Annotated in this window: 49 protein-coding genes and 2 tRNA genes; 30 read left to right on the top strand and 21 right to left on the bottom strand. The window is 73.0% G+C overall.

The genetic code is table 11. The features are described from left to right. The first annotated feature begins 229 nt into the window (after positions 1-229). A complete protein-coding gene (locus DRV84_RS12405) occupies positions 230-904 on the top strand; it encodes a sugar transferase (protein WP_115981181.1) in 675 nt (224 codons plus the stop codon). 101 nt (positions 905-1005) lie between these two features. After that, positions 1006-3159 (top strand): GumC family protein, encoded by a 2154-nt coding sequence (locus tag DRV84_RS12410; protein WP_115981183.1) that lies wholly within the window; start codon positions 1006-1008, stop codon positions 3157-3159. 4 nt (positions 3160-3163) lie between these two features. On the opposite strand, the gene DRV84_RS12415 is transcribed toward DRV84_RS12410, so the two are convergent. Together DRV84_RS12415 and DRV84_RS12420 are read right to left on the bottom strand one after the other, a co-directional pair. Beyond that, on the bottom strand, positions 3164-3925 hold the full coding sequence (locus tag DRV84_RS12415) for a metallophosphoesterase family protein (protein ID WP_239995069.1): 762 nt from the start codon (positions 3923-3925) through the stop codon (positions 3164-3166). A 43-nt stretch (positions 3926-3968) separates the two neighbouring features. Beyond that, on the bottom strand, positions 3969-4766 hold the full coding sequence (locus tag DRV84_RS12420) for a YdcF family protein (RefSeq protein WP_115981185.1): 798 nt from the start codon (positions 4764-4766) through the stop codon (positions 3969-3971). Between the two features lie 183 nt (positions 4767-4949). Here DRV84_RS12420 and DRV84_RS15645 point away from each other — a divergent pair, with 183 nt between their 5' ends. Then, positions 4950-5315: a hypothetical protein gene (locus DRV84_RS15645; RefSeq protein ID WP_158547804.1), complete on the top strand. Its 366-nt coding sequence runs from the start codon at positions 4950-4952 to the stop codon at positions 5313-5315. Positions 5316-5553: 238 nt separating this feature from the next. Continuing rightward, the gene (gene nusG, locus DRV84_RS12430; protein WP_115981187.1) at positions 5554-6060 is read left to right on the top strand and encodes a transcription termination/antitermination protein NusG; all 507 of its coding nucleotides are present in this window, start codon (positions 5554-5556) and stop codon (positions 6058-6060) included. Positions 6061-6332: 272 nt separating this feature from the next. On the opposite strand, the gene DRV84_RS12435 is transcribed toward nusG, so the two are convergent. After that, positions 6333-6407, bottom strand: a tRNA-Glu gene (locus tag DRV84_RS12435). A 285-nt stretch (positions 6408-6692) separates the two neighbouring features. Between DRV84_RS12435 and DRV84_RS12440 the strand changes: the two genes are divergently transcribed. Then, entirely contained in the window at positions 6693-7445 is a 753-nt protein-coding gene (locus DRV84_RS12440) for a rhomboid family intramembrane serine protease (protein ID WP_115981269.1), read from the top strand. Positions 7446-7448: 3 nt separating this feature from the next. Here DRV84_RS12440 and putA read toward each other — a convergent pair whose 3' ends face one another. After that, entirely contained in the window at positions 7449-10883 is a 3435-nt protein-coding gene (gene putA / locus DRV84_RS12445) for a bifunctional proline dehydrogenase/L-glutamate gamma-semialdehyde dehydrogenase PutA (RefSeq protein WP_115981189.1), read from the bottom strand. Positions 10884-10985: 102 nt separating this feature from the next. On the opposite strand from putA, the gene DRV84_RS12450 reads away from it, so the two are divergent. The 11 genes from DRV84_RS12450 (at position 10986) to DRV84_RS12500 (ending at position 20899) form a co-directional block, all read left to right on the top strand. After that, positions 10986-11489, top strand: a complete 504-nt coding sequence (locus DRV84_RS12450; RefSeq protein WP_115981191.1) for an Lrp/AsnC family transcriptional regulator — start codon at positions 10986-10988, stop codon at positions 11487-11489. 31 nt (positions 11490-11520) lie between these two features. Next, positions 11521-12048: a tetratricopeptide repeat protein gene (locus DRV84_RS12455; protein WP_115981193.1), complete on the top strand. Its 528-nt coding sequence runs from the start codon at positions 11521-11523 to the stop codon at positions 12046-12048. 120 nt (positions 12049-12168) lie between these two features. After that, positions 12169-12255 (top strand) — tRNA-Leu (locus DRV84_RS12460). Between the two features lie 160 nt (positions 12256-12415). Continuing rightward, the gene (locus tag DRV84_RS12465) at positions 12416-13435 is read left to right on the top strand and encodes a phytanoyl-CoA dioxygenase family protein (RefSeq protein WP_115981195.1); all 1020 of its coding nucleotides are present in this window, start codon (positions 12416-12418) and stop codon (positions 13433-13435) included. Continuing rightward, positions 13428-14267, top strand: coding sequence for a class I SAM-dependent methyltransferase (locus tag DRV84_RS12470; RefSeq protein WP_115981197.1), 840 nt, complete (start codon positions 13428-13430; stop codon positions 14265-14267). The genes DRV84_RS12465 and DRV84_RS12470 overlap by 8 nt, the downstream gene beginning before the upstream one ends. A gap of 28 nt (positions 14268-14295) precedes the next feature. Further along, a complete protein-coding gene (locus DRV84_RS12475) occupies positions 14296-15189 on the top strand; it encodes a class I SAM-dependent methyltransferase (RefSeq protein WP_115981199.1) in 894 nt (297 codons plus the stop codon). Positions 15190-15597: 408 nt separating this feature from the next. Continuing rightward, complete coding sequence (locus DRV84_RS12480; RefSeq protein ID WP_115981201.1) at positions 15598-16056, top strand: hypothetical protein; 459 nt, start codon at positions 15598-15600, stop codon at positions 16054-16056. A gap of 400 nt (positions 16057-16456) precedes the next feature. Then, positions 16457-17491: a TRAP transporter substrate-binding protein DctP gene (dctP, locus tag DRV84_RS12485; RefSeq protein WP_115981203.1), complete on the top strand. Its 1035-nt coding sequence runs from the start codon at positions 16457-16459 to the stop codon at positions 17489-17491. Continuing rightward, on the top strand, positions 17491-18039 hold the full coding sequence (locus DRV84_RS12490) for a TRAP transporter small permease (RefSeq protein ID WP_115981205.1): 549 nt from the start codon (positions 17491-17493) through the stop codon (positions 18037-18039). Before dctP ends, DRV84_RS12490 begins: the two co-directional genes overlap by 1 nt. Continuing rightward, a complete protein-coding gene (locus DRV84_RS12495) occupies positions 18036-19343 on the top strand; it encodes a TRAP transporter large permease (RefSeq protein WP_115981207.1) in 1308 nt (435 codons plus the stop codon). Before DRV84_RS12490 ends, DRV84_RS12495 begins: the two co-directional genes overlap by 4 nt. A gap of 5 nt (positions 19344-19348) precedes the next feature. Then, positions 19349-20899, top strand: coding sequence for a class I adenylate-forming enzyme family protein (locus DRV84_RS12500; protein ID WP_115981209.1), 1551 nt, complete (start codon positions 19349-19351; stop codon positions 20897-20899). Here DRV84_RS12500 and DRV84_RS12505 read toward each other — a convergent pair. After that, a complete protein-coding gene (locus tag DRV84_RS12505) occupies positions 20869-21816 on the bottom strand; it encodes an NAD(P)H-dependent flavin oxidoreductase (RefSeq protein ID WP_115981271.1) in 948 nt (315 codons plus the stop codon). The genes DRV84_RS12500 and DRV84_RS12505 overlap by 31 nt on opposite strands. A gap of 160 nt (positions 21817-21976) precedes the next feature. Between DRV84_RS12505 and DRV84_RS12510 the strand changes: the two genes are divergently transcribed. Then, complete coding sequence (locus DRV84_RS12510; RefSeq protein ID WP_158547805.1) at positions 21977-23536, top strand: class I adenylate-forming enzyme family protein; 1560 nt, start codon at positions 21977-21979, stop codon at positions 23534-23536. A gap of 31 nt (positions 23537-23567) precedes the next feature. On the opposite strand, the gene DRV84_RS12515 is transcribed toward DRV84_RS12510, so the two are convergent. Further along, positions 23568-24194: a TetR/AcrR family transcriptional regulator gene (locus tag DRV84_RS12515; RefSeq protein ID WP_158547806.1), complete on the bottom strand. Its 627-nt coding sequence runs from the start codon at positions 24192-24194 to the stop codon at positions 23568-23570. A gap of 152 nt (positions 24195-24346) precedes the next feature. On the opposite strand from DRV84_RS12515, the gene DRV84_RS12520 reads away from it, so the two are divergent. Continuing rightward, positions 24347-25150: an enoyl-CoA hydratase/isomerase family protein gene (locus DRV84_RS12520; RefSeq protein ID WP_205026737.1), complete on the top strand. Its 804-nt coding sequence runs from the start codon at positions 24347-24349 to the stop codon at positions 25148-25150. A gap of 43 nt (positions 25151-25193) precedes the next feature. Here DRV84_RS12520 and DRV84_RS12525 read toward each other — a convergent pair whose 3' ends face one another. From DRV84_RS12525 to DRV84_RS12535, 3 genes are all read right to left on the bottom strand, one after another. After that, on the bottom strand, positions 25194-26456 hold the full coding sequence (locus tag DRV84_RS12525; RefSeq protein WP_115981218.1) for a thiolase family protein: 1263 nt from the start codon (positions 26454-26456) through the stop codon (positions 25194-25196). Beyond that, the gene (locus tag DRV84_RS12530; protein ID WP_115981220.1) at positions 26438-27442 is read right to left on the bottom strand and encodes a zinc-dependent alcohol dehydrogenase family protein; all 1005 of its coding nucleotides are present in this window, start codon (positions 27440-27442) and stop codon (positions 26438-26440) included. Before DRV84_RS12530 ends, DRV84_RS12525 begins: the two co-directional genes overlap by 19 nt. An 82-nt stretch (positions 27443-27524) precedes the next feature. After that, complete coding sequence (locus DRV84_RS12535) at positions 27525-28763, bottom strand: cytochrome P450 (protein ID WP_115981222.1); 1239 nt, start codon at positions 28761-28763, stop codon at positions 27525-27527. A gap of 308 nt (positions 28764-29071) precedes the next feature. Between DRV84_RS12535 and sseA the strand changes: the two genes are divergently transcribed. Then, complete coding sequence (gene sseA / locus DRV84_RS12540) at positions 29072-29926, top strand: 3-mercaptopyruvate sulfurtransferase (protein WP_239995070.1); 855 nt, start codon at positions 29072-29074, stop codon at positions 29924-29926. Beyond that, positions 29926-31110, top strand: a complete 1185-nt coding sequence (locus DRV84_RS12545; protein ID WP_115981227.1) for an amino acid aminotransferase — start codon at positions 29926-29928, stop codon at positions 31108-31110. Before sseA ends, DRV84_RS12545 begins: the two co-directional genes overlap by 1 nt. Here DRV84_RS12545 and DRV84_RS12550 read toward each other — a convergent pair. The 6 genes from DRV84_RS12550 to DRV84_RS12575 form a co-directional block, all read right to left on the bottom strand. Continuing rightward, positions 31107-31835 carry a metallophosphoesterase family protein gene (locus tag DRV84_RS12550; RefSeq protein WP_115981229.1) on the bottom strand — a complete coding sequence of 243 codons (729 nt, stop codon included), beginning with the start codon at positions 31833-31835 and terminating at the stop codon, positions 31107-31109. The genes DRV84_RS12545 and DRV84_RS12550 overlap by 4 nt on opposite strands. A 114-nt stretch (positions 31836-31949) precedes the next feature. After that, positions 31950-33545: a phosphoglycerate dehydrogenase gene (gene serA, locus DRV84_RS12555; RefSeq protein WP_115981231.1), complete on the bottom strand. Its 1596-nt coding sequence runs from the start codon at positions 33543-33545 to the stop codon at positions 31950-31952. 197 nt (positions 33546-33742) lie between these two features. Next, on the bottom strand, positions 33743-34900 hold the full coding sequence (locus DRV84_RS12560; protein WP_115981233.1) for a phosphoserine transaminase: 1158 nt from the start codon (positions 34898-34900) through the stop codon (positions 33743-33745). Positions 34901-35139: 239 nt separating this feature from the next. Then, positions 35140-35742, bottom strand: coding sequence for a hypothetical protein (locus tag DRV84_RS12565; protein WP_115981236.1), 603 nt, complete (start codon positions 35740-35742; stop codon positions 35140-35142). 293 nt (positions 35743-36035) lie between these two features. Then, positions 36036-37439, bottom strand: a complete 1404-nt coding sequence (locus tag DRV84_RS12570) for an ATP-binding protein (RefSeq protein WP_115981238.1) — start codon at positions 37437-37439, stop codon at positions 36036-36038. Further along, a complete protein-coding gene (locus tag DRV84_RS12575) occupies positions 37436-38167 on the bottom strand; it encodes a response regulator (RefSeq protein WP_115981240.1) in 732 nt (243 codons plus the stop codon). The genes DRV84_RS12570 and DRV84_RS12575 overlap by 4 nt, the downstream gene beginning before the upstream one ends. Positions 38168-38339: 172 nt before the next feature. Between DRV84_RS12575 and DRV84_RS12580 the strand changes: the two genes are divergently transcribed. The 5 genes from DRV84_RS12580 to DRV84_RS12600 all read left to right on the top strand — a co-directional run bounded on the left by DRV84_RS12580 (position 38340) and on the right by DRV84_RS12600 (position 41979). Then, on the top strand, positions 38340-38885 hold the full coding sequence (locus tag DRV84_RS12580) for an EF-hand domain-containing protein (protein ID WP_115981242.1): 546 nt from the start codon (positions 38340-38342) through the stop codon (positions 38883-38885). Positions 38886-38945: 60 nt separating this feature from the next. Next, the gene (locus DRV84_RS12585) at positions 38946-39446 is read left to right on the top strand and encodes a cytochrome b (RefSeq protein ID WP_115981244.1); all 501 of its coding nucleotides are present in this window, start codon (positions 38946-38948) and stop codon (positions 39444-39446) included. Positions 39447-39703: 257 nt separating this feature from the next. Next, complete coding sequence (locus DRV84_RS12590; protein WP_115981246.1) at positions 39704-40684, top strand: sodium-dependent bicarbonate transport family permease; 981 nt, start codon at positions 39704-39706, stop codon at positions 40682-40684. Positions 40685-40688: 4 nt separating this feature from the next. Beyond that, positions 40689-41000, top strand: coding sequence for a P-II family nitrogen regulator (locus DRV84_RS12595; protein WP_115981248.1), 312 nt, complete (start codon positions 40689-40691; stop codon positions 40998-41000). A 160-nt stretch (positions 41001-41160) separates the two neighbouring features. Beyond that, positions 41161-41979, top strand: a complete 819-nt coding sequence (locus tag DRV84_RS12600; protein WP_115981249.1) for a methyltransferase family protein — start codon at positions 41161-41163, stop codon at positions 41977-41979. A gap of 9 nt (positions 41980-41988) precedes the next feature. On the opposite strand, the gene DRV84_RS12605 is transcribed toward DRV84_RS12600, so the two are convergent. Next, entirely contained in the window at positions 41989-42384 is a 396-nt protein-coding gene (locus tag DRV84_RS12605; RefSeq protein ID WP_115981250.1) for a VOC family protein, read from the bottom strand. Positions 42385-42529: 145 nt separating this feature from the next. On the opposite strand from DRV84_RS12605, the gene DRV84_RS12610 reads away from it, so the two are divergent. Next, entirely contained in the window at positions 42530-43162 is a 633-nt protein-coding gene (locus tag DRV84_RS12610; protein ID WP_115981251.1) for a trimeric intracellular cation channel family protein, read from the top strand. Positions 43163-43263: 101 nt separating this feature from the next. Then, on the top strand, positions 43264-44277 hold the full coding sequence (locus DRV84_RS12615) for a methyltransferase (RefSeq protein ID WP_115981252.1): 1014 nt from the start codon (positions 43264-43266) through the stop codon (positions 44275-44277). 377 nt (positions 44278-44654) lie between these two features. On the opposite strand, the gene DRV84_RS12620 is transcribed toward DRV84_RS12615, so the two are convergent. After that, on the bottom strand, positions 44655-44978 hold the full coding sequence (locus DRV84_RS12620; RefSeq protein ID WP_115981253.1) for a PepSY domain-containing protein: 324 nt from the start codon (positions 44976-44978) through the stop codon (positions 44655-44657). Between the two features lie 128 nt (positions 44979-45106). Between DRV84_RS12620 and DRV84_RS12625 the strand changes: the two genes are divergently transcribed. Genes DRV84_RS12625 through DRV84_RS12635 form a run of 3 tightly spaced genes read left to right on the top strand, consistent with a single transcriptional unit; the run spans position 45107 to position 47413 of the window. Beyond that, the gene (locus DRV84_RS12625) at positions 45107-45418 is read left to right on the top strand and encodes a PepSY domain-containing protein (RefSeq protein WP_115981255.1); all 312 of its coding nucleotides are present in this window, start codon (positions 45107-45109) and stop codon (positions 45416-45418) included. 1 nt (position 45419) lies between these two features. Beyond that, positions 45420-46079, top strand: coding sequence for a response regulator transcription factor (locus DRV84_RS12630; RefSeq protein ID WP_115981257.1), 660 nt, complete (start codon positions 45420-45422; stop codon positions 46077-46079). Next, positions 46076-47413, top strand: coding sequence for a sensor histidine kinase (locus DRV84_RS12635; protein ID WP_115981259.1), 1338 nt, complete (start codon positions 46076-46078; stop codon positions 47411-47413). Before DRV84_RS12630 ends, DRV84_RS12635 begins: the two co-directional genes overlap by 4 nt. Positions 47414-47812: 399 nt before the next feature. Here the strand turns inward: DRV84_RS12635 and DRV84_RS12640 are convergent, their stop codons facing one another. The 4 genes from DRV84_RS12640 to DRV84_RS12655 all read right to left on the bottom strand — a co-directional run. Then, positions 47813-48328, bottom strand: coding sequence for a DUF2478 domain-containing protein (locus tag DRV84_RS12640; RefSeq protein ID WP_115981261.1), 516 nt, complete (start codon positions 48326-48328; stop codon positions 47813-47815). Positions 48329-48339: 11 nt separating this feature from the next. Beyond that, positions 48340-49623 (bottom strand): molybdopterin molybdotransferase MoeA, encoded by a 1284-nt coding sequence (locus DRV84_RS12645; protein WP_115981263.1) that lies wholly within the window; start codon positions 49621-49623, stop codon positions 48340-48342. Beyond that, positions 49620-50216 carry a hemerythrin domain-containing protein gene (locus DRV84_RS12650; protein WP_115981265.1) on the bottom strand — a complete coding sequence of 199 codons (597 nt, stop codon included), beginning with the start codon at positions 50214-50216 and terminating at the stop codon, positions 49620-49622. Before DRV84_RS12650 ends, DRV84_RS12645 begins: the two co-directional genes overlap by 4 nt. A 20-nt stretch (positions 50217-50236) precedes the next feature. Then, the coding region (locus DRV84_RS12655; RefSeq protein ID WP_192881422.1) for a peptidylprolyl isomerase at positions 50237-50769 on the bottom strand (533 nt) is incomplete at its 5' end.

The raw sequence follows: 50769 nt of genomic DNA on the forward strand, positions 1-50769 counted from the left end.
CTGCTTGGGCATCGGGCGCGTCCTCTGCTGTCCCAGCCAGTCTACCTCAAACCGCTCAGAGGGCGAGGTTTTTCAGATGTTCCTTAAGATTGATCGATCATTCAAGGTTTACTCTTTGTTGATAGTCACTACTATCTAAAGTTACCATAGGTACTCCTAAGGATATACCTGTCCGCCACATTGGTTCTGAACGAGTTTCCAACTCGTCGCAGCGAAAGGCAGCGACGCCATGAGTGACGAGCGTTCGTTTGCAGATTGGGACTGGCGCGGGGTGACCCGGCGGGCCGCCGCGTCCAGCCACGGCGCGGCCGGGCACCCGCGCGGCTTCTATGAGGCGAAACGCGGGATCGACGTCGTCGTGAGCGTGTTGCTCCTGCCCATCGTCGCGGCGAGCGCGCTTCTGCTTCTCCTGCTCAACCCGATTTTCAACCCCGGCCCGCTCTTTTTCCGTCAGCCCCGGATGGGCCTGCACTGCCAGCCGTTCGAGGCGATCAAGTTCCGCAGCATGCTGCCCGCCGGCGCGGGGGAGCGCGGTGCGGACGATCCGCTCGAGGTGGACCGCATCACGCCCCTCGGGGAGTTCATCCGGCGCATGCGCCTCGACGAGCTGCCGCAGATGCTCAACGTGCTCAAGGGCGACATGAGCCTGATCGGCCCGCGGCCCGACTTCCTCGATCACGCCGAGGTCTACCTCGAGACGGTGCCCGGCTACCGCAAGCGGCACATGGTGCGCCCGGGAATCAGCGGTCTCGCTCAGACGGAAGTCGGTTACGTCCAGGGCATCTTCGGCACGCGTCGCAAGGTGAGCGCGGACCTCTACTACATCTTCAACGCGGGATGGCGGCTCGAGGCGTTCATCTTCTGGCGCACGCTCGTCATCGTCTTCACCGGGCGGGGCAGCTGAGCCCCGGCGCGCAGGCGAGGTCCACGATTGTGGACAATCCTTCGCTTCCAGAGATTGTCCTTTGTTCGTGGACGGTATAGGCGCATGAACGGTGTAGTCTGATGAACGTACAGCCCGTGACCCGACAGCCCTCCATCGGGCCGTCCATGCGGCAAGCCGCCGCACAGCCGGCCGAGCCTGACGACGACGAGATCGATCTGCTGGCGCTGGCCGGCACGCTCTGGCGCGGCAAATGGTGGATCGCGCTCGCCATGGCGCTCTTCGTCGCCGTCGCCGGCTACTACGCCTTCGCCGTGGCCGAGCCGAAGTACCGCGCGACATCGTCGCTCGTGCTGGAGGTGCAGGGCCCGAATGTCGTCGACCTGGAGCAGGTCGTCTCCGGCGTCTCGACCGAGACCTCGGCGCTCAACACCGAGCTCGAGGTCATCCGCTCCCGCCGCCTCATCGCTGAGCTGGTGGACGAGCTGAACCTGACCGACACGCCGGAGTTCAACCCGACCCTGCGCGAGGACCCGCGCTGGAGCGTCGGCGCGGTGATCGACCGCGCGCGCGACGCGATCGGCCTGCCCGCCGAGACCGCGCCGCCGCCCACGGAGGAGGAGATCCGGCGCGGCGCGATCGGCGCGGCGCGGCAGGCGATCTCCGTCGCGCAGCAGCGCAACACCTACATCTTCGAGATCAGCGCGACGACCGGCTCGCGCGAGATCTCGGCCGAAATGGTGAACGCGCTCGCCGCCATCTACATCGAGGACCAGATCGCGCAGAAGTTCGAGGCGACGGATCAGGCGGTCGACTGGCTCTCGGAGCGCGTGCGCGAGCTCGAGGTGGAGCTCCGCGCGCAGGAGGACGCGGTCAAGGAACTCCGCGCCGAGAGCGAGGCGGCGACGCCCGAGGCCGTCGCGGCGCTCACCGCGCAGGTCCGCGATCAGCGTGACCGCGTGGACCGGGCCGAAGCGGCCCTCGCCGAGGCCGAGGCGCGGCGCGCGGCGCTCGCCGAGGCGCGCGAGACGGGGCCGGAGGCGCTGCTTTCGCTCGCCGACGACCCACTGCTCGAGCGCATCGCGGAACGCGAGGGCCCGGAGAGCGCCGCCTTCGCCGAGCGCGCCGCGGAACTCGTCGACCGCGCGACGGCCGAGCGCGCGCGGGCCGCCAGCCAGCTCGCCTCGCTGCGCGACGCGCTCGCCAGTCTCGAGGCGCGGGTCGAACGCCAGAGCGGCGACCTGATCCAGCTGCAACAGATGGAGCGGGAGCTTCAGGCGACCCGCGCCCTCTACGAGACCTTCCTCTCGCGCCTGAAGGAGACCACCGTCAGCCGCGGACTGCAGCAGGCCGACAGCCGCCTCCTCGAGGAAGCCGAGGGCGCGCGGCAGGTCGAACCGCGGCGCGCGCGCATCCTCGGCCTCGCCGGGATCCTCGGGCTCATGGTGGGCGCCGGGCTGATCCTCCTGCGCGAGGCGCTGCACAATCACTTCCGCACCGCCGAGGACCTCGAGAAGCGCACCGGCTACACGGTGATCGGGCAGATCCCGCTCATGCCGATCAAGGCGCGCGGAAAGCTCATCGACTACCTGAACGACAAGCCGACCTCCGCCGCGGCGGAGGCGATCCGCAACCTGCGGACCTCGGTGCTGATGTCGAACGTCGATGCGCCGCCGCGGGTGATCATGGTCGGCTCCTCGGTCCCGAACGAATCGAAGACCAGCACCGCCATCGCGCTCGCCCACAACCTCGCCGGGCTGGGCAAGAAGGTGCTCCTGCTCGAGGGCGACATCCGCCGCCGCACCTTCTCGCAGTATCTCGACCACGCGCCGACCGGCGGCCTGATGGCGGTCCTTGGCGAGGACAAGCCGCTCTCGGAGGTCATCGTGCACGAGCCGCGCCTCGGTGCCGATGTCCTGATGGGCGAAAAGACCAAGGTGAACGCCGCCGATCTCTTCGCCTCGGAGAAGTTCCACGCCCTGCTCGAGACGGCGCGCGAGACCTACGACTACATCATCATCGACACGCCGCCCGTGCTCGTCGTGCCGGACGCCCGCGTCATCGGGCAGAGCGCCGACGCCATCGTCTTCAACGTCCGCTGGGACAGCACGACCCACGCCCAGGTGGCCGAGGCGCTGCGCCAGTTCGAGACGGTGAACGTGCCGGTTACCGGCCTCGTCCTGAGCCAGATCGACCCGGCCGGCATGAAGCGCTACGGCTACGGCGGGCGCTACGGCGCATACTCCCGCTACGGCGCGCGCTACTACGAGACCTGAGGGCTCAGCCGCCCGTCCCCAAAAAGCGCACCCCGCCCGGCTCGACCACGGCCGCCGTCAACCGCCCCGTCGCGAAGGCGCCGGTGTCGACCGCGATGCGCCCGCCCTCGGCGCGCGGCGCCTCGACGATGGTGTGCCCGTGCAGGATCCAGAGCCCGTCGTCCCGCGCGCCCCGCGCGAAATCCGGATGCCCCCAGAGCAGCACCTCGCGCGGCTGGCCCGCGAGCGGCAGCGCCGGATCGGCCCCGGCATGGACCACCGCGACATCGCCGCTCTGCCAGTGGAGCGGGCGCGCGCGCAGCCAGTCGATCACCTCCGGCCCCATCGCCTCCACCAGCGCGTCGCGCGCCGCGACGGGCGCCTGCGTCGGCGATCCGCCGACGCCGAAGCTCGCCAGCGTCTGCAGCCCGCCGTTGCGCAGCCAGCGCCGCGCCTCGGCCTCCGGCGCGTCGAGGAAGCGCAGGAGCATGTCCTCGTGGTTGCCCATCAGGCAGACCCGCGGGCGGGGCGCCTCCTGCATCAGGTGCCGCAGCACCGCCGCGCTCTCCTCGCCGCGGTCGACGTAATCGCCGACGAAGACGAGGGGCCAGTCGGGCGGCAGATCGGCCAGCTGCGCCTCCAACGCGCGGAGGAGATCCGCGCGCCCGTGGACGTCGCCCACCGCGATGAAGGGGCGATCCGGCCGCGGCGGCGCGAGCTCCGGGGCCGCGGCGGGCCCCGCGCGCCGCGGGCGTCGGCCTAAGAGATGGCGGAGGGCGGTCAGCACCGCGCCGATATAGGCGGCCCGGGCCGCGGACGCCAGAACCGCCTCAGCACCCGGCGGGCAGCAGCGCGTCGCTGCGGCCCGTGACGCGGTAGGCCAGAAGGCCGATCCATTCCTTCACCGCCGTTTCCAGTTGCCCGAGATGCCCGGCGAGATCCCAGCCGGGCCGCATCCGCGCCGGCGGGCGGTGATCCACCGGATAGGGCACGATCCCGCGCCAGCCGGCGGCGCAGAAGGCGCCCACGCTGCGCGGCATGTGGAACGCCGAGGTCACGAGGAGCCACGGCCCCGCCGCCGGATCGGCGACGCGCGCCGCGGTCAGGCGCGCGTTCTCGGCCGTGTTCCGCGCGCGGCCCTCGAGCGTCACGCGCTCCGGCGGGAGGCCGACCGCCGCGAAGAGCCGCCCGACCGCTTCGGCGCCCGGGACGCCGCCGCCCGCGACGCGCGCGCTGCCGCCGGTGAAGATGAGTTGCGCGTCCGGGTGCCGCCGCGCGAGCGCGAGGCCCGCGAGCAGCCGGTCGCCGCCTTCGTTGACCTGCACGACCCCCGTCGCGGCGGTCAGCGCCGCATCCTCTCCGCCGCCGAGGACGATGATCCCGACCGGCGCGTTCACCTCCGGCGCGGCGGGGAAGCGCGATTCGAGCGGACGGATCACCGGCGCGCCGAGCGGTACGAGACCCAGCAGCAGGAGCGCGATCGTGCCGGCCGCGAGCCAGCCGCGCGCCGCCCGCCACCGCCCGCGCGCCGCGAGGGCGAGGGCGACGACGAAGAGCCCCACGAGCCAGCTCGCCGGTTGAGCGAGCGTCCAGAAAAGCTTGGCGGTGACAAAAAAGAGCGTGTCCATTCCGAAGCCATGCCGCGTCGCCCCACCCGCGGCAAGCCGGTGCGGCGCGACCCGACCGCGAAGCGCCGCCGAAACACGCAGGACCGGCCGGCGCGTCGGCCGCGCGGCGCGCGCAGGCGCAATCTCTTTGTCGGATATATTATCCTGTGGTAGTAAAATAGCCAAAGATACTAGAGGATCATCATGCGCGTGTTCATTATTCCCTTCGCGCTCGCCGTGTCGCTTGGCTCCGCGGCGTCGGCGCAGGGCCAGACGGCGCTGCAGATCGCGCGCCAGGCGGGCGTCTGCGGCAACGCCGGGATCGTGTCCGCCGAACGGCTGCCGGACGGACGCATCGCGGTTCAATGCGCGGCGGGCCCCGCGACGCCGGATCCGGAGATCACCACGCAGACCACGGGCGGCGAGGTGGCCGGCGCCGGTGCAGGCGCGGGCGCTGCGGCCCCCGCGACGGGCTTCGTGCCGCTGATCGCGCCGGCCGCCGCCATCGCCGGGGTCGCCGGTGTCGCCGCGGCCGTCGCCGGCGGCTCCAGTTCGTCGGACACGCAGTAACCCCACCCCGCGCCACCGCGCGGCGTGCTCTCCCGCGGCGACAGGGGGCTGCGTCCGCAGCCTTGGAGGCACGGCCGGGGTCCTCACCGGACCAGACGGGGCGTCGCGTGGGCGGCGCCATTGTCGTCGCGCCCGCGGCACCGGCGGCGCGGGGCGCGCGTGGAGATCGACAACGTCCGGCTTTCGGAGGCCCGGCCTTGCCTGACGGCCGCGCCAGAGGTCCAGGAAGAGTGACAGCATGACCCGCCCCCAGTGGTTCGCCGCCCAGCTCAAGCCGAACGGCCTCACCGAGGCCGAGCGCAACCTCGCCCGGCAGGGCTTCGAGGTCTTCTGCCCCGCCCTGATCGAGACGCGCCGCCGCCGCGGCCGCCTCGCCGACGTGCGTCGGCCACTCTTTCCGGGCTACCTCTTCATCCGCTTCGTGCCCGAGGCCGGCCACTGGCGGCAGATCAACTCCACCCGCGGGCTCACGCGGCTGGTGCAGACCGACCCGCGCCGCCCGACGCCGCTCCCCGACGCGCTGATCGACGGGATCCGCACGCGGTGCGACGACGACGGCCTCCTCGGCCCCGACCGCGGCCTCGCCCCGGGGGACCGGGTCCGCGTGATCGCCGGCCCCTTCGCCGACGTCGTGGGCCGCATCGAGCGCATGAACGAAAACGACCGCATCCGCGTGATGCTGGAGTTCATGGCGACCGACGTGCGGACCGAAATGCCCGCCGAGGTGGTCCGGAAGATCGCGTGACGCGTCGGGCGCCGGCCCGTCCGGCCGCCGCGCCAACGGCGCGACGCGGGCGAACCGAGGCCGCCCGAGCCGAGGTGCCCCCAGCGTCGTAGGTGGGGGCGCCAGAGCCACGACCGCGGGAGCGGGCCGCGTCCCTGCGGCGTGCTCGCGCCACCGACACACCCTCACCGGGAGCCCCCGTCACGCGCAGGCCGAACGCACAAGGTGCCCCGTGCCGCCATACCTCGGACTGACGCGTTTCGTCAGCCAGAGCTCGTCATGTTAAGCTGAACTGGCAGCCCGTAGGGGAATCGAACCCCTCTTTCCAGGTTGAAAACCTGGCGTCCTAACCGATAGACGAACGGGCCACGCTACGTGCGTCGGTCTAGAAAAACCGCGGCGGCTCTGCAAGAGGAAATTTCCACGGCTGACGTGACGGATGCGGACCCCGCCCGCCGGGCCGGCGCGCCGCGGCAGGTCAGGAATCGCCCGCCGCGGAGATGGCGGAACCCGCCTGCGCCGGCGGCCGCGTCGTCCGGACGTTGCAGGCCGTGCAGGCCGGCGGCACCCCGACGGCCATCGCATCGCGGCATATCGCGGCGCGGGCGCGGCTTTCGCTTGACCTCCCCCGCGGGCCGGCACAGCTTCGCCGCATGTTCCCGATCCGCGATCACAATCCATCCGGGCGCACGCCCGTCGTGACCTATGCGCTCATGGCGGCGAACATCGGGATATTCCTGTCCTACGCGGGGCTTCTCGGCGACGGGCGCATGCTCGAGGCCTTCTTTTACGACTGGGCGATGACGCCCGCGCGGCTGATGACCGGCGAGGCGGCGCATACGCTTCTGACCTCGATGTTCCTGCACGGCGGATTGCTGCATCTCGCCGGCAACATGCTCTTTCTCTTCATCTTCGGGGACAACATGGAGGACGAGATGGGCCATGTGCCCTTTCTCGGCTTCTACCTCGCCTCCGGGATCGGCGCGGCGCTGGCGCAGACGCTCGCCGCGCCCTGGTCGGACGTGCCGATGGTCGGCGCCTCGGGCGCGATCGCGGGCGTGATGGGCGGCTATCTCCTGATGTTCCCGCGGGCGCGGGTGGACGTGCTGATCATCCTCGTCATCTTCTTCAAGGTGCTGCCGGTGCCGGCCTGGCTGATGCTCGGCGTCTGGTTCGCGTTGCAGCTCTTCGGCGGCGTGGGCGCGGACGCCGCCGCCGGGGGCGTCGCCTACTGGGCGCACTCGGGGGGCTTCTTCGTCGGGCTGGTGCTGACGCTGCCGCTCTGGCTCCGCCGTGGCGGTCCGGGGTACTGGCGGCGCACGCAGGGCGAGCCGCCGCACCCGGAGGCGCGCTATCGCTGGCGCCCGTCGCGGGTGCCCCGCGCCGGGCGGCGCTGGCGGCGCTAAGCCTCAGGACGCGCCGGCCAGCAGCGCCGCGTTGCCGCCGGCGGCGGTGGTGTCCACGCAGACGTGGCGCTCGGTCAGGACATGCGCCGGATCGGGCCGGCCGGTCACCAGCGGCAGGAGCGGCCCCGCGCGCGCGGCGAGCGCGCGGTCGAGCGCGCGCGCGGTCTCCGCGTCGCCCCACCAGAGCACGACCGAGAGCCCCTCGAGCCGCGTGAGCGCCTGCGGCGCGACGCCGCCCGCGGCCTCGACCGCGACGCCGCCCAGCGCGCGCACCGCCTCGGCCTGCGCGGCGGCAGCCTCCACGCCGGGGCCGAGGCAGAGCGCCGGGGGCCGGGGCAGCGTCGAGAGGCGGTTCGATTCGCCCGTAGGGCCGGGCAGCGTTTCGGTGCGGCGCGGCGGATCGGCGGGCGCGGCCTCGGCCAGCCGGCGGGCGAGCGTCGCCGTGTCCTCCGAGCCGTCCCATGGCGTCCCGGCCATGGGCGCCTCGGCCCGCGTGAAGCGCGGCAGGTAATGCGGCCCGCCGGCCTTCGGCCCGGTGCCCGAGAGCCCCTCGCCGCCGAAGGGCTGGCTGCCGACGATGGCGCCGATCTGGTTGCGGTTGACGTAGATGTTGCCGGCGCGGACCCGGTCGGCGACGTGCTGCACCCGGTCGTCGATCCGCGTCTGCAGCCCGAAGGTCAGCCCGTAGCCCGTGCCGTTGATCGCCTCCACGACCCGGTCGAGGTCCTCGGCGCGGTAGGTGGCGAGGTGGAGGACGGGGCCGAAGACCTCGCGCTCCAGCGCGCCGATGCCCTCCACGCGGATCAGCGCGGGACCGACGAAGGTGCCGCCCCCGGGCGCCTCGAGCTGGTGGATCACCCGGCCCTCGGCGCGCGCCGCGTCGATGTAGCCTGTGATCTCGCGCTGCGCCTGCGAGTCGATCACCGGGCTCACATCGGTCGAGAGGTCCCACGGATCACCGAGGCGCAGCGCGTCCATCGCGCCGGTCAGCATCTCGGTGAAGCTCTCGGCCACGTCCTCCTGAACGTAAAGACAGCGCAGCGCCGAACACCGCTGCCCCGCGGACTGGAAGGCGCTTTCGACGATGGCCTGCACCGCCTGCTCGGGGAGCGCGGTGGAATCGACGATCATGGCGTTGAGCCCGCCCGTCTCGGCGATGAGCGGCGCGCCGGGGGCGAGATTGTCGGCCATGGCCGCGCGGATGCGCTGCGCGGTGTCGGTGCCGCCGGTGAAGGCCACGCCGTCCACGCGCGGGTCGGCGGTCAGCGCCGCGCCCACCTCTCCCGCGCCGGGCAGGAGTTGCAGCGCCGCGCGCGGCACGCCCGCCTCGTGGAAGAGGCGCACGGCGCGGTGCGCGATCAGCGGCGACTGTTCGGCCGGTTTCGCCAGCACCGCGTTGCCCGCCGCGAGCGCGGCGGCGACCTGTCCGGTGAAGATCACCAGCGGGAAGTTCCAGGGCGAGATGCAGGCGAAGCGGCCCACCGGCGCGGCGTCGGGCGCGTGGGCGGCGTAGTAGCGCAGGAAGTCGGCGGCCTCGCGCAACTCGGCGACCGAATCGCCCACCATCTTGCCCGCCTCGCGGGCGCAGAGGGCGAAGAGCTCGCCGTAGTGTTCTTCATAAAGGTCCGCGACCTGGCGCAGCACCTCCGCCCGCTCCGCCACCGGCGCGTCCCAGACGCGGGCCGCGTCGAGCGCGGCGTTCACGTCCCCGTCGCTCGCCCAGGCGACGCGGCCCACCAGATCGCCCGGGTCGGCGGGGTTGCGCATCTCCTGCGCGGGGGCGGGCCGCGCCTCGGCGGCGAGCAGCGGCCCCGCCTCCCAGACGTGCGCGCGCCACGGGTCGCGCGCGCGGTCCATCGCGGCGAGCGTCGGCGGATGCGCGAGGTCGAAGCCCATCGAGTTCACGCGCTCCGGCAGGAAAAGCTCCGGCCCCGTGGGGATGCGCGGGCGCTCTTCGGCCAGCGCGTCGAAGGGGTCCTTCGCTACATCCTCGGGCGGCACCTCCTCGTCCACGATCTGGTTGACGAAGCTGGAGTTGGCGCCGTTCTCCAGAAGCCGCCGCACCAGATAGGCCAAGAGGTCGCGGTGCGCGCCGACGGGGGCGTAGATGCGGCAGCGGGTGCCCTCGCGGGCCCGCACCAATTCGTGCAGCGTCTCGCCCATGCCGTGCAGGCGCTGGAACTCGAAGGCGTCGCGGTCCTCGCCCATGTCGAGGATCGCCGCGACCGTATGCGCGTTGTGCGTGGCGAACTGCGGATAGAGCCGGTCGGTCATCCCGAGGAGCTTGCGCGCGCAGGCGAGGTAGGAGACGTCCGTCGCCGGTTTCGCGGTGAAAACGGGGAAGCCCTCGAGCCCCTCGACCTGCGCGCGCTTGATCTCGGTGTCCCAATAGGCGCCCTTCACCAGCCGCACCATGAAGCGGCGATCCAGCCGCTCGGCCAGGTCGTGCAGCCAGTCGATCACCGGGCCGGCGCGCTGGCCGTAGGCCTGCACCACGACGCCGAAGCCGTCCCAGCCGGCGAGCGCGTCGTCGGCGAGCACCCGCTCCATCACGTCGAGCGAGAGCGACAGGCGGTCCGCCTCCTCCGCGTCCACGTTCAGCCCGATGCCCGCCGCCTTCGCCCGCTGCGCGAGCGACAGGAGGCGCAGCGCGACCTCCTCCATCACGCGGGCGCGCTGCGCCTCTTCGTAGCGCGGCGAGAGGGCGGAGAGCTTGACCGAGATGCCGGGGTTGTCGCGGATGTCGCCCGACGTGGCCGCCGTGCCGATCGCGTCGATCGCCTGCGCGTAGGCGTCGAAGTAGCGCCGCGCGTCCGCGTCGGTGCGCGCGGCCTCGCCCAGCATGTCGTAGGAATAGCTGTAGCCCTTCGCCTCCTGCGCGGAGGCGCGTTTCATCGCGCTTTCGATGCACTCGCCGAGGACGAACTGCCGCCCCATCTCGCGCATGGCGCGCCCCACCGCGGTGCGGATCACCGGCTCGCCCAGCCGCCTGACCGCGCCGCGCAGGGCGGCGACCGGTCCCGGCGCCCGGTCCTCGCGCAGGACGCGCCCCGTCAGCATCAGCCCCCATGTGGAGGCGTTGACCAGCGGCGAGGTGGACTGCCCCATGTGCCGGCCCCAGTCCGAGGGCGCGATCTTGTCCTCGATGAGGGCGTCGATCGTCTCGGCGTCCGGCACGCGCAGAAGCGCCTCGGCGAGGCACATGAGCGCGACGCCCTCGTCGGTCGAGAGGCCGTATTCGGCGAGAAAGACCTCCATCAGCCCGGGCCGCGTGGTGGCGCGGATATCGCGGACGAGCGCCGCCGCGGCGGCGGAGATGCGCGCGCGATCCTCGGTCGAAAGCGCGGCCTCGCGCACGACGCGCGCCAGCACCTCCTCCTCGTCGGCGTAGGTCGCCGCGTCGACGGCGGCGCGCAGGTCACGGGTGTCGCGGGGCATGGGGCACCTCCCTTGATATATGGCGAGTGTATCATCGTGACGGAAGGCGAATCGCCCGATAAGCTGCGCAGGGCAGGCCATCGGGACGGAAATGGGGGCAATATGCAGGACGATCGACCGGAGGGCGGCGTCGCCGCCCTCGACCGCTTCGACCGGGCGATTCTGGACGAACTCGCCCGCGACGGCCGGGTGAGCGTCACCGAGCTCGCCCGCCGCGTCGGGCTGTCGAAATCGCCGGTGCAGGCCCGCCTCCGCCGGCTGGAAGAGGCCGGCGTGATCCGCGGCTACCGGGCGATCCTCGATCCGATCCGCCTCGGCCGCGAGCATGTCGCCTTCGTCGAGGTGAAGCTCGCCGACACGCGCGAGGCGGCGCTCTCGGCCTTCAACGCCGGCGTGGCCGCGATCCCCGAGATCGAGGAGGCGCATCTGATCGCCGGCAGCTTCGACTACCTGCTGAAGGTGCGCACGCCCGACATGCGCGCCTATCGCGCCGTGCTGGCCGAGCGCATCTCGACCCTGCCGCATGTCGCGCATACTTCGACCTACGTCGCCATGCAGGCGGTCAAGGAGAGCGGCCCGGTGGACGCCGGCGGACAGGAGGCTTGATCGCCGCCCCCTCCGCGCGGAGGATGGGGTCATGCGCGTGATCCTGCCCCTCCTCCTCGCCGCCGGCCCGGCGCTGGCCGACTGCCCGCCGCCGCCCGATCATTCCGTGGCGCTCTCGGACCTCTATGACCGGATGCAGGCCGCGCCCGACCCGGCCACCGCGCAGCCGCTCAACGACCGCGCCTGGGAGCTTTACACCGACGCGCCGGACGAGGCGGCGCAGGCGGTGCTGACGCGCGGCATGCGCATGCGCGAAAGCTGGGACCTGCTCGGCGCGCGGCAGGCCTTCGACCGGCTGATCGACTATTGCCCCGACTGGGCCGAGGGCTGGAACCAGCGCGCCTTCGTCCACTACCTGAATCAGGACTTCACGGCGGCGCTCGACGACCTGAACACGGCGCTGGAGCGGTCGCCGCGCCACCTCGGCGCGCTTTCGGGCAAGGCGCTGACGCTCACCGCGCTCGGCCGCGAGGCCGAGGCGCAGGAGGTTCTCCGCGCCGCCCTCGCGCTCAACCCGTGGCTGCCCGAGCGGAGCCTTCTGAAGGGCGAGGAGCTCTGAGCGCCCCGCAGCGTGACGCGAAGGCGCAGACCCCGCGCGTTTCGCCCGGGACACGCATTGGCTCCGGCGTCGCGCCGGGATATGACGAGGCGCGGGCCGGGAACGGCCCGCCGGCGCCGTGCGGGCGTGGTGGAACGGTAGACACAAGCGACTTAAAATCGCTAGGGCGCATCGCCCGTGCGGGTTCGAGTCCCGCCGCCCGCACCATCCCGGCCGGCTGTCGCGCCGCACGTCCAGGACCCGCCGCCCGGCCCCGTCCTATGCCCTCGTTCATCGCGTCGGCGCGCCACGATGCGGGAACCCGATCCGGCGCGCCTTGCCCTGCGCATCGGCGGCGTTAAATCTTTCACGGACAGAGGAGACGCGCATGCAGGACGCAGCACCCGACGCCGGGACCCCGGACACCGACGTCAGCCAGCCGTGGGACAAGGACAACCAGGCCTGGTGGGACTGGTACGTGAGCCTCGCCGATAACGACGCCGAGATCACCGAGTTCGAGGCGGCGCCGCCCCTGCCGGACGTGCCGCTTCCCTCCGACGAGGCGGTGATCGCCGAACTGGCCGAGCCCTATCCCCTGAGCGAGGCGGACGTCGCCTTCTTTCAGGAAAACGGCTTCATCAAGCTCAAGGGCGTCTTTTCGCCCGGCGCCGTTCTGAAGCTCCGCGCCGAGCTCGTGCGCCTTCTGGAGGAAGAGTTCGGCGCCGACATCGACGGCGGGGTGCAGGATCGTTTCCTCAGCCTCGAGATGGTCTGGCCCGACAACCCGCTGCTGCGGGCCTACGTGCTCTCGCCGCGCGTGGCGAAGATCTGCGCCGATCTCCTGCGCGTCCCGGCGGTGCGTCTCTACCACGACAACGTCCTCTCGAAGGAGCCGGGCTGCGGGCGCACGCCGTGGCACTTCGACGATCACCACTTCCCGCTCGACACGCACGACGTCGTCACCGCATGGGCACCGGCGCAGGCGATCCCGCTCGCGATGGGGCCGCTGGCCTTCGCGCATCCGATCGACGTCTGGAAGTTGGTCGACGCCGTCGCCTTCGAGAAATCGGGCACCAACTACGACCGCGGCGTGGCCGAGACCTTCGCGCGCCACGACGTCGCCGTGGACGAGACGCCCTTCGAGATCGGCGAGGTGAGCTTTCACCACAACCTCAACTTCCACACCGCCGCGCGCAACCGGACGGACCGCTCGCGCGTCGTGCTGGCCAACACCTATTACGCCGACGGCGCACGGATCGTGGACGCGCCCACCATGGTCTCGGGCGACTGGCAGAAGTTCATGCCGGGCGTCGGGCCGGGCGACGTCGCGGCGAGCCCGCTTAACCCGGTCTGCTGGCCCGTGACCGCGCCCGCCGGCGGGCCGGTGGGCAGGCCGCGCGATGAGTGATCTTCTGGCGCGCAGCTCCGCCCACTGGTCCGAGGCGGGGCGCGCGGGGATGGAGGCGTTCTACCGCCTCGCCACCGACGATTACCGCCACCTCGCTGAGGCCCGCAACTGGCGCGCGCTCTTCGAGGGCGCGCAGGCCCGCGCGGGGGCGCGGCCCTTGCGCCTGCTGGACGTGGCCTGCGGATCGGGCAAGTTCCCGGTCGCGCTGGCGCGCCACGCCGGGCTGGCGGAGGCGGACCTCCGCCCGGTCGAGACGTCGCTCCTCGACCCCTCGGCCTTCTCCATCGCCGAGGCGCGCGCCGCGCTCCCCGCGCCCTTCCGCGCCGTGGCCGAGCACGAGACCACGCTGCAGGACTTCGCCCCGCCGCCCGGGGGCTACGACATCGTCTGGGCGACGCATGCGCTCTACGCGATCCCCGAGGCCGAGCTTCCCGTCGCCATGGCGCGCTTCCGCGCCGCCATCGCCCCCGGCGGCACCGGGGTGATCGCGCACAGCGCGGCGGCCGGGCATTACATCGATTTCCACCGCCGCTTCCTCGCCGCCTTCGGTCCCGCGGGCGCGGCGCCCTATGTCCCGGCCGAGACGATCGCGGAGGCGCTCCGCGCGCAGGGCGCGGAGGTCGACGTGCGCGAGGTGCTCTACGACAGCGCGGCCGGCCCCGGGGACACGGCGGCCGTCGAGGGCTACCTGCAGCGCTGCGTCTTCGACACGCGGGTGCGCCTTTCCGAGATGGAGGACACCGCGCCGCTCGCCGACTACCTCGCCGCGTGCCGCCGGCCGGAGGGCTGGCGGTTTCCGCAGCGCGTCTGGCTGATGACCGTGAGCGGCTGAGCCGCTCCGCCCCTTCGAAAGGCCCGAGATGACCGATGCGCCCCTGCGCACCGACTGGACCGACACGCTCGCGCGCGGCGCGGCCCCCGCGCCGGACGCCCTGCGCGCGCATCTGCGCCGGATCCACCACGACCACGCCGGTTTCACCGAGAGCTGCGCGATGCGCTGCCGCGACGCGGAGGGGCGCACGAGCTACGCCTGGCTCGCCGAGGCGGTGGACCCGGAGCGCCACGGGGTGGTGCTGGACCTCGCCTGCGGGTCCGGTCCGCTGTTGCAGCTCTGCCACGCCACGCTGCCGGGCGCCCTGCGGCTCGTCGGGGTGGACATGTCGCCCGACGAGCTCGCCCTCGCCCGCGCGCGGCTGCCGGAGGGGCGCGCCCGGCTGATCGAGGCGCAGGCGCAGCGTCTCGACGCGCTCGCGGACGGGGCGGTGGACGTGGCGCTCTGTCACTGGGCGCTGACGCTGATGGACCCGGTGGCCCCGGTGCTGGAGGAAGTCGCGCGCGTCCTCGCCCCCGGCGGCCGCTTCGCTGCGCTGGTCGACGGTCCGATGGAGGCGGCGCCGGGCTACGCCGATGTCCACGACCTGATCTACGGCCACGTCCAGGCCGCCCTGCCGCGCTACGGCGCCGTCGATCTCGGCGATCCGCGCGTGCGTGGCACGGCCGACCTTGTGGCGCTGGCGCGCGCGGCCTTTCCCGGCGCCTCGGTCCGGGTCGAGACGGGCGTGGTCACCATGTCCGCGCCCGCCGAAACGCTCGCGGAGGAGGCCGCCGGCTTCTTCTACGCCGCCTTCGTGCTCGCCCCCGAGGCGCGGGCGCGCATGCTCGCCGACCTCGCCGCGCTTCTCGCGGGGATGGCCCCGGACGACCCGCCGCGCTTCGCGATGCCGGTCAACCGCCTCGTCGTCGACCTGGCCTGAGGGCCGCCGGCGGCGCGCCGGACGTTCTCGCGCCTGAGCGCGCCCCCAGGCCACTGCACGGCGCGCGCGCCGGTCCCTCCGCCTGCGGCGGGGACACGCGCTCTGATCCTCCGTAACCAGACGCCGCGCGGTCCTGCGGGGCGCCATCGCGCGGCCTCGCGCGGCTGGTTGGCCGCGCCGCGACGGGACGGACCGCCGCGGTCGGTCAGTCATGCTTTTCCGATGCGCGGCTCCGGTTCGGAAAGATCATTAAACTATCGAAAAAAATTTAATTTCAACCACTTATTAGGTTGGCCCGCGCATCCTCTTCCCCGGGAGTGGGCGACGCTCGCAGCGGCGGCCGACAGACGCTGACACGCGGACTGCGCTGCCGCTCGGGCGACGCCCGAAGGGTGAGAGGAACGCGATATGTCCGTCAGATCACTGGCCGCGCGCGCCGCGGCCTGCGCGCTCGCGGGCGCCCTGTGGTTCGTGCCGATCGACAGCCAGGCGCAAGGCACCGTCGTCGTCGTCCGCAACGACCGCGGCGGCCTGCTCGCCGAACGCATGCGGGAGGTCGCGCGCCTGCGGGCGCAGGATGCGCGCGTCGAGATCCGGGGGCGGGTCTGCCTGTCGAGCTGCACGATGTTTCTCGGCGTCGAGAACGTCTGCGTCGAGCCCGACGTCACCTTCGGCTTTCACGGCCCGACGAGTTACGGTCGCCCGCTGGCGCCCGAGCGGTTCGAGGCATGGTCCCGCATCATGGCCGCCCATTACCCGGACGAGCGCCTGCGCGACTGGTTTCTCGAGACCGGGCGCCACCGCATCCGGGGCTACTACCGCGTGAGCGGCGAACAGCTGATCCGGATGGGCATGCCGCGCTGCTGAGCGCGGCGGGGTCCGATGGACCCTCGGCCCGCATCGCCACTGCCCCGACGGCAGGACAGGCCGCGGCGCCGCGGCGGGCGGGCGCATCCGACCGGCGGGGCGGCGGCGTCGCGCCGCCGGCACGGCGTGCCCGAACCCATGCGCCCAAGGCGGCCGCCGGGGCGACCCCGCGACGGCCAAGCCCCGGCGGTGCCAAAGCGCACGTCCCACCAGCAGGACACGCGGCGACGCCGCCGCCGGCGAGGCGCCCGCAGTCCGGACGCCCTGACCCGGCGCGACGTGGCGTCGCACATAAGTCTTGACATATGCGCTCACCAAACGATCGTTAGGTCAAGGAGCTCCACGGGGTCCGAGACCCGCGGGAGGCGGGAGTTCCCGACAAAACGAACGGGAGGAGAGAATGCTGACTACGTTCATCCGCGCGGCGGCGGGCGCCGCCGTGGCGCTCGCGGCGCATCAGGCCGCCGCGCAGGACTATCCAGACGTTACGCTGCGCATGGCGCACCCGCTACCGGAAAGCTGGCCCGCCGCGCAGTGGGACAAGTGGTGGGCCGAGGAGGTCGAGCGCCGCTCCGACGGTGCCGTGAAGATCGAGCTGTTCTGGTCGGGGCAACTGGGCGGGCTGCTGGAGGTCAAGGATCTCGTCGCCTCGGGCGCCGTCGACCTCGGCGTCTTCGCGCAGGCGGTGCACGCCTCCGAGATGCCGCTGACCTCCGTCGCGGCCGGTCTGCTCAACCGCGTGTCCGCGGATGCGGAGACGGCGCAGGCGCTCGCCGGGCAGGTCTACGCCGCCGAGCCGACGCGCGCCGAACTCGACGCGCTGAACCTGCACCCGATCAAGTGGACGGTGACCTCGCCCTATCGGCTGCTCTGCAACACCCCGATCGAGGAGACGGCCGACCTCGAAGGGCTGCGGGTGCGCGCGGTGGGCGGCGCCTACGTGCCCATCTGGATGGAAAGCTACGGCATGGTGCCGACGCGCGTGCAGGCCCCGGAGATCCGCGAGGGGCTGCAGCGCGGAACGCTCGACTGCAACTTCGGTCCGATCGAATGGGTGCCGTTCTTCTCGCTGCAATCGGTGGCGCCCTACCTGTCGGACATCAACACCGGCACCTTCACCACCTTCCAGCTCTACGCACCCGCGGACCGCTGGAACGCCTGGCCCGAAAGCGTCCGCGACCTGATGACCGAGGTCGCCGAGGACGCCATGGCCCGCGATCTCGACTGGCTCGACGGCGCGGAGGCGGAGGCGATCCAGACCTTCCGCGACGCCGGCGGCGAGATCGTCGAGCTCGCGGACATGGCGGATTTCGTGGCGCAGTCGCCCGACATGATCGCGGTCTGGCAGGACGACATGGACGAGGCCGGCATGGCCGAGGCCGTGGCGCCCATCGTCGAAATGCAGCGCGAGGCCGCGAAAAGCTTCGAGGAGTGATGGGCGACGACGATCCCCGCGCGCGCCGGCGGGCCGCGTCCTCTCTCCGCGCCCGGCTGACGCCGGGCGCGGGCGCGACCCTGATCGAACGCGCCGCGATCGCGGTCTGCGGCGCGACGCTCTTCGTGGTGATGCTGGTGGGCGCGGTCGATATCGTCTCGGGAGAGGTGTTCGGCGTGTTCCTGCCGTTCAAGGTGGACATGTCCGGGACGCTCGCCGCGGCGGCGATCTTCCTCGCCTGGCCGCTGGTGCAGCGCACGCATGCGCACATCAAGGTCGACCTGTTTCTGCCCCACCTGCCGCGGCCGCTCCTGCGGCTGAGCTGGTGGGCGAGCCAGGCGACCGGGATGCTCGTCTTCGGCCTGATCGCCTACGGCGCCGTCGACCTCGCCGCCGACAGCGTCGCCATCCGCGAGACCTCGGCGGCGACGCTGGGCTATCCGATCTGGCCGGCGAAGGTGGCCTGCGCCGTGGGCGCGGTCATCACCATCGGCGTTTTCCTGCTGCAGACGGCGCGCCGCCTGCTGCACGGGGCCGAGGACGCATGAGCGGGCTGGAACAGGGCGGCGTCGCCTTCGCGGTCCTCTTGGCCATGCTCGCCATCGGCGTGCCGGTGGGCTTCGCGCTGGCCGGCGTCGCCGCGGCGGGGCTCTATTTCAGCGTGGGCACGACCTTCGTTCTGACGACCTTCAAGAGCGCGCCCTACACGCTGGCGAGCGATTACACCTTCGTCGTGGTGCCGATGTTCGTGCTGATGGGCGCGATCGCCGGGCGCGCGGGGATCATCGGCGACCTTTACGGCGCCGCGCAGGCGATGCTGAGCCGCGTGCGCGGTGGGCTCTTCATGGCCACGATCCTCGCGCAGGCCGGTTTCGCCGCGGCCTCCGGCTCGACCGTCGTCGCCTCGAGCGTCTTCACCCGGATGGCGCTGCCCGAGATGCTGCGCTTTCGCTACGATCCGGGCGTCTCGGCGGGCTGCATCGCGGCGGCGGGCACGCTCGCCGGGCTGATCCCGCCCTCCATCGCCATGGTGCTCTTCGCCCTTCTGACCGGAGAGCCGGTGGGCGCGCTGCTGATCGCGGGCATCCTGCCCGGCGTCCTGACCGCGGCGAGCTACATGGCCGGGCTCCGGGTCTTCCTGCATTTTCGCCCCGAATGGGCGCCGCCGATCACCGAGCAGGTCTCGTGGGCGCAGCGCCTGCGCGCGCTCGGCCGGGTCTGGAGCGTGCTTCTCCTGATGCTCCTCGTCATCGGCGGCATCTACTCGGGGCTTTTCCCGCCCTCGGCGGCCGGCGCGGTCGGCGCAGCCGGGGCGCTGGCGATCGCGCTCGCGATGCGGCGCATCGACGGGGGACAGCTCTGGGACGGGCTGCTCGAATCGGCCCGGATCACGGCGATGATCTTCCTCGTCATCATCGGCGGGCTGATCTTCAGCCGCTTCCTCTCGATCAGCGGGTTCATCGGCGACCTGCGCGCGCTCGTGGTCTCGACGGAGCTCGGCGTGGCGGGCTTTCTCGCGATGACCGTCGCGCTGTTCCTGCTGCTGGGGATGTTCCTCGACTCGGTCTCGCTCCTCGTGATCGCGGTGCCCTTCCTCTATCCGATCTCGCAGGCGCTCGGGATGGACCCGATCTGGTTCGCGGTGATCGTCGTCAAGCTGATCGAGATCGCGGCGATCACGCCGCCGGTGGGGCTCAACCTCTACGCTGTGCTGGCGGCGGCCGAACGGCGGGTCACGACCGCCGGACTCTTCCGGGGGGTTCTGCCCTTCATCGTGATCGAGATGGCGGTTCTGGCGCTTCTGCTCGCCGTCCCGTCGATCGCGACGCTCCTGCCCCGCACCATGGGATAACGCGCATGCGGCTGATCGATTTCTTCGACCGTGCGGCGGAGCTCGAGCCGGAGCGCATCTTCGTCCGGCAGGGCGCGGTCGCGCGCAGCTACGCCGAGAGCCGGGCGACCACGCACCGCATCGCCGCCGCGCTCGGCCGCGACGGGATCGCCCCCGGCATGCGCGTCGGCGTCTACATGCCCAACGACTGGCGCGGGCTGGAGGCGATGTTCGGCCTCTTCCGCGCCGGGGCGGTGATGGTGCCCGTCAACGTGCGCAACGCGGTCGCGCAGAACGCGCAGATCCTGCGCGACGCGGGCATCCGCGCGATCGTCTTTCACTCCGCCTTCGCGGCGGAGCTGGCCGAGGTGCGCCGCGTCTGCCCGGACCTTTCCCTCGCCGTCTGTCTCGACCGCGCGGCCGAGGGCGCGCCCGCCCTCTCGGACTGGATGGCGCCGCCGGGCACCACGGCGCCGGAGGTGCCGCACGACCCGCAGGATCTCTGGACGCTCTACGCCACGAGCGGCACGACCGGCCGCTCCAAATCCGTGCGCCACACGCATCTGACGAACCTCGTCGCCTCGATGGACATGCTTCACGCGCTCGAGGTGCACGGGCCGGTCCGCAACCTCGTGGTCGCGCCGATGACGCATTTCGCGGGCACCTTCATCTTCGCGCTGACGGTCACGGGCGGCACGCACATCCTGATGGATGGTCCCGCGCCGGGCGAGATCCTCGCCGCGATCGAGGCGGAGCGGGCGCAGATCCTGTTCCTGCCGCCGACGCTGATCTACCGGATGCTCGCCGACCCGGCGCTTGAGCGGCACGACTATTCGAGCCTGCACCGTTTCGTCTACGCCGCCGCGCCCATGGCCGAGGACAAGCTGCGCGACGCGGTGGCCGCCTTCGGCCCGGTGATGAGCAATTTCTACGGGCAGGCGGAGGCGCTCGGACCAATTTCCTTCCTCCCGCCGGAGGACCATGCGCCGGGGGCGGACGACGCGGCGCCTGCGCGCCTCGCCTCCATCGGCCGGCCCTCGATCCTGCGCCGGGTGCGCGTGGTCGACGATACGGGCGCGACGGTGGCCCCCGGCACGCCGGGCGAGGTCGCCGTGCGCAGCTGGGGCGTGACGCCGGGCTACGCGGGCGACGCCGAGGCCACGCGGGCGGCCTTCCGCGACGGCTGGTACCTGACGGGCGACATCGGCGTGGCCGACGCCGAGGGCTACGTGACGCTCGTGGACCGGAAATCCGACATGATCGTTTCCGGCGGCTTCAACGTCTTTCCCGCGGAGGTCGAGCGCGCGCTGCTGTCGCATCCGGACGTGCTCGACGCCGCGGTGATCGGCGTGCCGCATCCGGACTGGGGCGAGGCGGTGACCGCGGTGATCGAGCCGCGCCCCGGCGCCGAGATCGCGCCGGACACCCTCATCGAACTCTGCAAGGCACGGCTCGGCAGCCTGAAGGCGCCGAAAACGGTGGAGTTCCGCGAGAGCCTGCCACGCAACGCGACGGGCAAGGTGCTGCGCCGCGAGATCCGCGCGCCCTACTGGGCGGGCCGGGGCCGCGCCATCTGACGCGCGGCGCGCCACTCCTTGGCCATGCCGGCGATCACTTCCTCCGCCGGGCGGACGGCCGAGACCCCGCCGCAGCCGTGGCCCATGCTCCAGACCGTCTTCCAGGAGGCGATGTCGAGCGCGCCCTCATGGAGCGGCGTACCGTCGGGGGCGATCACGCCCTCCCGCACGAGGCTTTCGCGCGCGAAATTCGCCGGAATGCCGGTGACGAGGCTGCTTTGGGTGACGCCGTCGGCGCCGGTGGTCACGACGCTCGCCTTGTGGTCGGCCGCCGCGCGACTCTCCGCGGTGGCGATGAAGGGCGTTCCGGCATAGCCCAGATCGGCGTCGAGCACTTCGAGCGCATGGAGCGCCCGGCCCGTTCCGACCGCGCCCGCGACCGCGAGCGGCCCGTCGAAGAACCGCCGGACCTCGGCGACGAAGGCGAAGGGGTTGAGCCATCCGGTGTTGCCGCCGGCCCCCGCCGTCAACAGCACCAGGCCGTCGACCCCCGCCGCCGCGGCCTTGCGCGCGTGGCGCACGCTGGCCACATCGGAAAAGACCAGCCCGCCGTAGGCGTGCACCGCCGCGACCACGTCGTCCGGCGGCCCGACCGAGGCCACGACGAGCGGCGCCCTCGCCCGCACCGTCGCTGCGAGGTCGTCTTGCAGACGCGCGTTGGAGCGGTGCACGATCAGGTTCACGCCCCATGGCGCGCCGCCGCGGGCGCCCTCGGCGATCCGCTCGAGCCACGCCACGAGCGCCGCGCCCGTGCGCGCGTTGATCGAGGGGAAGGCCGAGAGCGCCCCGGCGCGGGCCGCGGCGATGATGAGTTCCGGCCCTGAGACGAGGAACATCGGCGCCACGAAAAGCGGCAGCGCCAGACGCTCCGACAGATGCGCCCGGAGCGCGGGTCCGGTCCTGTCCGTCGGCCACATGCGGCGCCCTCCCCGTTGGGCGCAGACTAACAAACAACCGTTTGGCACACCAGACGATCTGCGCTACGCTGTCGCAGGTGCCGCCGCGGGAGGATCGGCGGCGCGCCGGGCGGACGCGGCGGGCGCCGCCCGGACGACCAGGGGAGGAGCGCTGACCGCCATGACCGACGTGATCGACGACGCACAGGTCTATCTGCCCGATCTCTTCGCGGCGCACGCCAGACATTACCCCGACAAGCCGGCCGTGATCTGCGGCGCGGAGCGGCGGAGCTGGGGCGCCTTCGTCGCCAATATCAACCGCGTCGCGACCTTCCTCCGGCAGGCGGGGCTCGCGAAGGGCGACCGTGTCGCCGTGATGATGGGCAACTCGGTCGAGATGCTGGAGTGCCTGTTCGGCGTCGTGCGCGCCGGCGGCTGCGTGGTCCCGCTCTCGGGGCTGCTGACCACCGAGCAGCTCGGCAGCCTGCTCGCGGACTGCGGCGCGCGCACCGCCTTCGTCTCGGCCGAGTTCGCCGAGCGCGCCCATGCGCTCGCCGGGGCGGGCACGGACGTCGGGACATGGGTGGCCTCCGGCTTCACGGCGGACGGCTGGCCCGCGCTCGAGGAGATCTACCGCACCACCCCCGACACCGTGCCGGAGGTGCGCCACGCGACGACCGACGCCTTCAACATCATCTATTCCTCTGGCACGACGGGCCTGCCCAAGGGGATCGTGCAGACGCATCGCGCGCGTCTGCACTGGGCCTTTTCCAACGCGGTCGAGATGGGCTTCGGCTCCGAAAGCCGGGCGCTCACCACCACGCCGCTCTACTCAAACGGCACCTGGCTGATGATGCTGCCCACGCTCTTCGCGGGCGGGACGCTGCACGTCATGCCCGCCTTCGATCCCGGGGCGTTCCTCGAGACGGTCGCGCGGGAGGGGATCACGCACACCTTCATGGTCCCGGCGCAATACGTGATGGTCCTCGAACGCCCGGAGCTCGAAACAGCGGACCTGTCGAGCCTGCGCACGGTCCTCTCCGCCGGCTCGCCGCTCCGGCGCGAGACCAAGCGCCGGATCATCGCGCGCCTGTCCCCCGGCCTCTACGAGCTTTACGGCTTCTCCGAGGGCTTCGCGAGCATCCTGAAGCCGCACCAGCACGAGGCGAAGTTCGACACGGTGGGCACGCCGGTCCTCGGGTTCGAGGTGCGCATCCTCGACGATGCGGGCAACGAGGCGCCACGCGGCACGCCGGGCGAGATCGCGGGCTACGGCGCGGGGCTGATGCAGGCCTACAACGGCCGCGACGCGCAGACGGCCGAGCTGATCTGGCGCGACGAGCGCGGGCGCACCTTCGTGCGGTCCGGCGATATCGGCGTTCTGGACGAGGACGGCTTCCTGCGGATCGTGGACCGCAAGAAGGACATGATCATCTCGGGCGGCTTCAACGTCTTTCCCACCGACGTTGAGGAGATCGTCGGCGCGCATCCGGATGTCCGGGACGTCACGGTGATCGGCGTGCCGCACGAGAAATGGGGGGAGAGCTGCCTCGCGCTGGTGATCCCGGCCGAGGGCGCGACCGCGACGCCGGACGCCATCCGGGACTGGGCCAACGCCCGGCTGGCCAAGACGCAGCGCCTCGTCGGGGTCGAGTTCCGCGAGGCGTTCCCGCGCAACGCGCTCGGCAAGGTCGTCAAGAAGGAGCTGCGCGCGCCCTACTGGCGCGACGCCGCGAGCTGAGGCCGTGCGCGTGACCGGCCCCGGACGCGCCTCAGCCCTGCGCCCGGTCGCCGTAGGCCGTGCGCAGCGTCGCGACGAAGGCGCGCGCGATCTCGGCCGGCGCCCGTTCGGCGGCCGGGTCGAACCAGACCGGCACCCAGTTCAGCGCGCCCAGAAGCTGAAGCCGCAGCAGCGCCGGATCGACGCCCTCGGGCAGGCCGAGCGCCTCGAAGAGATCGCGGAACAGGACCTCGTAGGTATTGCGCTGCGCCTTGAGCGTGGCGTTGAGCGCGCGCCGGTCCTCGGCGAAATCGGGAGAGATGATGGTGATCATGTTGCCGGTGGCGATCAGCCCCTCGAGATGCGCCACGGCCGCCGCCTCCAGCCGGTCCCACGGGCGCGTCGCGCGCGCCACCGCCGCCTCGACACGCCGGGTCATGTCGGCCACGACGCGCTCGTGAATGGCCTGCAGCATCTCTTCCTTGGACGCGAAGTGGTAGTAGAGCGACCCCGGCAGCATATCGACCGCCGCCGCGATGTCGCGCATCGAGGTACCGTCGATGCCGTGGCGCGCGATCAGCTCGGCCGCCTTGAGGAGTACCTCTTCGCGCTTGTTGCGGCGGCGCGGCCTGTCACCGGGGGCGGGGCCGCGGCCCGCGTCTGCCTCCTGCCTGTCCAAGATGGTCTCCTTCGTCGGCGCACGGGCGACCGCCGTCCGGCCCCGCGCGCGCAGCGGACGGCAAGACGCCCTCTCGCCGCGTGTTCTACCAAGTGTATGTTTGATTTTCGAGCGCGAATGCATCCCCTCGACCGAAACGGGAGCGACCGGCCATGACCAACGGACAAGCGATGCTGCACCTCGAGGGCCCGGTCGCGCGGATCGTCGTCTCGAACCCGGACGCGGGATACATGGACCGGACGATGGAGGACGCGCTGCTCGACGCGGTCGCCCGCGTCGAGGCCGACCCCGCCGTGCGCGTCTGCGTCCTGTCCGGTGGCACGCCCGGCGTCTTCATCCGGCACTACGACCTGAAGGCGCTCGCGCCGCAGGCCCGGTCGATGGCCGCGCGGGGCATGACCTTCTCCATGGATCGCCCGGTGAAGGAGGCGCCGATCCACCGCGCGCTCCGCCTGATGGAGGAGGGCACGACGGTCCACGTCGCCGCATTGAACGGCACGGCGATGGGCGGCGGCTTCGAACTGGCACTCGCCTGCGATCTGCGGGTGGTCGAGGCCGGCGACCATGCCTTCGGCCTGCCGGAAATCAACCTCGGCCTGCTGCCGGGGGCCGGCGGCACGCAACGCCTGCCGACGCTCGTGGGGCTGTCGCGCGCGCTGCAGATGACGCTGACGGGCGACACGCTGACCCCGCAGGAGATGGTGGCGAGCGGGCTCGCCCTCGACGGAGGGGCGGACGCGGTCGCCGCCGCGCGTACCCTCGCCGCCCGCCTCGCGGCGAAGCCCGCACGGGCGCTGGCGCACATCAAGCGGCTGACCCGGCGGGGCGTGACCGGCGACGCCGAGGATTTCGCGCTGGAGCGCACGCTCTTCTGCGACCTGATGACGACGCCGGAGGCCGGCGCGCTGCTCGACGAGGGCGCCGCCGGCCGCCGCCGGATCACCGACGAGCCGTGACCGCGCGCGCCAGCTGATCGCGCGGCGCAGGGCATGCCGCGTCTCAGCGTGTTTCGGGCGCCTCCAGCAGAATCACCGAGCAGGCCGCCTCGTCGAAGCCGATGACGCCGCCGCCGTTCTCGGCGAGCGCGATCCGCGCGCGCTCCGTCTGCCGCGCCCCGGCCTCGCCGCGGAGCTGCAGCGCGAGCTCGTGGATCATCGACAGGCCGGTGGCGCCCACCGGATGCCCCTTGGACACCAGTCCGCCGGAAAGGTTCACCGGCAACCGCCCGCCCAGCGCCGTCGCGCCGCTCTCGACCAGGGGGCCGCCGCCGCCGTCCTCGGCGAAGCCCAGCATCTCGAGCTGGAAGATCTCGCAGAAGGACGTCGCGTCGTGCACCTCCAGCAGGTCCACGTCCGCCGGGCCGAGCCCCGCCCTGTCGTAGGCCTTGCGCGCGGCGACGCGGCTCAGGCCCGGCTCGTCGGCGGCGCGGTACTTGCCGCCGCTGAGCACCGAGGCGCGCACCTTCACGGCCCGGCGCCGCACGGCCTCCGGCATCCGCGCGAGCGCGTCGCCGGACACGAGGATCGCCGCCGCCGCCCCGTCGCCCACCGGCGCGGCCATCGCGCGGGTGATCGGCCACGAGACCTCGCGGTCGGCCAGCGCCGCCTCGACGGACACCTCGAAGCGGTACTGCGCCTTCGGGTTGAGCGCCCCGTGGCGGTGGCTCTTGGACGCGGCGACGGCGATCTGCTCGCGCGTGGTGCCGTGGCGGCGCATGTGCCAGGCGGCCTGCATCGCGTAGGTGTTCATGAAGACCGTTCCGCCGCCGCCGTTCGGCTCGAAGGGCTTGCCGGCCTCCTCCCCTCGCGCGCGGTAGTAGGCGTGCCAATCCCCGGGATCGAGCTGATCGATGCCCCCCTCGAAGATCTCGAGCGTGCGGGCGGGATCGTCGGGCACGAAGGTCTTCTCGACGCCGATGGCCAGCGCCACCTCCATGTCGCCCGATGCCACGTCCTTCCATGCGCCGTGCAACGCCATCGAGGCGGTCGCGCATCCACCCTCGACATTGATCATCGGCACCCGTTCGGGAAAGAGCCCCTCCCGGACCAGCGGCGTGAAGCAGACCTGCCCGCGGATGTTGCGCTGACCGAAGGTGCCCATCCCGCAGTTGCCGAACCACGCCTGCTCGATCGGCGCGCCGTCCTCCCAGCCGGCATCGGCCAGACACTCGAGATAGGCCTCCCGGGCGAGATCCTTGAACCCGTCCTCCGGACGCTTGCCGAAGGCCGTGCAGGACGTGGCGATCACGTAGACGTCGCGCATGCGCTCTCTCCCGTCAGAAGGATCTTGCCCGCGCGCCCGCCCCGCGCGGCATGGGCGACCGCGTCGCGCAGGCGGTCGAGGGGGTAGCGCGCCTCCACATCGGTGTGGATCACGCCCTCGGCGAGCTTCCGCGCGAGGAAGCCGTGCAGGTCGCGCATCGCCTCGGGCGACGCGGTGCGGTACCACTCCGCGAGCCAGAAGCCCTGCACGCGCACGTCCCGGAACACGAGATCGCGCGCGCCCACGCGGCTGTCCTCTCCGGACAAGAGGCCGTAGACAACGACCCGACCGTGCGCGCCCACCGCGGCGGCGAGCTCGGCCGTCGCGCCCCCGCCCACCGCGTCGAGCGCGAGCCGTGGCGGGGCGCCGGCCACCCCGGCGACGGCGGAGGCGAGGTCCGTGTCGCCGCCGTCCACGATCACGGCATCGGCGCCGTCGGCCATGAGCGCGGCGCGGACGTCCTCCCGGCGCACGATGTTGACGGTGCGCACCCCCATCTCGCGGGCGAAGCGGATCACCATCCGCCCGACGTTGGAGTTCGCGGCGTTCTGAACGATCCAGTCGCCCGGCGCGAGGTCGGCGATCGTGGTCAGGAGAAGCCGGGCGGTCCCGGGATTGGCCCGCATCAGGGCGGCCTGTTCGGGGTCGGCGCCCTCCGGCGCGCGCGGCGCCATGCGCGCGTCGAGCACCACCGTGTCGGCCCAGAGTCCCTGCCCCGCCGGCAGCACCGCGTCGCCCGGCGCGAGCCGCGTCACCCCGTCGCCCACCGCGTCCACGATGCCGTAGGCGCCGACGCCCGGGGTCGCCGGCAGCGCGACGGGCTCGGCGCCGTATCGCCCCTCGACGGTCAAGAGGTCGGCCGGATTGATCGTCATCACGCGGTTGCGCACCCGCACCTCGCCCGGGCCGGGGCGGGGATCGGGCGCCTCGACCACCTCGAGCACCTCCTCGGGCCGCCCGTGCCGGCGGAAGATCGCGTATTTCATCGCCTCGCCTCCCCTGTCGGGCCACCCGAGGGGCGCGCCGACCGCGAACCATGCCGCCGACGCGCCCAGCCGTGAGTGGCGGCTAACCTTTCAGGCGCACGGGCAGGCGCCGGGTGCCCCGCGGCACCATCGCGTCGAGCCATTCGGGCGGCTCCTCCGGATCGAGGGCCAGCTCCGGGAACCGCTCGAAGAGCGCCTGCACGGCGACGCGCCCCTCCTCCCGCGCGAGCTTCGCCCCGAGGCAGAGGTGAATCCCCTGCCCGAAGGTCAGGTGCCGGTTCTGCGTGCGGGTGATGTCGAAGCGCTCGGGCTCGGAGAACTGGCGCGGGTCGCGGTTGGCCGAATTGACCATGACGAAGACCCGGTCGCCCTCCCGCAGGTGGCGGCCGTGCAGCACGTGATCCTCCGCGACCTCGCGCACCAGCGCGTTCGTCGGCCCGTCGTAGCGCAGCACCTCCTCGATCGCGCCGTGAATGCGCCCCGGGTCCGCGCGCAGCGACGCCAGCTGATCGGGATGGCGCAGCAACAGGAGCGCCGCGTTGCCGATGAGATTCGTGGTCGTCTCGTGCCCGGCGAAGAGAACGAGGATGCAGGTCGCCACGAGCTCGTCGTCGGTCAGGCTGTCGCCGTCGTCCTGCGCCTCGATCAGGTCCATGAGGAAGCTCGGCCGCGGATCGCGCCGGCGCTCGGCCACGAGGTCCCGGAAATAGGCCGACATCTTGCGGCATCCGCGCGCGGCGCGCGTGTACTTGTCGGTCGCGTTGCGGGCGCCGCCGATGAAAACGGCCATGTCGTCGGACCATGCCTTGAAGTCGTCGAGCCGGTCGCGCGGCACGTCGAGCAGGTCCATGATCACGAAGGCCGGCAGTTGCAGCGCGAACTCCCGGATCAGATCGACGCGCGCCGCGCCGCGCGTCTCGAGACGATCGAGCAGCATCTCCGTGATCTCGACGATGTTGGGGCGCATCCGCTCGATCGCCGGGGCGGTGAAGGCGTGGCGCATGATCCGCCGCAGGCGCGTGTGATCGGGCGGGTCGCGGAACGCCAGCCACAGGTTGAGGTAATGGATCAGGTCGCGCAGGAGCGCCGCCTCCTCGGGCGGGCGGGCCGTGTAGAAGCGCACGAGCCGGTTCACCGACAGATGGTCGGAGAGCAGCAGATCGCGCACGTCGTCGTAGCGCGTGACGATCCAGGACTTGACCGAGGGGCTCCAGTGGACCGGGTCCTCATCGCGCAGGCGCGCGTAGACGGGAAACGGGTCCGCCATCACCGCCGGGTCGGACGGATCGTACACGAGGTCATCGGCGCCCTGACCGTCCATGCGTTCCCCTGGTCCTCTTTTACCAAACGATCGTTTGTTAATAGCGCCGCCACGTCCGCCTGACAAGCCCGCAGATGCCCGGGGGCGGTCGCCGCCCGCCGCGCGGCAGGCGAAACTTGGCGCCGGGCGGACCGTTCGGATGCGGCGGCCTTGCCGCCCGCAGGGCGCCCAACCGACTGCCCCCCCGCGCGCGACCGGCCCCGGTCGCCATGGCGGCGCCGGTCCGGCGGCCGCGCGCGGCGGCGCTCTTGCCGCGCGCCGCGCCCTGTCGTAGGCAGACACGACGGCCCCGGCGGAGGAGGTGCAGGGTGACGGACGATCCGAAGACGCTGGTCTCGACCGACTGGCTCGCCGCGCATCTCGACGATCCCGACCTGCGGGTGCTCGACGGGTCGTGGTACATGCCGGATCAGAGCCGCGACGCCCGCGCCGAATACGAGGCCGGGCACATCCCCGGCGCGCGCTTCTTCGACATCGACGAGATCGCCGACGCCCGCTCGGAGCTTCCGCACATGGCGCCCCCGGTCGAGAAATTCATGTCGCGCCTGCGCGGCATGGGCGTGGGCGACGGGCATCAGGTGGTCGTCTACGACGGCGCCGGGCTCTTCTCGGCGGCGCGCGTCTGGTGGACGCTGAAGCTGATGGGGCAGGACGACGTGGCGGTGCTCGACGGCGGTCTGCCCAAGTGGCAGGCCGAGGGCCGGCCGCTCGACGACATGCCCCCCGTGGTGCGCGACCGGCACATGACCGCGCGCAAGCAGAACCACCTCGTCAAGGACGTCACGCAGGTCTCGGCGGCGGTGAAGCTCGGCGACCACGAGATCGTGGACGCCCGCCCCGCCGACCGCTTCCGCGGCGAGGCCCCCGAGCCGCGCGAGGGGCTGCGCGCGGGCCATATCCCGGGCTCGCGCAACCTGCCCTTCACCGAGCTTCTGACCGAGGACGGCACGATGAAGGACCCGGCCGCGCTCCGCGCCGCCTTCGAGGCCGCCGGCGTGGACCTGTCGAAACCCGTGATCACCAGCTGCGGCTCCGGCGTGACCGCGGCGATCGTCAACCTCGCGCTGGCGCGGCTCGGGAAGGCCGACCACGCGCTCTACGACGGCTCGTGGGCCGAATGGGGCCGCTTCCCCACGCTGCCCGTCGCCACCGGAGACGCCTGATGTTCGAGACGCTCAGCCAGCAGCCGCCCGACAAGATCATCGAGCTGATGAAGCTCTACGCCGACGATCCGCGCGCCGAGAAGATCGACCTCGGCGTGGGCGTCTACAAGAACGCCGAGGGCGTGACCCCGGTGATGCGCGCGATCAAGGCCGCCGAGAAGCGCCTCTGGGAGGAGCAGACGACGAAATCCTACGTTGGGCTCACGGGCGATCCGGCCTTCAACGACGCGATGATCGATCTGGTGCTCGGCGACGCGCTCTCGCGGCCGCACGTCGCCTCGGCGGCGACGCCGGGCGGCACGGGCGCGGTGCGTCAGGCCTTCGAACTGGCGCGCATGGCCAACCCGGGGCTGCGCGTATTCGTCTCCGATCCGACCTGGCCCAACCACCTCTCGATCCTCAAGCACCTCGGGATCGAGACGGTGCCCTACCGCTATTTCGACGACGCCACCTGCACCGTGGACAGCGAGGGCATGCTCGCCGATCTGGAGCGGGCGCGGCCGGGCGACATCGTGCTCCTGCACGGGTGCTGTCACAACCCGACCGGCGCGAACCCGGGCGCGGCGGCCTGGCGCGACATCGTCTCGGTGCTGCGCACGACCGGCGCGACGCCGATGATCGACCTCGCCTATCAGGGCTTCGGCGACGGGCTCGCGGCGGATGCGGGGCCGACGCGGCTGATCGCGTCCTCCCTGCCCGAGACACTGATCGCAGTCAGCTGCTCGAAGAACTTCGGCGTCTACCGCGAGCGCACCGGCGCGCTGATGGCCGCCGGACAGGACACCGACCGCGTCGCGGCGGTTCAGGACAACCTCGCCTACCTCAACCGGCAGAACTACTCCTTCCCGCCGGATCACGGGGCGCGGGCGGTGACCATGGTGCTCACCGACCCGGAGCTGCGCGCCGACTGGGAGGCCGAGCTCGAGGAGATGCGCACCGGGATGCTCCACCTGCGCGAGGCGCTCGCGGCGGAGCTTCGGGCGCGCGCGGGCTCGGACCGCTTCGCCTTCCTCGCCGAGCATCGCGGCATGTTCTCGCGCCTCGGCGCGACGCCCGAACAGGTGCAGCGCCTGCGCGAGGATCACGGCGTCTACATGGTGGGCGACAGCCGGATGAACATCGCCGGCCTGAACGAGGCGACGGTGCCCATCCTCGCCGAGGCGATCGTCAGGGCCGGCGTCTAGAAGGCCGCCCGCCCGCGTTCCTCCAGCAGCCAGGCATCGCCGCCCTCGAAGACCGCCGGGATGAGCGCGCGCCCGTGGCCCGCGCCGCCGTCCATGTTGACCCGGTTCGCGTGGCGCACCGGCCGCTTGCCCGGCGTGTGGCCATGCACGACCAGCCACGGGAAGGGCCCCGGGTGGTCGAGGAAGGGCTGCCGGATCCAGAGGAAATCCTCCGGGTCCTGCTCGGGCCACGGCACGCCGGGACGGATGCCGGCGTGCACGAAGAGATACCCGTCCACCTGATGCCAGCGCGGCAGGCTCTGCAGGAAATGCAGGTGCCCCGCCGGCACCGCCTCCCGCGCCGCGAAGAGGAGCGCCTCCGCCGTCGGGGCGGCGTCCGGGTCCACGCCGTAGGAGCGCAGCGTCGCCCGCCCACCGAGGCGGTCGGCGAACCAGTTCACACCCGAGACGATGCGGTGATGATCGAGCGTGTTCAGCGTCAGGAAGCGCTCGAACATCTCGTCGTGGTTGCCCTTGACCACGGTCCAGGGACGGCCGGCCTCGATCCCGGCGATCAGCCTGTCGAGCACGCCGCGACTATCCGGGCCTCGGTCCACCAGATCGCCGAGGAAGACGACGGGCGCCTCCGGCCCGCCGTCCGCCTCGATCCGGGCGAGCGCGCGCTCGAGCTCGGGGAGCTGACCGTGGATATCGCCGACGGCGTAGAGAGGGGCGTGAGGGTCCATGCGACTCGCTCGTGAACTCGGCGGCCTGCGCGCGCCGCGCGTCGGCCCGGGGCCGGGCCTCCTCGCGGCGCGGGGCGCCCGAAGAGGCCCGATCCGGGCCGATGAGGGCCGGCGTCAGGCCACGTCGAAGGCCAGCGGCTTGACCTGCCCGAAGAGCCCGGTGTCCTGCAGCGCCTTGACCGCCTCGGCCCGGACGGGCTCGTCGACGTAGAGAAGCGCGATCGCCTCGCCCTGCGCCTCCTTCCGGCCGAGGGTGAAGTTGGCGATGTTCACGCCATTGTCGCCGAGGGTCCGGCCCAGCGTGCCGATGATGCCGGGGGCGTCCTCGTTGGTGGTGTAGAGCATGTGCCGCCCGACCTCAGCGTCGATGTTGATGCCCTTGATCTGGATGAAGCGCGGCTTGCCGTCCGAGAAGACCGTGCCGGCGATCGAGCGCTCGCGCTTCGCGGTGACGACGGTGACCTTGATGTAGCCCTCGAAGGCGCCGGATTTCCCCTGCTTGGTGGTCGAGGTCTTGATTCCGCGCTCCTGCGCGACGACCGGGGCGGAGACCATGTTCACGTCCGGGTTGGCGCGCTTGAGGATGCCGGCGATCACCGCGCAGTTCAGCGCCTCGAGGTTCATCTCGGCCGCCGCGCCGTCGTAGAGGATGTTGATCGCCTGCATCGGCTCGTCCGTCATCTGCCCGATGAAGGCGCCGAGATGCCCGGCGAGCTCGATCCAGGGCCCCATGACCTTCGCCTCCTCGGCGGTGACCGAGGGCATGTTGAGCGCGTTCTGCACCGCGCCTGTCAGCAGGTAGTCCGACATCTGCTCGGCCACCTGCAGCGCCACGTTCTCCTGCGCTTCCGAGGTCGCCGCGCCGAGGTGCGGGGTGCAGACGACGTTCGGCAGACCGAAGAGCGGGTTCTCGGTGGCCGGCTCCTCGGCGAAGACGTCGATGCCGGCGCTGCCGACGTGGCCCGCCTCGATCAGGTCGGCGAGGGCCTGCTCGTCCACGAGCCCGCCGCGCGCGCAGTTGATGATGCGCACGCCCTTCTTCGTCTTCTCGAGGTTCTCGCGCGAGAGGATGTTCTCCGTCTGGTCGGTGAGCGGCACGTGCAGCGTGATGAAATCCGCCCGGCCGAGCAGCTCGTCGAGCTCGACCTTCTCGACGCCCATCTTGTCGGCGCGCTCCTGGCTGAGGAAGGGATCGTAGGCCACGACCTTCATCCGCAGGCCGCGGGCGCGGTCGCAGACGATGGAGCCGATGTTGCCCGCCCCGATCACGCCGAGCGTCTTGCCGGTGAGTTCCACGCCCATGAAGCGCGACTTCTCCCACTTGCCCGCCTGAGTGGAAGCGCTGGCCTCCGGGATCTGGCGGGCGACGGCGAACATCATCGCGATGGCGTGCTCGGCGGTGGTGATCGAGTTGCCGAAGGGCGTGTTCATCACGATCACGCCCTTCTTGGAGGCCGCGTCGCGGTCGACGTTGTCCACGCCGATGCCGGCGCGGCCCACGACCTTCAGGTTGTCCGCCGCCTCGAGGAGCTTCGCGGTCACCTTGGTCGCCGAGCGGATGGCGAGGCCGTCGTACTGGCCGATGATCTCCTGCAGCTTTTCCTTGTCCTTGCCGACCTCGGGCATGAAGTCGACGTCGATCCCGCGGTCGCGGAAGATCTGCACGGCGGTTTCGGAAAGCTTGTCGGAAACGAGAACCTTGGGAGCCATTGGTCTGTCCTTGTTCAGGGGTCCGGGGACCGCGCAGACGCGCGCGCGCCGGAGGGGTGTCGGGAGGGACGCGGGCCCGCGTCCCGGGGGATGTCGGAGAAGGGGCGCGCGCCCTCAGGCGGGCGGCACGCGGCGCACGGACCGGGCGCGGCGGCGCGGGGCAGGCCCGGCGCGCGCCGCCCCGCCCCGCGCGCCCATCACGCGGCGGCGGCCTGCGCCTCCAGTTCGGTGTGATAGGCCCAGTCGATCCAGGGCAGCAGCGCCTCGATGTCCGACCGCTCCACCGTCGCGCCGCACCAGATCCGGAGCCCCGGCGGCGCGTCGCGGTAGGCGCCCACGTCGAGCGCCGCGCCCTCGGCCTCCAGCCGCTTCTGGACGGCCTTGGCGAAGGCGGCGCCGTCGGCGATCCGCTCGTCGGTGAACTTCAGGCAAACGGAGGTATTCGAGCGCGTCGCCGGGTCCTTGGCGAGGTTCTCGATCCAGTCGCGCGCCTCGCAGAAGTCCCAGACGGCCTGCGCGTTGGCGTCGGCCCGGGCCTTCAGCGCCTCGAGCCCGCCGATCTCGCGCGCCCAGTCGAGCGCGAGGAGGTAATCCTCCACGCAGAGCATCGAGGGCGTGTTGATGGTCGCCCCCTCGAAGATGCCCTCGTTGAGCTTGCCGCCCTTTGTCATGCGGAAGATCTTCGGCAGCGGCCAGGGCGGCGTGTAGCTTTCCAGCCGCTCGACCGCGCGGGGGGAGAGGATCAGCATCCCGTGCGCCGCCTCGCCGCCCATGACCTTCTGCCAGGAGAAGGTGACGACGTCGAGTTTCTCCCACGGCAGGTCCTGCGCGAAAGCGGCCGAGGTCGCGTCGCAGATCGTCAGCCCGGCGCGGTCGTCCGGGATCGCCGCGCCGTCGGGCACGCGCACGCCGGAGGTCGTGCCGTTCCAGGTGAAGACGACGTCGGCGTCGAAATCGACCTGCGCGAGGTCCACGATCTCGCCGTAGTCGGCCTCGCGCACGGTGGCGTCGAGCTTGAGCTGCTTGACCGCGTCGGTGACCCAGCCCGCGCCGAAGCTTTCCCAGGCGATCATCTCGCACTTGCGCGCGCCCAGCATCGACCACATCGCCATCTCAACGGCGCCGGTGTCGGAGGCGGGCACGATGCCGATGCGGTAGTCGGCGGGGACGCCGAGGATCTCGCGCGTGCCCTCGATCGCCGCCTTGAGCTTGCCCTTGCCGGCAGCGGCCCGGTGCGAGCGCCCGAGCGGCGCGTCGGCGAGCTTGTCGAGGGAGAAGACGGGGGGTTTGGCGCAGGGGCCCGAGGAAAAACGCGGATTCGCCGGCCGCGCGGCCGGTTTGACGGGTGCAGGCATGGTATCCTTCCAGATATGCGCCCCTCGTTGGGGAGGGGTGTCCCGCCTCCGTCGCTACAGCCTTCCCCGGGGAAGTGCAACCGTCGAACCGTCTGCGGTGCGCCTGAAGCGCAGCGCCGAGCGGGTGCGGCGCATGGTGCGCAGGGACGCGTGCCGGGGGCGGCGCGGCCGGGCGAATCGCTCCGCCGGGCTCTCCCGTGCCATGGCGCCGCCCGCGGCCCCCCGGCCGCGGTCGCGCCTCAGGCGGCGCCGCCCGGCGGCAGGCCGTAGATCGACCGCCCGGCGAGCCCAGCACCGAAGATCGCGGCATAAAGCGCCAGCAGATAGGCCGGATAGGCGAGTTCCAGCATGCTGCCGCCCAGCGCGGAGGCGACGCCGAACCCGGCCGCCAGCGTCTGCACCGCCCAGGGCAGGAGCGCCTCCGACCCCGGCCGGCGATAGGCCTGAAGGACCGTGAGCGACCCGCCCGTCGCGCCGATGGCGATGGAGAGCGCCATGGCGTAGGCCGCGTCGTCCGTCGCCCACCAGAGCAGGAGCCCGAGCGCCGAGAGGCTCAGGATCGCCCCCTCCGATCGGTTGAAGACGGAGCCCGCGCCGCGCCAGAGCGACAGGAGGAAGATCGCCGCCGTACCGGCCATCTGCGATCCGGTGAAGAGCAGGCCCCGCGTCCCGCCGGAGCCCAGCACGGCGAAGAAGGCCACCGCGCTCAGCACCGACCAGATCAGCCAGGAGGACCGCTGCGGACGCGCCCGGCCGCGCAGCACGGCCCAGCCGTAGGGAAGATACGCCATCACGCTGAGAGAGGCCGCGACCGCGGCCAGCTGCGCTTCGTCGAACGCCATGTCCCTGCCTCCGGGTGGTGTGCCTGCGTCGTCGTCACAGTCCGCGACCGGGGCGCGCCCCGGTCACGACGAAGCAGATAAATCCATTCCGGAGAGCGGCTTGCTGCGCTGCGACATGAGCGGAGTCGTTTTTGATCCAGAGGCGCGCTGCGCCGCGGAAACGCCTGCGGCAGGGTGTCGCGGGCCGCCGTTCGCGGCGCCGGTGCGAGGCGCGGCTTGGGCCTGTGCGGCCCGCCAATGACGCCGCGCGACGGCCGCCATCGCGCGCCGCAGGCCCCGCGACCCGACTAGCGTCAGGCGGTGGGCGACTTTGCGTCGCCGTCGGGCGGCCCGGACGCGGCCGGGGGCAGCGTGACCATCGCGCGCAGGCCGCCGGCGGCGCGGTTGGCGAGGTGCGCGTCGCCGCCGTGCGCGCGCAGGATCGCGCGGGCGATGGGCAGGCCGAGGCCCGTGCCGCCGGTCTCGCGCGAGCGGGAGGTCTCCAGCCGGACGAAGGGGTCGAACACCCGCTCCAGATCGGCCTCGGGCAGGCCGGGACCGTCGTCCTCGATCACGACGCGGACCGCGCCCGCCTCGGCCTCCAGCCGCACGCGCGCCCCGCCGCCGTAGCGCTGCGCGTTCTCAAGGAGGTTGCGCAGCGCGCGCCGCACCGCAAGCCGGCGGAGCGGCAGGACCGCCGGCACCGGCGCGGCGACCGTGACCGCCGGGCCGGTCTCCGAGAGCTCCCCGGCGAGCTCGGCGAGCAGCGCGGCGAGGTCCACCGGCTCGGGCGGCTGATCGGGCGAGACGCCGCGCGCATAGGCCAGCGTGGCCTCCACCATCTCCTGCATCTCGTCGAGCGTCGCGGTCATGCGCTCGCGGGTCTCGGCGTCCTCGACCATCTCGGCGCGCAGCCGCAGCGCTGTGATCGGCGATCGCAGGTCGTGGCCGAGCGCGGCGAGCATCCGCGTGCGATCCGCCATCATCCCCGCGAGCCGGCGCTGCATCCGCGCCAGCGCCTCGGCGAGCGCCTGCACCTCGCGCGGGCCGTCGCGCGGCATCTCGACGGGCTGCGCGTCCGCCCCCACGGCGTCCGCCGCCTCCGCCAGCCGGCGGAGCGGGCCCGTGATGCGCCGCAGCCCGAGCCAGAGCGCCCCCATCAGGAGCGCGAGCGAGACGAGCGTGGTGCCGAGGATCGCCGGCGGCAGCTGCACGCCCGGCCGCCAGACCCGCGAGGTGACGTTGAGCCACGCGCCCTCGTCGAGCGGGATCGACAGGCGCATCTCGACCGGCGCGATCCCGGCCTCCGCGAGGCGCCCGTGCAGCCGCCCGCCGGGGCCGGGCCGGGGCGCCGCCGGCCCCTCGCTCAGCCGCACGTCGCGCCCCGGGTCGAGGCCGAGGCGCCCGAGTAGCCGCGCGCGCAGGCGCGGATGGAGCGCCGCCTCGGGCCCGACCAGCGGCTCGGGCGCGAGCGTGAAGCGGCGCAGCCGCGTGCCCGCCGCCTCCAGCACCAGCGCCCGCTCGTCCCCCTCGGCGCGCTCCAGCAGCCGCGCGACGGTGCCCGCGCGCTCCACCGTCTCGATGCGCTGCGCGATGCGGAGCGCCTCGCCCCGCTCCCCGGCGAAGATCCAGACGCTCGCCGCCTGCGCGGCGAGAAAGGCCGCGAGGATCAGGAGGGCGAGCTGCCCGAGGATACCGCGGGGCCGGAGGCGTCTCACGACAGCTCCCGCACGTCCGCGGCGAGGCTGTAGCCCGCCGCCCGGATCGTGGCGATCAGGCGCGGCTGCGCGGGGTCGTCCTCGATCTTGCGGCGCAGGCGACTCACCTGGTTGTCGATGCTGCGGTCGAAGACGTCGGCCTCGCGCCCGCTCGTCAGGTCGAGGAGGCGCTCGCGCGAGAGCACGACGCGCGGGCGCTCCAGAAGCGCGGTGAGCAGCCGGAACTCGCCGCTGGTGAGCGCGACCTCGCGCCCGTCGGCGTGGGTGAGCGCCCGCGTGTCGGTGTGGAGCACCCAGTCCGCGAAGGCGAGCCGGCGCCCGCCGAGGCGCCCGGCCAGCGGCTCGGGACGCTCGGCGCGGCGCAGGATCGCCTTGACCCGCGCCAGAAGCTCGCGCGGGTTGAAGGGCTTCACGAGGTAGTCGTCGGCGCCGATCTCCAGCCCCACGATGCGGTCGGTCTCCTCCGACAACGCGCTCAGCATCAGGATCGGCGGCCCGCCCGCCGCGGCGAGGCGGCGCGCGGCCGAGAGCCCGTCCTCGCCCGGCATCATCACGTCGAGCACCACCAGATCGACGCGCCCGGCCCTGAGCGCCGCGTCCATCTCGGCGGCGCTCGCGGCGGCCTCGGCGCGCAGGCCGTTCTTCTGAAGGTAGCGGGTCACGGCGTCGCGGATCTCGCGGTGGTCGTCGACGACGAGGACGCGCGGGGGGCTCTCTCGGGCGGTCATGGCACCGTCATAGCGCGGTTTCGCGGCGCGCGGACAGTCGCTCTGTCGCAGTCTGTCGCAAAGGCCCGATCCGGGACGCGGCGTTACATTTCTCCGGGCTGGCCGGGATCGTTCCGCGACAGGGCGCGGGCAGATTAGCCCCATCGCAACACGGACCCGATGAGGTGACGACATGACCCGCAAGACCCTCCTGACCCTCGGCGCGCTCGCCGCCGGCACGCTTCTCGGCGCAGCCGCCCTCGCCGGTCCCGGCGACCGGGGCCCCGGCGCAGCGCGCATGACGATGGAGCGCCCGGGCGGCGCGATGATGGCTGCGCGCGACTGCCGGGCCCCCGAGGCGGCGCGGCGCGGCATGGGCCGGCAGGCGCGGCGCGACCGACAGGGCGACGGCCCCGCCGGCTTCGGCGCGTTGACCGAGACGCCGGCCTACGCGGCGCTCGACACCGACGGCGACGGCACCGTGACGCTCGAAGAGGCCCGCTCGGGGGCGGAGGCGCTGCACGCCGCCCACGACGCCGATGGCGACGGCGCGCTCGGCGAGGCGGAGTTCGCCGCGCTCTTCGCGGAGATCGCGCGCGGCATGGCCGATCGCCCCTTCGCCCGGCTCGACGCCGACGGCGACGCGCGGATCAGCCCGGACGAACTCGCCTTTCCGGCGCAGATGATGGCCCGGCGCGACCTGATGCAGGTCAACGCCCGCGAGACCGCCGGCGAATAACACGCGGCCAGCACGGCAGGCGCGCGCGGCGCGCCTGCCCATGGCACGAGGGGAGAGACGATGACCGACACCACCGCACCCGCCGGCTACTCCGCGACGCAGATCGCCCTTCATTGGGCCGTCGCCGCGCTCGTCGCCGGGCAATACCTCTTTCACGACGCGATTTCGGGGGCGTGGGACGCGATCCGCGCGGGCGAGACCGTCGCCTTCGATCCGCTGATCCTCGCCCATGTGGCGGGGGGCGGGCTGATCCTCGCCTTCGTCGTCTGGCGCCTCGCCCTGCGGCTCGGCCGCGGCGCCCCGGCGGCCCCGGCGCAGGAGCCCGCCCCGCTCGCGACGCTCGCCCATGTGGCGCATTGGGCCTTCTACGCGCTGCTGATCGGCATGGCGCTGAGCGGCGCGCTGGCGTGGTTCGCGGACGTGGCTCCGGCCGCGCGGGCGCACAATGTCCTCAAGATCGCGCTGCTCGCGCTGGTGGCGCTGCACGTCGCGGCTATCCCGGTGCACAAGCTCGCCCTGAAGAGCGACGTGATGCGCCGGATGATCCGCCCCGCCGACTGAGCCGCGCCCGGGCGGTGACCGTCGCGCACCGCGGCCGGCCTTCCCGCGGCGAACCGTCCCACGGGGCCGGTCCGGGGGCGCGCCGTGGGGCACTCACGGCGCGAGGCCCGGACGCCCCGGCCCGCTCGGCGGCAGGACACCCGCTGCCCGGCAGCGGCCCAACCGGCGCGCGGCGCGGCGCCCGGGGGAGCGGTCGGCTTTACCCCGGGCCAGTGGCGACGTATGACCCCGCGACCCGAAACGCAGGGGACACGCAGATGGACGGCATTCTCGCGCTCGCGGCGGACAACCTCCTGTCGCCGATCATCCTCTTCTTCGCGCTCGGCGTCGCCGCCGCCTTCGCGCGCTCCGATCTCTCGGTGCCCGAAGCGGTCGCCAAGGGGCTGTCGATCTATCTCCTGTTCGCGATCGGCTTCAAGGGCGGCGCGAGCGTCGCCTCGCACGGGATCGACGCGACGCTCGTCCTGTCGCTGGTGGCCGGCGTCGTCCTGTCCTTCCTGTTGCCGGTCGTGGCCTTCGGCCTGCTCAAGGGGATGACCCGGCTTTCGGTGACCGACGCCGCGGCGGTGGCCGGGCACTACGGCTCGATCTCCATCGTGACCTTCGTCGCGGCGAGTTCCGTGATCACCTCCGTCGGGCTCTCCTCGGAGGGCTACATGGTCGCCGTGGCCGCCGTCATGGAAGCGCCGGCGATCCTCTCCGCGCTCTGGATCATAGCGCGCTTCGGCAAGACGCAGGCCGAGATGGAGGAGGGCCTCGTCCGCGAGATCCTGCTCAACGGCTCCATCGTGCTCCTGGTGGGGTCCTTCGTCATCGGCTGGATCACCGGCGAAGAGGGGCTCGAGATGATCGCGCCCTTCATCGTGGCGCCCTTCCAGGGGGTACTCTGCCTCTTTCTTCTCGACATGGGGCTCGTCGCGGGGCGCGGCCTGCGGGAGGCGCGCTCGGTGCTGACGCCGGGGCTCTTCGCCTTCGGCGTGCTGATGCCGCTCGTGGGCTCGGCCTTCGGGCTGGCGGCGGGGCTCCTGCTGGGGCTGAGCCCGGGGGGCGTGATGCTCTTCATGACGCTCGCCGCCTCGGCCTCCTACATCGCGGTCCCGGCGGCGATGCGCGTGGCCCTGCCCGAGGCGAACCCGTCGATCTATCTCACGCTGTCGCTCGGCGTGACCTTCCCGTTCAACCTGACGCTCGGCATCCCCATCTATCTCGCGGTAGCCCGGGCCCTGACCGGAGGCTGAGCCCATGCAGACCCAAAAGGCCAAGCGCGTCGAGATCACCATCGAGGCCGTCATGGAGGACCGCCTGACCGCGGCCCTGATCAAGGCCGGCGTGACCGGCTTCACCATCCTGCCGGTGCTCGGCGGCTCGGGCCGCTCCGGGCAGTGGAGCCGCGAGGGGCAGGTGAGCCGCGCGGGGGGCATGGTCTCCGTCGTCTGCATCATCCGGCCCGAGCGGCTCGAGACGCTGCTCGAGGCCGCCTTCGAGGTGGTCGAGCGTCACATCGGCGTCGTCAGCGTCACCGACTGCGAGGTGCTGCGGGCGGAGCGCTTCTGAGCGCCGCGCGGCCGAGCGGCGCGACGGTATCGACGGGCGCGCGCAGGGGCGGGCGGTTCCGCCGGACGGCAAGGCGGCGGACGCCCGCCGGCGCACGCCCCCGCGCCGCGACATGCTGCCGCGCCCACGCGGGCACGGGATCGGCCTATGTCCCGGACCGATGCAACTGCCGCCCTCATCCCCTGCGAAACGCCTCTTCGACCTCGCGCTCGGCGCGCTCCGTCCGCCGCCGGGGCCGGGCCGCATCGCGCTGGCCTATACCTACGGGATCGTCTGCCACCTGATCTTCGCGGCGGCGGTGCTCGCCATGATCGCCGCGATGTATTTCGGCATGAGCGAGAGCTTCGGCCGCGTGCCAGAGCCATGGCACATCCCGGCGAACGCGCTCCTCTTGCTGCAGTTTCCGCTCGCACATTCCGTCCTGCTGTCGGCGCGGGGGCGGGGCGTGCTGGCCCGCCTCGCCCCGGCCCCGCACGGCCGCACGCTCGCCACGACGAGCTACGCGATCATCGCCTCGGCGCAGCTTCTCGCGCTCTTCGCGCTCTGGACGCCCAGCGGCGTCGTCTGGTGGCGCGCCGAAGGCGCGCCGCTCTGGGGCATGACGGCGCTCTACGCGGGCGCCTGGGCGATGCTGGTGAAGGCGAGCTTCGACGCCGGCGCCGAGGTGCAGTCCGGCGCGCTCGGCTGGATGTCGCTCGCCCGGAACGTCCGGCCCGTCTTTCCCGACATGCCGACGGGCGGGCTCTTTCGCGTGATCCGGCAGCCGATCTACGTCGCCTTCGCGCTCACCCTCTGGACGGTGCCGGTCTGGACGCCGGACCAACTCGCGCTCGCGCTGAGCTACACGGCCTATTGCCTCGCCGCGCCGCGCCTGAAGGAACGCCGCTTCGCCGCGCTCTACGGCGCGCGCTTCGCGGCCTATCGCGCGCGGGTGCCCTACGCGCTGCCGCGGCTCGGTCGCGGCCGGCGCCCGCGCTGAGCGGGGTGCTCAGGCGAAGCGGCCGCTGCGCTCGAGCACCTCGATCTGGTAGCCGTCCGGGTCCGCCACGAAGAAGAAGCGCGCGATGCGCGTGCCGCCGGGCGCGAAGTCCACGATGCGGCGCGGGGCGAATCCCGCCTCGGTGAAACGCGCGTGCTCGGCGTCGAGATCGTCCACCGTGACCGCGAGATGGCCGTAACCGTCGCCGAGATCATACGCCGCCTCACGCCCCTTGTTGACGGTCAGTTCGAGCTCGAAGGCGGCCTCGGCGTTGCTCAGGTAGACCAGCGTGAAGTCGTCGAAGTCGAGCCGGTCCGCCACCTCGAGCCCGAAGGCGCGGCGGTAGAAATCGATCGACCGCGCCTCGTCGAGAACGCGGATCATGCTGTGCGCGAGTCGGGCCATCGGGGCATCTCCTGATCTGACGCGGCCCTGATGCCGTCGCGCGCGCCGCGGCGCAACCGCGCCGCCCGGTCGGGTCCACCGGGCGCCATGGCACGGCGCCGCGCGATCGCGTATCCCGACGCCGAATGCAGCAGGAGGCAGGCCGATGAGCCCGATCGAAGCGCTGGATTTCGTCGGCGTCGCGCTCTTCGCGGCGACCGGTGCGCTCGCGGCCTCGCGCAAGCAGCTCGACGTGATCGGCTTCCTGTTCCTCGCGGCGGTCACCGGCATCGGCGGCGGCACGGCGCGCGACCTGATGCTCGGCGTTCCGGTGTTCTGGGTCGAGCGCCCGGCGCATGTTCTCGCCTGCGCGGCCACGGCGGTGCTCGTCTATTTCACGGCGCATCTTCTCGAGTCGCGCTACAGGCTCCTGCTCTGGCTCGACGCCATGGCGCTCGCCGCCTACGGCGTCTTCGGCGCCTACAAGGGCCTCGCCGTGACGGGATCAGCCACCGTCGCCGTGGTCATGGGCGTGCTGACGGGCACGCTCGGCGGGATCATCCGGGACGTGGTCGCGCGCGAGCCCTCGGTCCTCCTGCGACAGGAGATCTACGTCGCCGCGGCGGCGCTCGGCGCCGCGACCTTCCTTCTGCTCGACCGGGCGGGCCTGCCGCTCTGGGTCACGGCGGGCGGGGGCTTCGCCGCGGCGCTCATCCTGCGCGGCGGGACGATCCGCTACGGCTGGCGCCTGCCGGCCTACCGCTCGCGCCCGGGGCGCAGTCCCGACGACCTGTCCTGATCCGCGCCTGTCGCCCGCCCGCATGGATATCCCGCGCCCGATCGGGTAAGCCCGTGCCCCATGTGCGACACAACAAGGACCAGAACCGACAGGAGCGGGACATGACCAGCTTGACCGAAGCCGAGGAGATTTCCGAGATCGCCTTCGGCTACATGGGGTCCAAGGCGCTGTTCGCGGCGCTCGATTTCGGGATCTTCACCAGCCTCTCCGGCGGCGCGCGGGACATCCCCGCCATCGCCGAGGCCGCCGGCCTGCCCGAGGAGCGCGCGCGCACGCTGCTCACGGCGCTGACGGCGCTCGGCCTGACCGAGCGGCGGGGCGAGGGCTTCGCCAATTCGCCGGCCGCCGAGGCCTTCCTCGTGCGCGGGGCGAAATACGACTTCGGCGACTACCTGCGCCTGCAGGTCGGGCGGCAGATGTACCCGGTCATGGATCAGATCGGCGACGCCCTCGCCGGGCGGCTCTCGAAGGACGCGATCGGCTCCTACGCCGCGTGGTTCTCCGATCCGGAGGAGGCGCGGCTCTACTCCGAGAGCCAGCACGCCGGCTCGCTCGGCCCGGCGCGGAGCCTCGCGCGGAAGGTGGATCTCGGCGATGTGCGCCATCTCCTCGACGTGGGCGGCGGCACGGGGGCCTTCGCGATCACGCTCGCCCGCGCCAACCCCGAGCTGCGCGCGACGGTGGTGGATTTCCCGAACGTCGCCGAGCTCGGCCGCGCCTATGTCGCGGACGCGGGGCTCTCGGAGCGGATCACCTTCCGCGACGGCGACGCGCTGGAGGCCGAGTGGCCCGGCGGGCAGGACGCGATCCTTATGTCCTACCTGCTGTCGGGGCTGCCCGATCACACGCACGAGGCGCTGCTCGCCCGCGCCCGCGACCACCTCGCGCCCGGTGGGCGGCTTCTGGTGCACGACTTCATCGTGGACGAGGACCGCTCGGGCCCGAAGAACACCGCGCTCTGGCAGCTTCAGCACACCGCCTTCACGCCCGAGGCGCGCTCGCTCTCGGACGGCTGGCTGGCCGAGCGTATGCGCGCCGCGGGCTTCGAGCGGGTCGAGGTCGGGCCGCTCATCCCCGGCATGACGAAGCTGGCGACCGGCCACCGCCCGGCCTGACCGGCGCGACGCGCCGCCTGTGCAGGTGGCGGTCGCGCGTGATGACGCCAGCCGCCGCTCTCCGCGCGCAGGCGCGGGTGGCGGCAGTCGATCGCCGGGGCGCCGGGGCCGGCCGCCGGGGTCCGACCACGGCCCGGCGCAGGGCATCACGGCGAGGGGCCCGGCCGTCTCCCTGACCGCCCCGTCGATCGAGGCGACCGGGCGCGCGGCCGAGGGCCGCCGCGCAAGATCGCGCCCGTCGCGGCGCGGACCGCGACGGGCGGGTGCTCACTCCGGCGTCGGCGCGGTCTCTCGCGGTCGCCGCTTGGCGCCCGTGATCATGGCGCGGACGAGGGTGTCCCAGACCCGCACCGTTCCGGTGTCCGCCGTCTCCGCCATCAATCGTCATACCCCGCGTCGTCGTCATCGTCGCGGTCCCGGTCGTCGCGATACGGCAGGACCCCGCCGGTGACCGGGTCGAGGTAAGCCTCGACGCGCAGGCCGTTGGCGTCGATCATCTCGACGTCGTAACGGCCGCGCTCCAGCTCGATCTCGCGGAGGGTGTAGCCCTGCCCCTCGAGCATGGTGGCGATCTCGGCGACGCTCATGCGGTCCTGCACCGGCTGTCGCGCCGCGCCGGCGGCATCCTGCTGCTGGGCGGCGGCGCCGAGCGCGGCGAGGCCGGTGGCGAGGGCCGCGGTGAAGAGAATGCTGCGTCTCATGTCGTATCTCCCGTGGTGAGGCGGCCCCCATGGCCGCCGGTGCCCCGCTTCTGCACCGGGTCGCCTGACGCTGGGCTGATCCGCGGCGTCAGTGTGTCGTCAGCGTCGCGGCGGTAGATATGCGGGCCATGCGATACCCCAGCCCCTGCCGCAGCCTCCTCCTCCTCTGCCTTCTGGCCGGTCCCGCGCTGGCCGACGACGACGGCCACGACCGCGCCCGGCGGGCGCTGCAGGCGGGCGAGATACTGCCGCTCCCGGAGATCCTCGCCGCCGCGGCGGCCGCGCGCCCCGGGCGCGTCATCGCGCTAGAGCTGGAGCGCGAGGACGGGCGCTGGCTCTACGAGCTGGAGCTTGTGACGCCGGAGGGGCGGCTCTACGAGATGGAGATCGACGCCGCGAGCGCGACCGTTCTGGAGCTGGAACGCGAGGAGGACGACTGACATGCGCGCGCTGGCGGCCGAGGACGATCCCCGCATCGCGTCCGATCCGTCCGACGCGCTGACGGCCGCGGGCTTCCGGGTGGAGGTGACGGGCGACGGCGAGGACGCATGGTTTCTCGGCGACACCGAGGCGTACGACCTCGTCGTGCTGGATCTGGGCCTGCCGGGCATGGACGGGCTGGCGGTCCTGAAGCGCTGGCGCGCGAACGGACGCGCCATGCCGGTGCTCGTGCTGACGGCGCGCGGCACCTGGCAGGAACGGGTGGAAGGCATCGAGGCGGGCGCCGACGACGACCTGCCCAAGCCCTTCCGCATGGAGGAGCTCGTAGCCCGCGCCCGGGCGCTGGTGCACCGCTCCGGCGGCCATTCCGGCGCGCTGCAGGAGGCCGGCGCGCTCAGCCTCGACACCAACCGGATGCGCGTCGCGGTGCGCGGCGTGCCCGTGCAGGTCACCGCGCTGGAATATCGCCTGCTGGCCTACCTGATGCAGAACCGCGAAAGGCCCGTCCCGCCGACGGAACTTCTGGAGCACCTCTACGGCGACGACGACGCGCGCGAGGCCAACGCGCTGGAGGCGGTGATCGCGCGGCTCCGGCGGAAGCTGGGGCGCGGCGTGATCGGCACGCGGCGCGGCTTCGGCTCTTTCCTGGAGACCGCGTGAGCCTGCGCCTGCGCCTCGCGCTGGCCGGGGCTCTGGCCGTTCTCGGCGCGCTGGGCCTCGCGGCCTTCGGCCTGTCGCAGCTCTTCGGCGCGCATGTGGAGCGGCGCGCGGTCGCCGAGATGGGCGTGCAGCTCGACCAGGTCCTCGCGGGGCTGGAGCGGGGGCCGGACGGGCTGACCGTGGCGCGCGATCCCGCGGATCCGCGCTTCGACCGGCCCTACGGCGGGCTCTACTGGCAGATCGAAGGCCCGGACGGCGTCGAGCGATCCCGCGCGCTCTGGGACGCCGCGCTGGAGCTTCCGGCCGACACGCTGGGCGCTGGCGGGGTGCATGTCCACCACCTGCCGGGGCCGGACGGGGATGCGCTTCTGGTGCTCGAGCGGTCCGTCACGCTGCCAGCGCGGCTCGGCGGCGGGTCCGCCCGCGCGGCGGTCGCCATGTCGGCGGCGGACCTCGACGCCGCCCGCCGCGCCTTCGTGGCCGATCTCCTCCCCTATCTCGGGCTGCTCGCGCTGGCGCTGACGGCGGCGGGCTGGGCGCAGCTCTGGGTCGGGCTGCGGCCGCTCGGCGGGCTGGGGGCGCGGGTCGCCGCGCTGCGCGCGGGCCGGGCAGAGCGCATGGGCGCGGACTGGCCGCAGGAGTTGCGCCCGCTCGCCGGGGAGATCGACGCGCTGCTCGCCGCGCGCGAGGCCGAAAGCGCCCGCGCCCGGGCCCGCGCCGCCGACCTCGCCCACGGGCTCAAGACGCCGCTGCAGGCCCTGATGGGCGAGGCGGCGCGCCTGCGCGCCACCGGCGCCGAGAGCGAGGCCGAGGAGATCGAGGAAACGGCCCGCGCCATGCGCCGGATCGTGGACCGCGAACTGGCCCGCGCCCGCACCGCGGCCCGGGCCGGCGACGCCAGCGCCGATGCGCGCGACGTCGCGGAGAAGCTCGTCGCGGTGCTGCGGCGCACGCCGAATGGCGCGCGGCTGGACTGGCGGATCGACATCCCGGCGGGCACGCGCGTCGCCCTCGACCCCGCGGACCTCTCCGAGGCGCTCGGCGCGCTCGCCGAGAACGCCGCGCGCCACGCCCGGTCACGGGTGGCCCTTTCGGCGCGCGCGCAGGAGGGACGAGTCCTGCTGGGCGTCACGGACGACGGTCCGGGCATCCCGCCCGAGCGCCGCACGGCGCTGCGCGCCCGCCACGGCCACGCCGACGAGACGGGCACAGGCCTCGGGCTCGCCATCGCCGCCGAGATCGGCGAGGCCGCGGGCGGGCGGCTGACCCTGTCCGACGCCGATCCCGGCCTGACGGCGACCCTCGCCCTGCCCTCGCCCGGCGCCCCCGGATAGGAGGGCGTCGCGGACGGGCCCGGCCGCAGGGACGCGCTCCGGCGGCGCGGTCGTGCCGCGAAAGGGGCGGCTTGGCCCTCTCTCGGCAGAGGCCGCGACGCGGGGCGGTATCAGGGCGCGCCCGCGGCCGTGCGGGCGGGACTTCGCCTGATCGAACGCGAAGAGGCCGGGCGCGGGTCACGGCACCGCCGCCCCCCCGGTCCGCCGCGCGGGGACGTGGCGACCGGCTGTCGCGCTTGTCCTGCCGGCGGCCGCCGGGTGTCGTGTCGCAGCCTGCCCCTGACCGGCTTTCGCGGGCCCGCCGGCCATTTCCCCGGACCTCGGAGAACAGGCCGCGCGGGGACGGCTGGACGAACGCGCAGGGGCCGTGCCCGGGGCGTGGAGTGGAACCGCCCCGGATCAGGTGACCGCGGCCGGGACGACGTCCGCGGCCCATCGTGCGAGGGCCGCGGGCTCGGGGGGCAGATGGGTTGCGAGACCGCCGGCGAACGCGTCGAACGCCGTGCGGTTCAGCCCGTTCAGCCCCACGAGGACCGGCACATCGCGCGCTATGGCCTCCGCGATCACGTCGCGGAAACCGCGCCCCTCGGCCTCGTGCTTGCCGAACTTGTTGACGATGAGCAGGTCGGCCCCCGCGTCGAGCCGCGCCGAGACCAGCGCGACGGCCGCCTCGAGCGCCTCGGGGTCGAGGCGACAGCCGCGCGCGGCGGGGCCGAGGTCCTGGCTGATCCGCAGGACCGGCCCCTGGGGCAGCACGCGCACGTCCATGTCGCAGGGGCCCGCGTCGGCCCGCCCGGAGTTGATCTGCACGGTGCCGCAGAGCCTCAGCCCGCGCGCCATGAGATCGGCGGCGAGCCCCGCGAGGATCAGGTCGGTGTCGCCGCGGCCGGGCGCCATGGTGCAGGCGAGGGTCATCGCGTCTCTCCTCATGTCTCGGCGAAGGGCTCGAACTCGACCAGCGCGCCCGCCGGCAGGTGATCGGCCTCGGCCGGAAGGAACATCAGCCCGTCGGCCCCGGGCAGCCCCGCGACCCGGCCCGACTGGGTGGACGCCTCGAAGCGGACGATCTCGCGGCCCTCGGCGTCGCAGCCGGCGATGGCCGCTGGCCTGATCTCGCAGCGCCCCGGGGTGCGGTGGATCGCAGTTGCTGTCACCACATGGCGCCGCGCCGGCACGGGATGCGTCTGACCGGCGAGCCGGCGCAGGAGCGCCCGCCCGAAGAGGTGCCAGCTGACGAAGGCGGCGAGCGGGTTGCCCGGCAGGCCCAGCCACGTCGCCGCGCCGAGGCGTCCGAAGGCGACGGGCTTGCCCGGCTTGATCGCGACGCCGGCGAAGCAAACTTCCGCCCCGAGGGCCGCGAGCGCCGGGGCGACGTGATCCGCCTCGCCGACGGAGAGGCCGCCCGTGGTCACGACGAGATCGGCCCGCGCGGCGAGGTCGGCGATCCGGCGCGTCAGCGCGGCGCGATCGTCCCCGCCGTGGGCGACGGCGACGAGCTCGACCGCCGGTCCCGCGAGGGCGGCGGCGAGCATCGGCGTGTTGACGTCCGGGATGGCGGCGGCGGCGGCGCGCGCGACGCCCGCGGGCTGCACCTCGTCGCCCGTGACCATGAGCGCGACGCGCAGGGGCCGGCGCACGTGCAGCCTGTCCGCCCCCGCCGCGGCGGCCGCGGCGATCTCGCGCGGGCCGAGCCGGCGGCCGGCGTCGAGCACGAGCTGACCGGCCGCCATGTCCTCTCCCGCGCGGCGGAGGTTGAGGCCCGGCGCCGGGCGCGCGTCGATGCGGATGGCGTCGCCCTCGCGGTGGACGTGCTCCTGCATCACGACCGCGTCCGCGCCCGGCGGGATCGGCGCCCCGGTGAAGATGCGCGCCGCCATGGCGCCCGGGAGCGGGGCCGGCGCGCCCTGCCCCGCGGTGACCCGATCGGTCACGGCGAGCCACCAGGGGCCCTCGCCCGAGAGGGCGCGCGTGGCCACGGCGTAGCCGTCCATCGCCGCGTTGTCGAAGGGCGGCGCCGCCGCGCGCGCCGCGACCGGCCGCGCGAGAATCCGGCCCGCCGCCGCGGCCGGAGACAGGGCCTCCGTCCCGGCGACGGGCGCGGCGTGGGCCGCGATGCGCTCCAACGCCGCGTCGAGGGAGATCGCGGCCCCGGCGCCCTCCCCCGCGTCGCAGCCGCAGCCCGGCCCGATCAGTCGGTCGATCGCCGTCATTCCCAGGTCTCCGGTCCGCTGTCCGCAGCGTCGCCCGCGTCGCGCGCCACGGTCGGGGCCATGATCCCGCGGCGGCGCATCATGCGCCCGCCCAGCGTCTCGAGGTCGCCGGGCGCGAGACGCAGCCGCGCGAAAGGCAGGACGATGGCGTTCTCGAGGATCAGGTGGCGGCGCGCGTGGTTGGCGTAACGCCGCAGCCCCTCCCGCCCGGTCGCGTCGAGGCGATCCGGCCCCGCACGCACCGCCGCGACGATCCCCGGCGTGTCGACACCGGCGTGCAGGTGATCGGCCTCCAGCCTCACCAGGACCGGCGCGATCTCGTCCTCTGGCGCGCAGCGCCGCCGCAGGAGCGGGAAGAGGTCGGCCTCCTCGTCGGCGATGTGGAGGGCGAGCTCCGTCCCGAGGAAGCCCGCGGCCTGATCGAGGTCGCGCCGCGCGACGGTCTCCCCGGCGGCGAGCCTGTCGAGGATCGCGCAGACGTGGCGCTCGCGCAGGTGGTCCTCGTGCAGGACGCCCAGCGGATCGCTCAGGAGCCGCGGCGGCGTCGGAGAGCGGCAGTCCCCGCGTCTCGGGTCTCGGGCGTGGCTGGTCATGGAGCCGCCCTCCCGGGGCGCTAAAGCGGTCGGAGATCCGCGCCGGAAATCTCGGCGGCGGCGACCAGTCGGGTGACGTAGTCTCGGGCGGCCCGGGCCCAGGCGGCCTTTTCCATGGCCGCCGCGATCCTTGCGCGCACCGCCTCGAAGGGCAGGACCGCGCCCTCGGCCACGGCGTCCATGCGGATAACGTGCCAGCCGTGGCGGGTGGGCACCGGCACGACCGTGATCTCGCCCTCGGCGAGGGGGCGCAGGGCGGCCTCGAACTCCGGCACCGTGTCGCCCGGCCCGATCTGGCCCAGCGCGCCGCCCGCGGCCTTCGAGCCGCAATCGCTCTGCGCCTCGGCCAGCCTGGCGAAGCCGCGGGGCACCTCCAGCGCGCGGCGGGCGAGGTCGGCGGCGCGCGCCTCCGCCGCGGCCATGGCCGCCGCGTCGCGCGGGTCGCAGGCGACGAGGATATGCGACACCTCCCAGAGCGGGGGCGCGCGGAAGCGCTGCGGGTCGCGCGCCCATTCGGCGCGGATCTCTGTGAACCGGCATGGAAAAAGGACCC

Origin of the sequence: Rhodosalinus sediminis, assembly GCF_003385555.1 — a bacterium.
Classification (GTDB): Bacteria; Pseudomonadota; Alphaproteobacteria; order Rhodobacterales; family Rhodobacteraceae; genus Rhodosalinus; species Rhodosalinus sediminis.

Excerpts from the sequence above, each read along its gene's own strand:
- DRV84_RS12405 (WP_115981181.1), top strand. The coding sequence starts at position 230 with ATGAGTGACGAGCGTTCGTTTGCAGATTGGGACTGGCGCGGGGTGACC.
- DRV84_RS12410 (WP_115981183.1), top strand. The coding sequence starts at position 1,006 with ATGAACGTACAGCCCGTGACCCGACAGCCCTCCATCGGGCCGTCCATG.
- DRV84_RS12420 (WP_115981185.1), bottom strand. The coding sequence starts at position 4,766 with ATGGACACGCTCTTTTTTGTCACCGCCAAGCTTTTCTGGACGCTCGCT.
- DRV84_RS15645 (WP_158547804.1), top strand. The coding sequence starts at position 4,950 with ATGCGCGTGTTCATTATTCCCTTCGCGCTCGCCGTGTCGCTTGGCTCC.
- nusG (WP_115981187.1), top strand. The coding sequence starts at position 5,554 with ATGACCCGCCCCCAGTGGTTCGCCGCCCAGCTCAAGCCGAACGGCCTC.
- DRV84_RS12440 (WP_115981269.1), top strand. The coding sequence starts at position 6,693 with ATGTTCCCGATCCGCGATCACAATCCATCCGGGCGCACGCCCGTCGTG.
- putA (WP_115981189.1), bottom strand. The coding sequence starts at position 10,883 with ATGCCCCGCGACACCCGTGACCTGCGCGCCGCCGTCGACGCGGCGACC.
- DRV84_RS12450 (WP_115981191.1), top strand. The coding sequence starts at position 10,986 with ATGCAGGACGATCGACCGGAGGGCGGCGTCGCCGCCCTCGACCGCTTC.
- DRV84_RS12455 (WP_115981193.1), top strand. The coding sequence starts at position 11,521 with ATGCGCGTGATCCTGCCCCTCCTCCTCGCCGCCGGCCCGGCGCTGGCC.
- DRV84_RS12465 (WP_115981195.1), top strand. The coding sequence starts at position 12,416 with ATGCAGGACGCAGCACCCGACGCCGGGACCCCGGACACCGACGTCAGC.
- DRV84_RS12470 (WP_115981197.1), top strand. The coding sequence starts at position 13,428 with ATGAGTGATCTTCTGGCGCGCAGCTCCGCCCACTGGTCCGAGGCGGGG.
- DRV84_RS12475 (WP_115981199.1), top strand. The coding sequence starts at position 14,296 with ATGACCGATGCGCCCCTGCGCACCGACTGGACCGACACGCTCGCGCGC.
- DRV84_RS12480 (WP_115981201.1), top strand. The coding sequence starts at position 15,598 with ATGTCCGTCAGATCACTGGCCGCGCGCGCCGCGGCCTGCGCGCTCGCG.
- dctP (WP_115981203.1), top strand. The coding sequence starts at position 16,457 with ATGCTGACTACGTTCATCCGCGCGGCGGCGGGCGCCGCCGTGGCGCTC.
- DRV84_RS12490 (WP_115981205.1), top strand. The coding sequence starts at position 17,491 with ATGGGCGACGACGATCCCCGCGCGCGCCGGCGGGCCGCGTCCTCTCTC.
- DRV84_RS12495 (WP_115981207.1), top strand. The coding sequence starts at position 18,036 with ATGAGCGGGCTGGAACAGGGCGGCGTCGCCTTCGCGGTCCTCTTGGCC.
- DRV84_RS12500 (WP_115981209.1), top strand. The coding sequence starts at position 19,349 with ATGCGGCTGATCGATTTCTTCGACCGTGCGGCGGAGCTCGAGCCGGAG.
- DRV84_RS12505 (WP_115981271.1), bottom strand. The coding sequence starts at position 21,816 with ATGTGGCCGACGGACAGGACCGGACCCGCGCTCCGGGCGCATCTGTCG.
- DRV84_RS12510 (WP_158547805.1), top strand. The coding sequence starts at position 21,977 with ATGACCGACGTGATCGACGACGCACAGGTCTATCTGCCCGATCTCTTC.
- DRV84_RS12520 (WP_205026737.1), top strand. The coding sequence starts at position 24,347 with ATGACCAACGGACAAGCGATGCTGCACCTCGAGGGCCCGGTCGCGCGG.
- DRV84_RS12525 (WP_115981218.1), bottom strand. The coding sequence starts at position 26,456 with ATGCGCGACGTCTACGTGATCGCCACGTCCTGCACGGCCTTCGGCAAG.
- DRV84_RS12530 (WP_115981220.1), bottom strand. The coding sequence starts at position 27,442 with ATGAAATACGCGATCTTCCGCCGGCACGGGCGGCCCGAGGAGGTGCTC.
- DRV84_RS12535 (WP_115981222.1), bottom strand. The coding sequence starts at position 28,763 with ATGGACGGTCAGGGCGCCGATGACCTCGTGTACGATCCGTCCGACCCG.
- DRV84_RS12545 (WP_115981227.1), top strand. The coding sequence starts at position 29,926 with ATGTTCGAGACGCTCAGCCAGCAGCCGCCCGACAAGATCATCGAGCTG.
- DRV84_RS12550 (WP_115981229.1), bottom strand. The coding sequence starts at position 31,835 with ATGGACCCTCACGCCCCTCTCTACGCCGTCGGCGATATCCACGGTCAG.
- serA (WP_115981231.1), bottom strand. The coding sequence starts at position 33,545 with ATGGCTCCCAAGGTTCTCGTTTCCGACAAGCTTTCCGAAACCGCCGTG.
- DRV84_RS12560 (WP_115981233.1), bottom strand. The coding sequence starts at position 34,900 with ATGCCTGCACCCGTCAAACCGGCCGCGCGGCCGGCGAATCCGCGTTTT.
- DRV84_RS12565 (WP_115981236.1), bottom strand. The coding sequence starts at position 35,742 with ATGGCGTTCGACGAAGCGCAGCTGGCCGCGGTCGCGGCCTCTCTCAGC.
- DRV84_RS12575 (WP_115981240.1), bottom strand. The coding sequence starts at position 38,167 with ATGACCGCCCGAGAGAGCCCCCCGCGCGTCCTCGTCGTCGACGACCAC.
- DRV84_RS12580 (WP_115981242.1), top strand. The coding sequence starts at position 38,340 with ATGACCCGCAAGACCCTCCTGACCCTCGGCGCGCTCGCCGCCGGCACG.
- DRV84_RS12585 (WP_115981244.1), top strand. The coding sequence starts at position 38,946 with ATGACCGACACCACCGCACCCGCCGGCTACTCCGCGACGCAGATCGCC.
- DRV84_RS12590 (WP_115981246.1), top strand. The coding sequence starts at position 39,704 with ATGGACGGCATTCTCGCGCTCGCGGCGGACAACCTCCTGTCGCCGATC.
- DRV84_RS12595 (WP_115981248.1), top strand. The coding sequence starts at position 40,689 with ATGCAGACCCAAAAGGCCAAGCGCGTCGAGATCACCATCGAGGCCGTC.
- DRV84_RS12600 (WP_115981249.1), top strand. The coding sequence starts at position 41,161 with ATGCAACTGCCGCCCTCATCCCCTGCGAAACGCCTCTTCGACCTCGCG.
- DRV84_RS12605 (WP_115981250.1), bottom strand. The coding sequence starts at position 42,384 with ATGGCCCGACTCGCGCACAGCATGATCCGCGTTCTCGACGAGGCGCGG.
- DRV84_RS12610 (WP_115981251.1), top strand. The coding sequence starts at position 42,530 with ATGAGCCCGATCGAAGCGCTGGATTTCGTCGGCGTCGCGCTCTTCGCG.
- DRV84_RS12615 (WP_115981252.1), top strand. The coding sequence starts at position 43,264 with ATGACCAGCTTGACCGAAGCCGAGGAGATTTCCGAGATCGCCTTCGGC.
- DRV84_RS12620 (WP_115981253.1), bottom strand. The coding sequence starts at position 44,978 with ATGAGACGCAGCATTCTCTTCACCGCGGCCCTCGCCACCGGCCTCGCC.
- DRV84_RS12625 (WP_115981255.1), top strand. The coding sequence starts at position 45,107 with ATGCGATACCCCAGCCCCTGCCGCAGCCTCCTCCTCCTCTGCCTTCTG.
- DRV84_RS12630 (WP_115981257.1), top strand. The coding sequence starts at position 45,420 with ATGCGCGCGCTGGCGGCCGAGGACGATCCCCGCATCGCGTCCGATCCG.
- DRV84_RS12640 (WP_115981261.1), bottom strand. The coding sequence starts at position 48,328 with ATGACCCTCGCCTGCACCATGGCGCCCGGCCGCGGCGACACCGACCTG.
- DRV84_RS12645 (WP_115981263.1), bottom strand. The coding sequence starts at position 49,623 with ATGACGGCGATCGACCGACTGATCGGGCCGGGCTGCGGCTGCGACGCG.
- DRV84_RS12650 (WP_115981265.1), bottom strand. The coding sequence starts at position 50,216 with ATGACCAGCCACGCCCGAGACCCGAGACGCGGGGACTGCCGCTCTCCG.